This window comes from Selenomonas sp. oral taxon 136 (assembly GCF_001554015.1).
Classification (GTDB): Bacteria; Bacillota; Negativicutes; order Selenomonadales; family Selenomonadaceae; genus Centipeda; species Centipeda felix.
Window position 1 is genome coordinate 2,100,472 of record NZ_CP014239.1, and the last position, 55,896, is coordinate 2,156,367.

The window sequence follows — 55,896 nt, forward strand, 5'->3', positions numbered from 1 at the left end:
TTTGCACATAAAAAGGGTGTCAGCTCGACGCGCAATGGACGTGACAGCCATTCGAAGCGCCTTGGCGTGAAGGAGCAGGCAGGCACGCATGTGACGGCAGGCAGCATCATCGTACGTCAGCGCGGTACGCATTTCCATCCGGGGCACAATGTCGGCATCGGCAAGGATGACACGATCTTTGCAAAGATTGACGGCAAGGTCGCCTTTGAACGCAAGGGACGCCATCAGCGTCAGATCAGCGTATATCCGCTTGCGGGCGCAGCGGTCTAAGTACGGAAGTTTGATATGCAGAGATGCCTGTACTCTCTAGTACAGGCTCTTTTAGAAGCTGTTTTCGCAGGTGAGAGTGCACTTGCGAAAACAGCTTATTGTGTAAAGAGGGAGGAGGGACGTATGCAGTTTATCGATCGTGCCCAAATCACGGTGAAAGCGGGGGACGGCGGTTACGGCAAGTCCGCGTTTCGCCATGAAAAGTTTATGCCCCAGGGCGGTCCTTCGGGCGGTGACGGCGGACGCGGCGGCGATGTGATCTTTCGTGCCGACCGCAATCTGAATACGCTGCTCTCCTTTCGCTATCGCCGCAAGTTCGTCGCGAAGAACGGCGAGAACGGTGAGTACAAGAACCAGTTCGGTAAAAATGCGCCCCCCCTCTATGTCGATGTCCCGCCCGGCACGATTGTGACGGATGAGGCGACAGGAGAGGTGCTTGCCGACCTCGCAGAGATTGGGATGGAGGCGGTGATTGCACGCGGCGGACGCGGCGGGCGCGGCAATGCCAAGTTTGCCAACTCTGCCAACCGTGCGCCGTCCTTTGCTGAGTTCGGTGAGCCGGGCGAGGGACGAAAGCTTCGCCTTGAGCTGAAGCTGCTTGCCGATGTCGGGCTGGTCGGCTATCCGAGTGTCGGGAAGTCGAGCCTTGTCGCTTCCTGCTCGGCTGCACGTCCCGAGATCGCAGACTACCATTTTACGACGATTACGCCTGTCCTCGGCGTTGTCCAGACGGACTATGAGAAGAGCTTCGTCATGGCGGATATCCCCGGGCTGATCGAGGGCGCCGCCGACGGTGTGGGGCTGGGGCATGACTTTCTGCGCCACGTGGAGCGCACACGGCTGATCCTGCACATTGTGGATGCTTCCGGGATCGAAGGCCGTGACCCTGTAGAGGACTACTACAAGATCAATGCGGAGCTGGCACGCTACAGCGAGAAGATTGCACGGCGCACACAGTTCCTTGTCGCCAACAAGGTCGATCTTCCCTCTGCGGCGGAGCATCTGCCGCGTCTGAAGGAGCTCGCCGTACAGGAGGGGCTTGCGTTCTTTGCGATCTCTGCGGCGACGCGTGAAGGCGTGCAGGAGCTGATTGATCGGGTCGGTGCGTGGCTGGACGCCTATGTCCCTGAGCCGGAGGCGGAGGAGGACGATGTCGTCGTCTACGATCAGAATGCGGACGATGACGAGAAGGTGACGGTCTCACGCAACGATGCGGGCGATTTCGTCGTCTCGGGAAAGGCCATCGAGAAGCTGGTCGCTATGACCAATTTCAACAATGATGAAGCCGTGCGCCGATTCCAGTATATATGGCGGCTCAAGGGGCTGGATGAGAAGCTCCGTGCACGCGGCATCAAGGAAGGCATGACCGTCCACATCGGTGATATGGCGTTCGATTATCAGGATTAACGGAGGAAAGACGTTGCTGCGAAAATCACTTTCCAGTAAGCAGATACGAAAGCTGCGCTCCCTCGGCATGACGGAGGAAGCGGTCGTCATGATCGGCAAGGAGGGAGTCAGTCCTGCTGTAGTGGCATCCGCACGTGAGGTGATAAAAAAGCGCGAGCTGATCAAGGTGCGTGTTCTGCAGAATGCGCCGGAGGAACCGGCAGACGCGATTACCATGCTTGCCGAGCGCGCCGACGCCAACCTCGTTCAGGTGATCGGCAGGAACGGGCTCCTGTTCAAACGAAATTTTGACAAGCCGAGGATTGAGCTGTGAATGCGCGGGCGCGTCTCTCCGAGGCGAAGCGCATTGTCGTAAAGGTTGGAACAAGTACGCTGACGCATCCCTCGGGCGGAATGAATCTGCGCCGCATCGAGCATCTTGTGCGTGAGCTGATCGACGAGGCCAATCAGGGCAAGGAGATTCTCCTCGTTTCCTCCGGTGCGATTGCGGCGGGGATGAATGCGCTCGGCATGAAGGAACGTCCTGCAGCGGTGCCTGCGCGGCAGGCCCTTGCAGCGATCGGTCAGGGATACCTTCTCCACATTTATGAAAAGCTCTTTCATGAGTATGGACGAACGATGGCACAGGTGCTCCTGACCAAGGAGAATGCGGCGCGTCATCATCAGTACATCAACTCGCGCCGTGCCCTTCTCGCCCTGCTCGATATGCAGGTCATTCCCGTCATCAATGAGAACGACGCTGTGGCGGTGGATGAGATCAAAATCGGAGACAACGACAGCCTTTCGGCGGTTGTCGCGGCACTTGTCGATGCCGATGCGCTCATTATCCTTTCGGATATCGACGGAGTCTATACGGCAAACCCGCGGACGGATGCGTCGGCGCAGCTGATCTCCGAGATCGCAGAGATTACGCCCGAGATTGAGCATCTTGCGGGCGGTGCCGGATCAGTGCAGGGCACGGGCGGGATGCAGACGAAGATCGAGGCGGCGAAAATTGCGCGCAATGCCGGTGCGACGATGGTGATTGCGCGCGGTGATGAGGACGGCATCATCCGCAACATTCTGCGTGGGGAGGAGATCGGGACGATCTTCCCTGCGCGTGAGGCACATCTCAGGACGCGCAAGAGCTGGCTCGCCTTTGGCAAGAAGCTCGCGGGAGAGCTTTCTGTCGATGCCGGGTGCGCGGCAGCGATGCGGCGCGGTGCGAGTGTTCTCGCCGTCGGTGTGACGGCCGTGGACGGCGACTTTGCCGCGGGCGAGATGGTGCGTGTGCTCAGCCCTCAGGGACAGGAGATTGCCCGTGGGATCACCGCCTACGGCACGGCGGATATAGCACGGTTGATGGGACATCAGACGCAGGACTTTCAAGGTCTTGTCTCAGACGCATCACATGAGGAGATCATACACCGGGATAATTTGGTGCTGATGCAGTAAGGAGCGACGGCGATGATGGAGCAGGCAGTGCGGGCGCAGGCGGAAGCCGCAAAGGAGGCATCCTATGCTCTTGCGGTGCTCCGCAGCGATGTGCGCGATGGGGCTCTGCATGCGATGGCGGCGGCGCTGACGGAGCACGCGGCGGAGATTCTGCAGGAGAACGCCGCCGATGTGGCAGACGCTGAGGCGGCGGAGGTGCGCACTTCCTACATCGACCGCCTGCGGCTCACGCCGGAGCGCATCCATGCGATGGCGGAGGGGCTGCAGCTGACCGCAGCGCTTCCTGACCCGCTTGGGCGGGAGGACTACGCTGTGCGCCGACCGAACGGTCTGGAGATTCATCGTGTCCGCGTCCCACTCGGGGTTGTCGGCATGATCTACGAGGCGCGTCCGAATGTGACGGCGGATGCGATCGGGCTCTGCCTGAAGTCAGGAAATGCTGTGCTCCTGCGCGGCGGCTCGGATGCTCTGCGCTCCAACGCCGTTATTGCCGATGTCCTTTCACGCGCTGCCTATGCCGCTGGTATTCCTGCGGGAGCCATACAGATGCTCGCGATGAAGGAGCGCAGTGCCGTGGATGTGATGACGCATCTCACGGGGCTGCTGGATGTCCTCATTCCGCGCGGCGGGGCGGGGCTGATCCGCCATATCGTGGAGAGCAGCAGCGTCCCCGTAATTGAGACGGGATCCGGTATCTGTCATATCTATGTTGACCGCAGTGCAGACCTCACGATGGCATGTCGTATTGTGCGGAATGCCAAGGTTTCGCGCCCCTCAGTCTGCAACGCGGCAGAGACCGTGCTCGTGCATCGTGATATTGCCGCTGCATTTTTGACGCAGATGGCAGAGCAACTGCGTGTCGATGGAGTGGAGCTGCGCGGCTGTGCAGAGACGTGTGCGATTCTCAGCGACGTGGCTGCGGCAACGGAGGAGGACTGGGCGACGGAGTACGGTGACCTCATCCTCTCCGTCCGTGTCGTCGCAGATATGGATGCCGCACTGCGGCACATCAATCGCTATGGGACAGGGCATTCCGAGGCGATTGTGACGAATGACATCCGTACGGCACATGCCTTTCAGCAGAGGGCAGATGCCTCGACGGTTTATGTCAATGCTTCGACGCGGTTTACGGACGGGTTCGAGTTTGGCTTTGGTGCGGAGATCGGCATCAGCACACAGAAACTTCATGCGCGAGGTCCGATGGGGCTCGAGGCTCTGACGAGTACGAAGTATCTTGTCTATGGCGAGGGGCAGGTGCGGGAAAATACGCCTGCTGCATCGGAGTCGTGCGGCGGATGCGGCGCCTGATCGGATATTGGCGCACTATGCGGCAGTATGCAGAATCGCCGAAGGGACGGCATGATCTGCGTGACTATCTGTATGCGGGGGCGACCTTCCTACTGCTCTGCACCGTTCTTTTGCTGGCAGTCTGCATCGTGAGGTGAATCGGATGGAAAAGCGCATCGGAATCATGGGGGGAACGTTCGACCCGATTCACATGGGACATCTGATTACGGCGGAGATGGTGCGCGCGGAGGCGGAGCTGAATGAGGTGCTCTTTATCCCTTCCGCACGTCCCCCGCACAAGGACGGCACACGTGCGGCATCCATTGCGGATCGTTTTGCCATGACGGCGTGTGCCATACAGGACAATCCGAACTTTTCTCTTTCGGACATGGAACTGCGTCGGGAGGGACCGTCCTATACGGTGGATACCATAGCGGCGCTCCACGACCAATTTGACGGGGCGGCGCTTTTCTTTATTACGGGTGCGGATGCGATGAATGATCTGTACCGATGGCATGAACCGCATCGCCTCTTGCAGTCCTGTCAGTTCATCGTGGCGACGCGGCAGGGGACGCCGCTTGATGAGACGCTTCTCGCGGAGCAGTTTACAGCGGAGGAGCGCCGCCACATTCACGTCGTTCCGACGCCACATCTGGAGATCTCGTCGACGATGATCCGCGCACGCGTACGCGCAGGAAAATCCATCCGGCATCTTGTACCGCGTGCCGTAGAGGAGTATATTGTAGGGAGGGGGTTATATCGTGCGCATGGACATGACGTATGAGGAGATGCGCGCTCGTCTGACAGAACGTCTTGCGCCGGGACGCTATCAGCATTCGCTCGGGGTGGCGGATACGGCGGCGGAACTGGCACGACGCTTCGGCATGGACGAGGAACGCGCACGTACCGCAGGGCTTCTGCATGACTGCGGGCGCACCTACGCGACAGCGGAGCTTCCCGGAGAGGCGCGGCGGCGCGGGATTCCCATCGGCAGGATCGAGGCGGCGATGCCCCTGCTCCTGCACGCCTACGTGGGCGCCTATCTCATCTATGAGGACTATGGCGTCGATGACGCGGGCATTGCGCAGGCGATCTGGCGGCATACGGTTGGGGGAAGAGGGATGACCGCGCTCGATCAGATCATCTACTTTGCAGATATGATTGAGCCGTCGCGTGAATATCCGGAGGTGGAGCATCTGCGGGAGCTCGCGCGTACGGCATCACTCGACGCGATGCTGCTGGTCGGACTCACGGAGTCCATCCGATTCGTTCTGAAAAAGGGAGGGCTCGTTCATCCGGATACGGTGGCGGCACGGAACGAACTGCTTTTGCGGCAGCGCTGAGCAGAGGGAAAAAGGGGGGAGAGGGGCGTTGTCCGATTATGATACGGAGGATCTCGCGGCACAGCTGGCAAGCGAAAACTCGCGCGAGAACATAAAGCGACGCCGCACACAGCGTGCACGCCGCCGACGCATGGCCGTCCTGCGCGGACTTTTTCGCCTGATCTGCACGGTCTTTCTCCTCGTCTTTGTCGGCATCTCGGGCTATTATCTGATCGGATGGGGTGTTGAGGCGTACCATGATATACGGGAAATGTATGAGGCATATCTCGTTCGTCAGGAGGAAAACCGCGGCGAGGTCGATGTGCGGTTTGACGGCTATACGAATGTTCTCGTGCTCGGTCTCGACGATGCAGTGAATATGGACGAAGCACCGGAAAAGCGTGCGGACGCCATTCTGCTCATGAGCATGGAGAATGCGACGGGCAAGGTACGCATCCTCAATATCCCGCGCGATACGTGGGTGCCCATGGCTCAGGGGAAGGGGGAGACGCGCCTTTCCCACGTCTATGCAGTGGGCGGAGCACCGTTGATGGTGCGGACGATCAATCAGATGTTCGACATCTCGATTCATCAGTACGTTGTCATCGATATGGATACCTTTGAGAAGATTGTCGATGCTGTCGGGGGAGTCGATCTCTACGTTGAGCGGGATATGGACTATGATGATCCGGAGGCGGGTCTTTCCATTCACATGCGTCAGGGGTATCGCCATCTCGATGGGGCAGAGGCGGAACAGTACCTGCGCTATCGCGGGGATGATCTCGGCGACCTCGGGCGCACGCAGCGGCAGCAAAAATTTGTTAAGGCGTTCTACGCCAAGCTGCTCCGTGTAGATACGCTGCCCAAGATCCCACAGCTTGCCGATATACTGAAACAGGATGTCACCACGAGTGCCGAGCTCTTTGACTCGGTGCACATCGGGAATGTGGTGCGGAAGCTGAATGCACAGCCGCCGCGCACCATCATGCTGCCGGGCGATTTTGCGCGGGATGATGATACGGTGTGGATTATGGATCGTGCGGCGACCGATAAGATCATACGTGAACTCTTTCCGTCGGAGGAGACGGAAGGAGAGCAGAAGAAGGAGGAGTAGAGTTTGACAGAGCAGGAAAAATGCCGTGTGATTCAGGCGGCAGCGGATGAAAAGAAGGCGCGCGACATCGTACAGATGGATATGGTCGGACTGATGTCGACCAATGACTATTTTATTATTTGCTCCGCAAATACTACGACGCAGGTGCGCGCAATCGCAGACAATATCGAGGAGAAGATGGAGGAGGCAGGGGTGAACTTTCTCCACAAGGAGGGCTACCGAGAGGGCGAGTGGGTGCTGCTCGACTACGGTGATACGGTGGCACACATATTTCAGCAGGATGCGCGCGAGTACTATGCGCTGGAGCGGCTCTGGGGCGATGCCAAACTTACGCCCTATGAAGAATAGGCCGTGGCGGAGCTGCAAAAGCCCGTGCCTGCGCACCGTAAATACGGCCCCAGTCAGGTGGCGGAACTCACTGCCGTGCGCGAATCCGAGTGGGGCGTCTTTTTGGATGCAGAAACGGGCAATACGAGTGATGATATTCTGCTGCACACGATGCAGCAGACTGCACCGGTCAAGGTGGGCGACCGCGTCCGCGTCTTTCTTTACCTCGATCCAAAACGGCGGCTGACGGCGAGTATGCGTACACCGCGCATGAAGGAAGGGCAGGTTGCTCGTCTGCGTGTCATCAACGTGACGAAGGAAGGCGCCTTTCTCGATGTCGGAGCAGAGCGCGGCATTTTTCTGCCTTACGCAGGGATGCGCGGACGGCCGCAGGTCGGTGAGGTAGTTTGGGCGAAGCTCTATACGGATAAGTCCGGGCGCCTTGCCGTAACGATGGAGGTGGAGGATGAGCTGCGCCGTGCCTCTCGCCCTGCCACGGGTGTGCATGTAGGCGATCGGCTGAGAGGCTCTGTCTATAACATTACAGAACGCGGTATTTTTCTCTTTACTGAGGAGCACTATATTGCGTTCATCGATCATCAGGAGGCTCCGTGGCGGCCGCGCGTCGGCGAGACCGTCGAGATTCGCGTGACTTATCTGCGTGAGGACGGGCGGCTGAACGCGTCCCTGCGCCCCCCGAAAGAGGACGCGCGTACGCTGGATGCTGATCGCCTGCTCGCACTTTTGATGGAACATGGCGGAAAGATGCCGTATACGGACGCGACATCTCCTGCGGTGCTTAAGGATCGTTTCGGGATCAGTAAGGCCGCATTTAAGCGCGCCCTTGGGTATTTGATGAAGGAAGGCCGCATCCATCAAGAGGATGGATGGACGTACTTATTGGAAGAACACAAAAAGAACTAGTTTTTTCTTAATCCAAGGAAGGATTTTTTCTTCCAAGGGCGAATAGAGAGCATAGCGAAGAATGTTGACGTGCAGGGGGAGAGATAAATGGCAGATACGGTAACCGAAGAGAAAAAGGGCATCCTGCTTGAGACAGGAACAAACGAATTTGAGATTGTTGAGTTCAGCATAGGGAAAGTGAACTACGGCATCAATGTCGCGAAGGTACGCGAGGTCATTACGCGTGTGCCGGTGACTGCCATGCCAGAGGCCCATCCCTATGTCGATGGCTTGTTCACACTGCGCGGTAAGGCAATCCCTCTTGTCAATATGGCACGCTGCCTTAATCTCCAGACGTCGGATGAGCTGCAGAACATCATCGTGACAGAGATCAATAACTATGACATCGGTTTCCTCGTTGGCAGTGTTTACCGTATCCATCGTATCTCGTGGAAAAATATGGAGCCGGCACCGAATGTTGGTGAAGGGTCGCGCGTGGTCGGCATCATCAAGATGGAAGATCGCATCGTTCTACTGCTGGACTTTGAGACGATCATCGCGGAGATCAATCCCGAGATCAACCAGAAGCTCACGACGGTTGCCGAGGCAACACAGGATGCCAAAACGCGGCGCGGTACGGCGCATATCGTCATCGCCGAGGACTCCAAGATGCTGCGTGAACTCCTTGTGACGACGCTGCATGAGGCGGGCTACAAGTTCATCCGTGACTTTGGCAATGGACAGGATGCGTGGGAGTATCTGCAGGATCTTGCACGCAAGAATGGGCCGATCGAGAACCACGTCCGTATCATCATCTCCGATGTAGAGATGCCAAAGATGGATGGACATCGTCTGCTGAAGCTCGTGCGCGAGGACGACCGCCTTGGGGAGGTTCCGCTTGTTCTCTTCTCCTCCCTCATCAGCGAGGAGATGAAGCGCAAGGGCGAGAGCCTCGGTGCATCGGGACAGGTATCAAAACCAGAGATCAATCAACTGATCGATCTTCTGGACACACTGATCTTTGGTGAGCCCCTGCACGATACAAGCAAAGAAAATTGAGACTTGTTCTATGGGACTGCTGTATCCTGCGATACGGCAGTCCTTTTTTCGTTCTATTGACATGAATTTGAAATCTCGCTATCATAGGCATGAGGAGATGATAATATGAAGGTAGCAGTTTTGATGGGCAGCGATTCTGATTGGCCGATTCTGAAGCCGGCAGTTGAGCTCCTGAAACACTTTGGTATCGAGCCAGTTGTTAAGGTGGCGTCAGCACATCGTACGCCGTCTATCGTTCGTGATTTTGTTATGGAGGCAGATCACGACAAAGAATTTGCCGCATTTATCGTGGCGGCAGGGGCAGCGGCGCATCTCGCAGGTGTCGTAGCGAGCTATACGATCAAACCGGTGATCGGAGTTCCGGTCAATGCGACGCCGCTGAACGGGATGGATGCGCTGCTCAGCACGGTGCAGATGCCGTCGGGCGTACCCGTAGCGACCATGGCAGTCAACGGTGCGAAGAATGCGGCAATCTTTGCAGCGGAGATCCTCGCCGTATACGATACTGCCATCGCCGAGGCACTCATGGACTATCGGGAAAAGATGGTGCTGGAGGTCGAGAAGAAGGCAGATCGCGTCGCGGCACAGCTCTAAGGGATTTTTCTATTATTTGGGAAGAAAGGCAGGACAACGATGGAGCGTAAAGAGGCTCTTTATGAGGGAAAAGCAAAGATCATTTATGCGACGGACAATCCGAATGAGTACCTTGTCTACTACAAGGACGACGCGACGGCGGGGAACGGTGCCAAGCGCGGCACGATCGTGGGCAAGGGGATCATGAACAACAAGATGTCGGCATTTTTCTTCGACCTGCTGGCGAAGGAGGGCATCGCTCATCACTATATCTCCATGCCGAGCGATCGTGAGATGCTCGTGAAGAAGCTCACGATTGTTCCGCTTGAGGTCATCATCCGCAATGTGGCGGCCGGCTCGCTCGCCAAGCGCCTCGGGCTCGAGGAGGGCGTACCAATGCCGTTCCCGGTCATCGAGTACTGCTACAAGAACGATGATCTCGGCGATCCGATGCTCAACCGCTATCACATCCGCGCCATGAAGATCGCGACGGATGCGGAACTGGACGAGATCGAACGCATGTCGCTGAAGATCAATGATATCCTCACGAAGTTCCTCAAGTCCAAGAAGGTGGATCTCATTGACTTCAAGCTGGAGTTCGGCAGAGATGCCGACGGGAAGATCATCCTTGCCGATGAGATTTCGCCGGACAACTGCCGTTTCTGGGACAGCGATACGAAGGAGAAACTGGATAAGGATCGTTTCCGCCGCGACCTCGGCAACGTAGAGGATGCCTATAAGGAGATGCTCCGCAGGCTGACGGGAGAAGCATAAGAGCGATGTACGAAAAAGTGCCAAAGTGGAAGGAAGAGTGCGGCATCTACGGCGTGTATTCTCCGACGGAGGATGTGTCTGAGATGACGTATCTCGGTCTCTTTGCGCTCCAGCATCGCGGACAGGAGAGTGCGGGTATTGCGCTGACGGACGGTGCATGGATTGACGTCAAAAAAGGGATGGGGCTGGTGACCGAGGTGTTTCGCTCGGAACTGCCTCATCTTGACCATGCCAAAATTGCCATCGGTCATGTGCGCTATGCGACCACGGGGTTCAGTCTCGCTGCGAATGCACAGCCGCTGCGCGTCAACTATGCCGGCGGTGCGCTGGCACTGGCGCATAACGGCGACCTCACCAATGCCGCATGGATTCGCCGCGACCTTGAGAGCAAGGGTACGGTGTTCCAGACGACGATCGACTCGGAGGTCTTTGTCCATCTGATCGCACGCTCACAGAAGGCGACCATCGAGGAGCGCATCTTGGAGACCGCGCAGAAGGTACGCGGCGCATTCTGCCTGACCATCATGACGGAGAACAAGCTCATCGGTGTGCGCGATCCGCAGGGCTTTCGTCCGCTTTGTATCGGACGGACGGAGGAGGGCGGCTGGGTGCTTTCCTCCGAGACATGTGCGCTCGATGTCAACGGAGCTTCCTTCGTGCGCGATGTGCTGCCGGGAGAGATGGTCGTCGTGGAGAACGGGGCACTTAGGTCCTACCGTTTCACCAATGGGCAGGATGTTGCTTCCTGCATCTTCGAGTACATCTATTTTGCACGCCCCGACTCGATCATCGATGGACAGAGTGTTCATGCAGCACGCTTCGAGATGGGGCGTGTTCTGGCGCGCGAGTCCGGGCTTCGCGGTGATGTGGTCATCTCGGTGCCGGACTCGGGAACGACGGCAGCGACGGGATTCGCCTATGAGACGGGCATCCCGTTTGCGGAGGGCCTCATCAAGAACCGCTACATCGGACGGACGTTCATCCAGCCGACGCAGAAACAGCGCGATACGGCGGTCAAGCTGAAGCTGAGTCCCGTGCGCTCTGTTGTTGAGGGAAAGTCCGTCATCATGGTGGATGACTCCATCGTGCGCGGCACGACGAGCGGCAAGATCGTACGGCTCCTGCGGAATGCCGGAGCGCGTGAAATCCATGTTTGCATCAGCAGCCCGCCGATCACCGATCCCTGCTACTACGGCATCGATACGTCGGTGCGCAAGGAGCTGATCTCGGCGACGAAGAGCCTTGAGGAGATTCGCAATTTCATCGGTGCGGATTCCCTTCACTTCATCTCCATTGAGGGATTGCGGACATGCGTACCTGCCCTCAATCCGGATCACATGTGCTACGCATGTTTTAACAATCAGTACCCGGTTCCCGAGGAGGATGCCGCCCTCGACGCGGGCGACGCGATCACGCGTGAGCAGCAGCGGCTTGCACAGCGCGAAAGGGGGATGTAAGTGTCCATGGAAAAGATGACCTATCGTGATGCGGGGGTCGACATCGATGCGGGCAACGAATCCGTATCGCTGATCAAAGACAGCGTGCGTGCGACCTATCGTCCGGAGGTGCTCGGCGATCTGGGCGGCTTCGGCGGTCTGTTTGCCCTGCGTGCGCAGGACTATCGTGAACCCGTGCTCGTCTCCGGAACGGATGGAGTCGGGACGAAGCTGCGGCTTGCTTTCCTGTTGAATCGACATGATACCATTGGGCAGGATGCCGTGGCGATGTGTGTCAACGACATCCTCGTGCAGGGGGCAGAGCCCCTGTTTTTCCTCGACTACCTCGCCGTCGGCAAACTTGAGCCAACGCAGGTTGCCGACGTGGTCTCCGGCGTTGCCCGTGCCTGCAAGGAATCCGGCTGTGCGCTCATTGGCGGTGAGACGGCGGAGATGGCGGGGTTCTACCCCGTGGGTGAGTACGATATCGCGGGGTTCGCCGTCGGTGTCGTCGAGCGCGAACGGCTCATCACGAGTGCGCTTGTGAAGGCGGGGGATGTCCTGCTTGGACTGCCTTCCTCGGGCGTGCATTCCAACGGCTACTCCCTCGTGCGCAAGATTGTCTTTGAACACAAGGGCTTCCGCGGTGATGAGTACATGGAGGAATTAGGACGCAGCATCGGCGAGGAACTGCTGATGCCGACGCGTCTCTATCCGCAGGTTTGCCTGCCGCTGATACGTGACTTTGATCTTCACGGTATGGTGCACATTACGGGCGGCGGGTTCTATGAAAACATTCCGCGTGCCCTCCCCGATGGGATGGGCGCGGAGGTCGATGCCGCCGCGTGGGAGATGCCTGCGGTCTTCCGCCTTCTGCAGGAGTGGGGCAATGTCGACTGGGCGGAGATGTACCGCACGTTCAACATGGGGATCGGAATGGTGCTCATTGCCTCTGAGGAGGAGGCTGCGCGCATCGAGGCACATCTCGGTGCGCAGCATGAGGCGGTCTTCCGGATCGGACGTGTGACCGAGGGCGCACATGAGACGACGATCAAGGGCGGTGTCTTTGATGCCTAGGGAAAAGATTGGAGTGCTCTGCTCGGGGCGCGGGTCGAACCTTGCGTCCATCATCGATGCCGTGGAGCGCGGGGACATCTGTGCGGAGATTGCCGTCGTCCTGGCAGACAAGGCGGAGGCTTATGCGCTCACGCGCGCGCGGGAACATGGCATCCCTGCCGCTGCCGTTGTGCGCAAAGAATATGCTGAACGCGAGGACTTTGAGCGTGTACTGCTCGAACAACTGCATGCGCACGGGGTCACACTCGTCGTGCTGGCAGGGTTTATGCGGATCCTGTCGCCATTCTTCGTGCGTGCCTATGCGGGATGCATCCTCAATATCCACCCCGCACTGCTGCCAAGTTTCCCTGGGGCGCATGCCCATCGGGATGCATTGGCCTACGGGGTGAAGGTCAGCGGATGTACGGTGCACTTTGTGGATGAGGGGACGGACTCCGGCCCCATCATTCTTCAGGCAGCTGTGCCTGTAGCAGAAGGGGATACGGAGGACAGCCTTGCCGCACGCGTTCTAAAGGAGGAACATCGGATCTTTCCTGCAGCAATTCGACTCTATGTTGATGGCAGACTTCGTACAGACGGCAGACAGGTACACATCCTGCCCCCTGCCGAAGGAGGAGCATTATGAAGATAAAACGTGCCCTGATCAGCGTATCCGATAAGAGTGGTGTCGTCGAATTCGCACGGACACTGCAGAAGGCAGGCATTGAGATCGTCTCCACGGGTGGGACGATGAAGGCGCTGCGTGAGGCGGGGATTCCCGTTATCTACGTCAGTGATGTCACCGGGTTTCCTGAGATTATGGATGGCCGCGTCAAGACCTTGAATCCCCTCGTGCACGGCGGGATTCTCGCTGTGCGCGGCAATCCGGAGCACGAGAAGGCGCTGCGGGAGCTGAAGATCACACCGATTGATCTCGTTGTCGTCAATCTCTATCCGTTCGTAGAGACCGTGGCGAAGCCCAACGTTACACTTGCCGAGGCGGTCGAGCAGATCGACATCGGCGGTCCCGCGATGATTCGTGCCGCAGCGAAGAACTTTAAGTTCGTCACTGTCATTACCAATCCGTCGCGCTATGCAGAAATCGCCGCGATGATCAAAAAAGACGGTGCGGTGGACGGCATGACGCGGATGCGTCTGGCGCAGGAGGCATTTGCTCATACGGCAGAGTATGACCGTGCCGTCGGAGCATATCTCTCACAGCAGATAGAAAAATGAGGAAGACGACGTGAATATTCTTGTCATCGGCTCGGGCGGGCGCGAGCACGCTCTGTATTGGAAACTCTCGGAAAGCCCGCAGACGGAGCAGATTTACGCCATCCCCGGCAATCCCGGCATGGACGCGTCGGCGGCGATTGCACTTGACGATCATGCGAAGATCCTGCGCTTTGTCAAGGAGAAAGATATCGGACTTGTCGTCGTTGGCCCCGAGGTGCCGCTGATGAATGGGCTGGTGGATGAGCTCGAGGCGGCGGGCATTCGTGCCTTTGGCCCACGCGCGAACGCAGCGGAGATCGAGGGCTCGAAGTCCTTCGCTAAGGATCTCATGAAAAAGTATGGAATCCCGACGGCGCGCTATGAGGTCTTTACCGCGGCAGAACCCGCACGCGCCTACATCCGTCAGGAGGGCGCTCCCATCGTCGTCAAGGCGGATGGCCTTGCGGCAGGCAAGGGCGTTATCGTCGCCATGACGGAGCAGGAGGCACTCGATGCCGTCGATGCCATCATGGAGGATCACTCCTTTGGTGATGCGGGGGCACGCGTCGTCATTGAGGAATTTATGGAGGGGGAGGAGGCATCCCTTCTCGCCTTTACCGATGGGACGACGATCCGTCCGATGATCAGCGCGCAGGATCACAAGCGTGCCTATGACGGTGACCGCGGACCGAATACGGGCGGCATGGGGACCTATGCGCCTGCGCCGGTCATGACACCGGAGATGACGGAGCGTGCCGTGGAGGAGATTCTAAAGCCGACCATCGCCGCCATGGCGAAGGAAGGACGCATCTATCGCGGCTGTCTCTATCTTGGTCTGATGGTGACGGCGGATGGCCCGAAGGTCGTGGAGTTCAACGCGCGGTTCGGCGATCCAGAGACGCAGGTTGTTCTTCCGCTTCTCGACAGCGATCTCGTGACAATCATGTGTGCCTGTGCAGACGGAACTCTCGCCGACGTTCCAATCCGTTGGAAGGACGGCGCGGCCGTCTGTGTCGTGCTTGCCTCGGGCGGCTATCCGGGACATTATGACAAGGGGCAGGAGATCCATGGGCTTGCCGACGCCGAGGCGATGGGTGCACTCGTCTTCCATGCCGGAACGGCGATGAAAGATGGGAAGCTCGTCACCAATGGCGGACGCGTGCTCGGCGTGGTTGGGCGCGGTGCGGATATATCCTCCGCCGTCGATGCCGCCTATGCCGCTGCAGCGAAGATCTCCTTTAAGGATGTCTACTATCGCAAGGATATTGCACATCGCGCACTCGGACGATAATTTCACAGAAAAAGAGCTTGCCGTGTTCGGCAAGCTCTTTTTCTATATGTGTATGCTGTTATTGAAGGGCTTCCTTCAGCACTTCCATATTCTTCTTCATGGTGTCGATGTATGCATTCTTTGCCGCAGGCGTTGCTTCTCCCGTGACGACGGGATCGAGCGTATAGATCTTTGCGCCCGTCTCACGTGCAATCGTCTCTGCGGCGGCAGGGGAGTACTGCGGCTCGGTAAAGAGCACCTTGGTCGGGAGTGCATTTACCTGCTCGATGGTTTCCTGCAGCTCGCTCGGTGTCGGCTCCGTCCCCGGCTCGCGCTCGACGACGGCAATGATGTTCAGATGGAACTCCTTCGCAAAGTAGGGGAATGCCTCGTGGAATGTCACAATGTCCTTATGTGGAACACCGTCGAGCGCGGCGTGCATCTCTGTTTTCAGTGCCGTGAGTTTTTCGATGTAGGCGGAAGCATTTTTCTCATAAGTGTCTGCATGGGCAGGATCGGCTTCCTTCAGCTGATCGGCAATGTTGCGCACCTGCGCGATGGCGTCGGTGACGCTCAGCCAGACGTGGGGGTTGTCGCCCTCGTCGTCGTGGATCAGCTCGATGCCGCGCGACGCATCGATGATCTTCATTTCCTTCTGTGCGCCCGTTACCTTGTCCATGAAGTCCTCCATGCCGGCACCGTTGATGACAAAGGCATCGGCGTGTTCGAGTGTCTTCATATCCTCGGTCATGAGCTGGTAGTCGTGCAGGCAGCCTGTCTGCGGCTTCGTCATGTTGGTGACCTCAACGCCGTCCACTCCGTCCGTGATGTTGATGGTCGCCAAATACATGGGATAAAACGACGTGACGATGCGGAACGGTTTCTCCGCTTTCTTCTCCGCGGGCTGCTGCGATCCGCCGCAGCCGAGGAGTGCTGTCGTGAGGAGGACGAGCAGCAGGGATAGGATCTTCGTTGTGATTTTCATGGATACAGCTCCTTAAAACACTGAACATTTGGTAGATTGGTGAAACGATGATAGGAAAATGATACGCCATAGTGAGATAGATTGTCAATAGGTAAAGCACAAAATATAGAAAATTTTTATCAATAGACACTATATATAAATAAATGTTCAGATGTCGATGGGAGAAGCATGCTCCGTTTTGTGAAAATTTGATTACATGATTGACACGAATTATCTTCATGGAGTATAATGACAGAGCATCATTTTTGGATGCAAAAATACTCCGCGCGTGGAGGGAGGGGAAATGCATGGCAAATGAAATCAAGGTCGGCAAAAATGAGTCGATCGATAGTGCTCTCCGCCGCTTTAAGCGTATGTCACAGAAGGCCGGTACTCTTGCCGAAGTTCGTAAGCGTGAACATTACGAGAAACCGAGCGTTCGCCGCAAGAAGAAGTCTGAGGCGGCACGCAAACGCAAATACAGGGGCTGATTGCATAAGGCATCCGTGGCGCAGTGCTGCGGGTGTTTTTCTTTTTATGAAAGGATGAGAGCAATGTCACTTATGGAAAAGCTCACAGCGGATATGAAGGAAGCCATGAAGCAGGGCGAAAAGGAGCGCCTTTCCGTCATTCGCCTCGTGCGTGGCGCGGTGCGTCAGGCGGAGATCGACGGGAAGAAGACGCTCACGGACGATGAGGTGATCGGTGTCATCTCGAAGGAAGTGAAGATGCGCCGCGACTCCATTGAGGAGTTTGCGCGCGGCAAACGCGATGATCTTGTCGCCAAGACCAAGGCGGAGATAGATCTCCTCATGCCGTATCTGCCTGCTCAGCTCAGCGTCGATGAGCTGAAAAAGATCGTGGCGGACGTTGTCGCCGAGGTCGGTGCTGAGACGGCAAAGGATATGGGCAAGGTGATGGGTGTTCTCATGCCGCGCGTGAAGGGACGTGCGGACGGCAAGCTCATCAATGAGATCGTTCGTGACCATTTGAAATAATCTTCTTTTCCGAACATATCCCCGCATTCTTTTCTTTGACAAAGGAGCGGGGATTTTTATATAATTGAAGGAGAGAATTCTTTCACAGAAACGAACAAGGAGATACAGATGGCAGAAAAGGACAAGCGGGCAAGCAAACTCGATAAGCCGATGACGCGTGAGGAGGCACTTGAGAATGCCCTGCAGAACATCGAGAAGGCGCATGGCAAGGGGGCGATCATGCGCCTCGGTGAAGCCAAGGCGAACATGAACGTCGAGGTGATCTCCACGGGGATCCTGCCGCTCGATATCGCACTTGGCGTCGGCGGCATTCCGCGCGGACGCATCATCGAGGTGTTTGGCCCCGAGTCCTCGGGCAAGACGACGGTCACGCTGCACATGATCGCCGAGGCGCAGAAGGCAGGTGGTATTGCGGCATTCATCGACGCAGAGCATGCCCTTGACCCGGAGTATGCACGCAAGCTCGGCGTCAACATCGAGGAGCTCCTCATCTCACAGCCGGATACGGGCGAGCAGGCACTTGAAATCGTGGATGCGCTCGTGCACAGTGCCGCGATTGACATCATTGTCGTGGACTCGGTCGCAGCTCTCGTGCCGAAGTCCGAAATTGAGGGCGATATGGGCACCTCTGTGGTCGGTCTGCAGGCGCGACTCATGAGTCAGGCGATGCGCAAGCTGACGGGCATCATCAGCAAGACGCGTACGGCCGCCGTCTTCATCAATCAGCTGCGCGAGAAGATCGGCGTTACCTATGGCAATCCGGAGGTGACGACGGGTGGGCGCGCGCTGAAATTCTATGCATCAGTGCGCATTGATGTGCGTCGCGCCGATTCCATCAAGCAGGGCACGGAATCCCTCGGCAATCGTACGCGTGCCAAGATCGTTAAAAACAAGGTCGCGCCGCCGTTCAAGACAGCGGAGTTTGACATCATGTACGGGGAGGGTGTCTCACGTCTCGGCAGCATCATTGACATGGGCGTCGAGCTGGACATCGTCGATAAGAGCGGCGCATGGTTCTCCTACGAGGGAACACGCCTCGGACAGGGCAAGGAAAACGCCAAGGCGACTCTTGAGGAAAAACCCGAGATGATCGCCGAGATCGAGGAGAAGATCCGCACGAAGCTCCTCGTCGAGGGAGTGAAGCCGAAGAAAAAGGGAGCAGGCAAGAAGACTGCTGCCACTGAGGCAGCAGCGCAGGATCCTTCGGATCTGCCGACACAGGAGCCGCCGATGGGAGAAGATGAATGACGCCTGCGCAGGCTGAAGCAGGGCGCGGGGGCAAAAAGCGGGAGGAGCGCACAGCCCTCATGACAGCGGTGGACTATCTTGCGCGTCAGGCACACAGCGAAAAAAGGCTGCGGGAAAAACTGATGCGTAAGGGCTTCCCGACAGAGGAGATCGATGCCGCAATCGCGTGCCTGATCGAGCGCCATTATCTCGATGATGCCGATCTCTGTGCACAGCAGTTCATGTATCTCTATCAGGAGAGCCGTGACTCGGTGCGGCAGATCTGCGCAAAGCTCATCCATCGTGGCTTTGACCATGATCTTGTGTGGAGCGTCGTCCCCGAGGACACGGATGAACGCGAGACGATGGCAGCGGAGCGTGTCCTTGCCATGAAGTACAAAGCGGGCGACAGGGAACAGAAGATGATGGCAACGCTCTACCAACGGGGATTTTCGGTCGATGTGGCACACAGTGCCGTTCGGCACTTTAGGGATTCCTTTGCCGAGGATATGGAAGAATAACGTGAGAAGGGGAACGAAGATGAACAGACCCGATGCCACAGAAATGATCTTGGTGCTGGACTTCGGCGGACAGTACAATCAGCTCATCGCGCGCCGTGTGCGTGAGAACCATGTCTACTGCGAGGTGCATCCGCATACGCTGCCATTGGAGCAGATTCGTGCACTCGCTCCGCGCGGTATTATCCTGACGGGCGGTCCGAACAGTGTCTATGGCGAGGGGGCTGTTACCGCCCCCAAGGATCTCTTTGCCCTCGGCATCCCCGTGCTCGGTATCTGCTATGGAGCGCAACTGATGGCGCATCTCTGCGGCGGACGCGTGGAGACGGCGCCGACGAGCGAGTACGGGCGTACGGAGGTGGAGATCGTCGACACCTCGTCGCCTCTCTTTCAGGGGATACCGCAGACGAACGTCTGCTGGATGAGTCATACGGACTACATCAGCGGACTGCCGCACGGCTTTCACGTGACGGCGCGCACACCCGTCTGCCCCATCGCGGCGATGGATAACCCCGCAGAGCGTCTCTATGCCGTGCAGTTCCATCCCGAGGTGATGCACACGGAGCACGGGACAGAGATGCTGCGCAGCTTTGTCTATGATGTCTGCGGATGCACGGGAACGTGGCGCATGGATTCCTTCGTGCAAAAGACCATTGAGGAACTGCGTCAGCAGATCGGCGGTGGGCGGGCTCTCTGTGCCCTGTCGGGCGGTGTGGACTCCTCCGTCGCCGCCGTGCTCCTCTCCAAGGCAATCGGCAGTCAGCTCACCTGCGTCTTTGTCGATCATGGTCTCCTGCGCAAGAATGAAGGCGATGAGGTCGAGGCCGTCTTTGGGCGCGGCGGCACCTATGATGTCAATTTTGTCCGCATCAACGCCCGTGATCGTTTCTATGCGCGGCTTAAGGGCGTAACGGAGCCAGAGCAGAAGCGCAAGATCATCGGCGAGGAGTTTATCCGCGTCTTTGAGGAGGCGGCACGCGAGATCGGTGCGGTGGATTTCCTCGTGCAGGGGACAATCTATCCCGATGTCATTGAGAGCGGACTCGGAAAATCTGCGGTGATCAAGTCGCATCATAACGTTGGCGGATTGCCCGATCATGTGGACTTTAAGGAGATCGTCGAGCCGCTGCGTCTCCTCTTTAAGGATGAGGTGCGTGCGGCGGGGCGTGAGCTCGGTATCCCTGACTATCTTGTTGATCGTCAGCCGTTTCCGGGGCCCGGTCTCGGCATCCGCATCATCGGAGAGGTTACGGCGGAGAAGGTACATATCGTTCAGGAGGCAGACGCCATCTACCGTGAGGAGATTGAGAAGGCGGGCATCCACAAAAATCTCGGGCAGTACTTCGCGGCACTCACCAATATGCGTTCCGTCGGGGTCATGGGCGATGGGCGTACGTACGACTATGCGATCGCCCTGCGCGCCGTTGAGACCAGCGACTTCATGACAGCGGAGTCCGCGCAGCTCCCATGGGAACTTCTTGCGCGCGTGACGACGCGCATCGTCAACGAAGTGCGCGGCGTGAACCGCGTGCTCTATGACTGCACGGGGAAGCCGCCGGGGACGATCGAATTCGAGTGAGAGAAGAACGATTTGACGAAAACGAGGAGAGAGATTATAATAGACACAGAAAGGTGTTGCCGGTAGACGGTCAGCCCCATTTAGACTTTTGGTTTAGAAAACCCGCCTAAACTTTGCTGGGGCTAGGCGGGCTTTCTTATGCTTTTAGAACGACGAGGATAAACAGCGTCACGAGAAGCAACGCGAGTAAATCGTTGATCATCATCGGCATCGCCCTCTCTAGGGGCTAAGATTGACCGCCTACCGTCTTGGCGGCACCTTTTGACAGTATATCATATATGACAGCTTTGCGCTGTCTTTTTTGTTGGAGACGAGACAACATTGATCAAGGAGCATCCTATGTACCACTACCACCATCTTACACTAATTGAACAGGTGCTGGATCCGTTTAAGAGGGCCTTCGGATTGCAGAGCGTGACACGGCAGGATTTCTTCCGATATCTACGTGATCCTGCATACAAGTATCATGATGCGGCCATGTCCTATTTCATGTCGGCACTCGAAGATGAGGCGGAGGTATTTATTTTTGGCAGCTATTGACATGCTGTCTGCTTTTCGCTATACTTTCCTTTGTCAGCGCGAAGAGCGCGGGGGCATAGCTCAGCTGGGAGAGCGCTTGCATGGCATGCAAGAGGTCAGGGGTTCGATCCCCCTTGTCTCCACCATATCGACACTTACGGATGCAAGAGAAATCCTGCATCCGTTTTTTTGCAAGAATAAATGGGGCTGTTGCACGATTGAAGATCGTCGGATTGATTTGGATTTTTGGTTTACGGTGGAGAACAGTTTAAGCGAACGATGATTTTTGCTCTGGCAGAGGATTTGCGAGAAACGTTAGAGAAAAAAGTAGATGTTTTTGAGATCGGTGAAGTCAACCCGGACAGTAATTTCTACAAAACAATTATGAAAGACCTAAATTGCAATATCAAATCGGACAGTAGAGCATAACAGAATCAAAAATTATGGGTGAAGATTTTTTAGCGCGGCATCGAAGCGCTCTTGTGGCGTCTCATAACCTAGAATTTTACGTGGCAGTGAATTGATCCAATCCTCTACGCGCTGCACTTCTTCCTCGCTCAAGTTCGTCATATCCATGCCCTTCGGAATGAAATACCGAACGAGGGCATTCTGCTTCTCGTTCGTTCCACGTTCCCAAGGTGCGTAAGGATGAGCATAGTACACCTTCGCCTCTTGTCGCAGGTGATCGTACGAAATACCTGTGAAAATTGTGCCCCATAGAGCTCTCTTAGTTTGGCAATCCCCTCGGCAACTGCCTCTGCGGTCTTTGCACGAATCTTTATAAGGTGTCTCTTTCGCTTCTTACGTTCATCTGCGGCAAGCAGAACAGGATCCGTTCCCTTTTTCCCGACGATGGTGTCAAGTTCCCAATTTCCAAAGGTGGAGCGTTCGTCAACAAGAGGGTCACGGCGGTCAATACTCTCACCGAGCGTCCTGCCGTCGTCATGGTTCTTTTTCTCTTTGCGCTTACGACGGCGTACCTTCTGTCGCAGGTCGATGTTTTTGACCTTGAGCAGCCCCATCGCAATGTAGTTGTAGATGGTCTTTGTGCAGACAGACACCTCGAACAGATTCATACGCTTGGCACGCCCGCAGATTGCATCAGGAGAGTGTTTGTCTTTGAGAATGGCGTTTTCTACATACCGGATGAAGTCCTGTGCAGCATTAAATTTGGACGGTTTTCCGGAGTTCTCACGATTGCGCTCATAGCGCATTTGACCGGACTGTGCAAAATACTGCTCATAGTACGTCCAATCGGAACGCTTCTGCGCTGCCGTGCCGCGCTTTATTTCCTCGTACAAGGTGGAGCGGGCGATGCCAAGATCTTTGGCGATTTTCACCTTGGGGACACCGAGACGCAGCATCGCTTCGATCTGCCCGCGCTGATAGGCGTTTAAGTGCTTGAATGTGCGGCGTTTTGTGGTAGAATGAGTGTGGGACATACAGAACCTCCTGGTAGTGTTTGTGCAAAGATATTTTACCAGATTGATTCTGTATGTTCTACTTTTTTATGTGTCCGATTTCATTTTACAATGAACCGAATATTTTAGAATCAAAAACCTCGGACTGAGAATAGGAAGTCCGAGGTTTTTTGTGTATGAAGATTCTTTAATCAAGAATACGGGTGTGAAGTTCAAGTCTGTGGGTGTAATGGTCACTATCGTCCTTGTTCGTGTACCCTATTTCTGTAGAGGTGTAAGTTTTCGTTATCGTTGTTTCGTCAATCCATCCCTATACGAAAAAAGGCCGTTACACAAAGATAAATTTACCTTCGTTCAACAGCCCCGTCTCTCCGATGGTGCGCCTGGGGGGATTCGAACCCTCGACCCACGGCTTAGAAGGCCGTTGCTCTATCCAACTGAGCTACAGGTGCATGGTCGGGATGACAGGATTTGAACCTGCGACATCTTGCTCCCAAAGCAAGCGCGCTACCAAACTGCGCTACATCCCGATACCGCATTATTATAATGAGCGGTTAGGGAAAAGTCAACTCATCATTTTACGATGTGCTTTCCCCCGAGAAAGCGTGGCTGCCAATAATCGTTGGAGAGTTCATCGATGCGTACGCCCTTGCTCGTAGAGGCGTGAATGAACTCCCCCTTGCCAAGGTAGATGCCGCAGTGCGATGCGCCCTTTTCGTAGGTCTCGAAGAAGACAAGGTCGCCGGGCACGAGTTCCTTTGTACTCTTGGTGCGAAGACCAAGTTTGTACTGTTCATCTGCGGTGCGCGGGATCGTGATTCCCTGCTTCTGAAAGACGTACTGGAGGTAGCCCGAGCAGTCAAATCCCTTCGGGGTAGCCCCGCCAAAGACATAGGGTGTGCCCATATACGTCTTTGCCGTCTTGATGAGATCCTGCACCTTGTTTGCGGGCAGGATCGGTGTCCCATTCGGTGCGAGTGGGCTTTTTTTCGGCGCTGGCCGCGGCACGTCAATGCCCCATGGACGCTTGGCTGGTGCGTTGCGCAGGGCACGCCATGTCGCATTGTTGACGACGCCTGTGATTTTTATCTTATTGTCACGCTGAAAGGCAGCAACGGCGTGTTCGGTCTCCTTGCCGAAGTTGCCGTCGATCGATTTGATCTGGTAGCCGGCATTCTGCAGGGCTCGCTGCAGGATGAGCACATCGTGTCCATGGGAGCCCTCACGCAGGGTGGGGGAGGCGGATGCCGTTCCTCCAATGAGAAGCAGGGCGATGCCTATGCAGGCGAGGAGGCGGTACAGGTGATTCATCGCGATCTTCCTTTCATGCGGTTATGCGTGCTGTACGTGCTCGAGTCCCTGGCCGAGCAGTTTCATCACGTGGTCATCATCGATCGAGTAGAGCACTTCTTTGCCGTCACGACGGAACTTGACCAGACGCGCGCTGCGGAGCACGCGGAGCTGATGGGAGATGGCCGACTGTCCCATCGTCAGGCTGTCGGCGATGTCATAGACACGCATTTCCTCCGTCTTTGTGAGCAGGGAGAGAATTTTGATGCGGGTCGGATCGCCGAGTGTTTTGAAGAGGTCGGCGAGATGCTGTGCTGTATCTGCGTCGATCGATTTTACGGGGGCGGAGGTCATGCGTTCCCATATCCTTTCGCGGGGTCAGTAGATCTTATTGATTTCAAAGCCATTTTCTTCCAGTGCGTGCACGATGCGGTCGACGTGATCCTGTCCATGCGTCTCTACGGTAACGGTCAGCTGCACCTTTTGGAAGCTGTCAGTCACCATGGTCTGATCGTGGTCAAGACGGATGACGTTCGCGTCCTGCTCTGTGAGGATCTGAGCGACATTGAGCAGCTGTCCGGGCTTGTCGGGCAACTGTACGGAGAAGCGGAAGACGCGTCCGCGCGAGATGAGTGCCTTGGAGATCAGTGCGGAGATGGTGGAGATGTCGATGTTGCCGCCGCTGATGAGGACGGCGATCTTCTTGTCCTTCATGTGGAGCTTCTGCAGTGCAGCGAGTGAGAGTACGCCTGCGCCCTCGGCGATCAGCTTGTGTTTTTCGATGAGGGAGAGCAGAGCACTCATGATCTCCATCTCGGAGACGGTGATGATCTCGTCGAGGTAGCGGCGGCAGAACGTGAGCGTGAGTGCGCCCGCCGTGCGTACGGCGCAGCCATCCGCAACGGTATCGGCAGACGGGAGGGTGATGGTGTGTCCGCAGGAGAGCGCTGCTTTCATACAGGCGGCGTTTTCTGGCTCGACGCCGATGACCTTCACCTGCGGGTTGACGGTTTTTGCCCCGAGGGCAATGCCGGAGGCGAGTCCACCACCGCCGATGGGGACGAGGATGGCATCTACGTCCTTGAGCGCGTCGATTACTTCAAGGGCGATCGTGCCCTGTCCGACGATGACGTTGCGGTCGTTAAACGGATGAATGTAGACGTAGCCATGCTCTTTCTGCAGTTCGAGGCTGTGCGCATAGGCGTCGTCGAATCCGTTGCCGTGGAGTACGACGGTCGCGCCGAGTGCCCGCGTCGCCTCCACCTTTAGGATCGGTGTCGTTGCCGGCATGCAGATGACCGCCTTGACCCCAAGCTTTTGCGCGGAGTAGGCAACGCCCTGCGCGTGGTTTCCGGCCGATGCGGTGATGACGCCGCGTGCGCGCTCCTCCTCGGTGAGCATGCTGATGCGGTTGTATGCACCGCGAAGCTTAAATGCTCCCGTCGTCTGGAGGTTTTCGAGCTTTAGATAGGTCGCGTTCCCCGAGAGCTCAGAGAAATAGTCGCTGTATACCAGCGGCGTCTTGCGGACGATCCCCTCCAGCCTCTTGGCGGCGGCGTATATATCGGATATGCCTGTGGATGCGACGACCTCTTCATCGGTCGGTACGTGCTGTTCTTCTCCCATGATAATCTCCCCTTGTCTATTTAATGAAGTTAGTCTATCATGTTCAATGAAGCGCGTCAAATTCTTTTCCATCAACGAAAAATTGTCGGAATAAAGAAGGAGTTTGCCCGTATTTCGCGAATAAAATAAGGAAAAGAAAGCATGAAATACCGTGCTTTCCGTGTCAAGACGAAGCGGAGGTGCGCGATGGGAGATTCCCCCTATGGGCGCATCCTGATTCCCGTGGATGGGACCAAGGATGCGCTGCGTGTCATTCGTCCGGCGGGAGAGCTTGCGCGTCTCATGGAGGCATCCGTTGATTTCCTCTATGTTTCCCCGTTTGACGAGAGCACGGACGAGGGGGATGCGTCGTGGCTTCCCGCGAGTATTGTACGCCCTGCGGCAGAAGAGGCGCAGGAGATTTTTACCGTGGCGGAGTCCCTGCTTCCGCAGGAGGTCGCCCGTGCATGTCATCATCGTGCGGGGATGCCGGCGGAGGAGATCCTGCGCTTTATCGACGTGATGGGCATTCGTCTGGTTGCCATCAGCGGGCGCAAGCATTCACGCGTGAGCGGTCTGCTGCTCGGGAGTGTGATGCAGACTGTCTTGGAGCGTGCACATGCATGTGTCCTCGTGGCGGGAAATGATTGAAGTATAGGAACAGTGAGGAGGTACTTCCATGATGAAGAATATTTTGGTTCCTGTCGATGGTTCCGAGGGAGCAGATCGTGCGATTGAGCAGGCGGTGACGCTGGCGAAGATCTGCGGTGCAAAGCTGAATTTTCTCTATGTCGCAAACATCAACCAGCTCGCGATCAATGCCGTCCTGTCGGATGCGATTCTCGACTCTGTGACAAAGGCGGGGAATGTCGTCCTCGACCGCGCGATGGAGATGGTGCCCGAGGGAATCGAGAAGGAGTCGTTCTCGGATACGGGGTCGCCCGCTGTCGTCGTGCTCGATTTTGCAGAGACGAACGACATCGATCTCATCGTCATGGGCAGCCGCGGCCTTGGGGTCGTCAAGGGGGTTCTGCTGGGCAGCGTCAGCCAGTATGTGGTCGAGCAGTCCAAGTGTCCTGTTCTCGTGGTAAAGTAATGACCGTTGGTTGATTCTTTCAAGCTGCCGCTCAGTTGCGGCAGCTTTTTCGATGTAGAATGGGGAGGGAATGATGGAGGATCAGCGCTTTGCGCGGACAGAGATGCTGCTTGGCGACGCAGGACTTGCACGCCTTGCAGCAAGCTCGGTGGCTGTGTTCGGCGTCGGCGGGGTCGGCTCATTCACGGCAGAGGCGTTGGCGCGCGCCGGTGTAGGCAGTCTGACGCTCATCGACCACGATACGATCGACGTGACGAATATCAACCGCCAGATTCACGCACTCACCGAGACGGTGGGAAAAGCCAAGACCACGGTCATGGCAGAGCGCATCCGAGCGATCAATCCCCATTGTGAGGTACGCGAAATTCGTGCGTTTTATCTGCCTGAGGAGGCGGGTTCCTTTTTTGAGACGCATTATGACTATGCCGTGGATGCAGTGGATACGGTGACGGCGAAGGTGGATCTTGCCGTGCAGTGTCAGGTGAGGAATATACCGCTGATTGCGAGTATGGGAGCGGCCAACAAACTTGACCCCACGCTCTTTGAGGTGATGGACATCTATCGCACTAAGGGTGATCCATTGGCACGTATTCTGCGGAAAAAGCTGAAGGAACGCGGCGTGCGGCGTCTCACGGTCGTCTGCTCGCGCGAGCGTCCGAAGCGTCCCGCCGCGGGCATCTGTGCGCCGGCACCGGGACGGCATCTGGCACCGGGCAGTGTGTCCTTTGTACCGCCTGTGGCGGGGATGATTATGGCGGGGGTTGTCGTACGTGTACTGACGGGTGCAGCGGTGGAGGTATCGTCATGAGGGTTACGGTTCTCGGATGTGGGCGTTGGGGCTCGTTTCACGCATGGTATGCCCAGCGTGTCGGTCATGCGGTGACGCTGTGGGGGCGCAGCGGGTCAGAACATCTCGCGGCACTGGAGAAGACACGGACGAATGAGTTTCTGACTCTCCCACCAGAGGTTCATCTGACGGATGATCTCGCAGCGGCGCTGCAGACGGCGGAGATCGTTATCATCTCCATCCATGCACAGGCACTGCGTGCCTTCCTGCACGATGTATGCGCACACGGCCTTATGGAGGAGCTCCGCACCAAGCGGATGATCCTCTGTATGAAAGGGCTTGAGATCGGCACGGGAAAGCGTCTGACCACCGTGGTCAAGGAAGAACTCGGCGCAGACATACAGCCCGTCGTCTGGGTTGGCCCTGGGCATGTGCAGGACTTTGTGCGCGGCATTCCGAACTGCATGGTGCTCGCAGGGGAGGAGCGGGCAGTGCTGCACGATCTGGTGGACGTGCTTGGCAGTCCACTCATCCGCTTCTATTATGGGGATGATCTCCTCGGCACAGAGGTCGGCGCAGCGGCGAAGAATGTGGTAGGGCTCGCGGCGGGGATGCTCGACGGCTTTTCCTACGGCAGCCTGAAGGGGGCACTTATGGCGCGCGGTGCGCGTGAGCTCTCGCGTTTGGTGCATGCGATGGGTGGCGATGGGGACACCATCTACGGGCTGTCGCATCTTGGTGACTACGAGGCAACGCTCTTTTCTCCGCACAGCAACAACCGCCGCTATGGGGAGGCTGTTGTGCGCGGTACGGCAGGCGACTTTCATAAGATCGCCGAGGGTGTCTACACCGCTGAGGCATTGATGGCTCTTGCCGCGGAGTATCGTGTTGAGCTGCCCATCTGCACGACGGTATATGAGATCGTCGCGCATGGATGCGACCCGCGTGCACAGCTGATGCAGCTGTTTCTGCGGCGCAATAAGAGCGAGAAGGAGTAGGGCATGGAGGAGCGAAAGCACATCGATGTCGTCGCAGGAGCGATCCTACGTGACGGGAAGGTGTTCGGCGCATGCCGCTCCTATGGAGCGTATGCGGGCACGTGGGAATTCGCGGGCGGAAAGGTTGAGCCGGGGGAGACGGATGCGGCGGCACTTGTGCGTGAGATGCAGGAGGAGCTCGGCGTTATGGTCATAGTGGAGGAACTCCTCGGCACGGTTGACCACGATTATCCGGAGTACCACATGAACATGCGCCTCTACCTCTGCCGACTCGCAGCGGGAGAGCCGCAGCTGCGTGTCCACTCCGAGGGGCGGTGGCTCGGGCGCGCCGATCTCTACAGTGTCCCGTGGTTTGCGGCAGACATGGATCTCATCCGGAAGATCGAGCCGCGCCTGCGCTGATATTTGACAAGAGACCGTGCGGAATGCTATAATACATCTCGTATTTCCCCCAAGCCGAAGTGGCGGAATTGGCAGACGCAGCAGACTCAAAATCTGCCGCTGTGTGAGCAGCGTGCCGGTTCGACCCCGGCCTTCGGCACCATTTGAAGATCAGTCGTTATGGCTTTCGAAAACTCCCTAAGAGAATGTGAAACTCTTAGGGAGTTTTTATCCATACGCATGTGTTTCTCATACTGATTTATTGGTTGACACAGCGCGTGGAAGCGCGTATATTTAACAGAAAAATTTAGAGAAGCACTGATAAATGGGTGAAGTTTCTCGGTACTTCCTTCGAAAAGTGGAAAGGATGGGTTCCCTTGGCGCATTATTACACTGAACCGTCGCATACGTTCGGAGAGTATCTGCTCATACCTGGCTACTCCTCGGCGGAATGCTTCCCCGCGAATGTTTCCTTGCGTACGCCGCTCGTCAAGTTTCGCCGTGATGAAGAGCCGGCGCTTACGATGAATATCCCGCTGACTTCGGCGATCATGCAGGCGGTCTCCAACGATACCATGGCGATTGCCCTCGCCAAGCAGGGCGGTGTATCGTTCATCTATGGCTCGCAGTCCATCGAGGCAGAGGCGGCTATGGTCGCGCGAGTAAAGAACTATAAATCGGGCTTTGTCAGCAGTGATTCGAACATCAGTCCTGACACAACACTTGGCGGGGTGCTTGATCTTCTCGCCAAGACGGGACACTCGACCATGGCAGTCACGGAGGACGGTTCCGCGAACGGCAAACTCGTCGGCATTGTGACGAGCCGTGACTATCGTGTTTCCCGTATGTCGCTCGATACGAAGGTGCATACGTTCATGACGCCGTTCGAGAAGCTCGTCTGGGCGGATGCGGATGCGACCTCGCTGACGCTCGCCAACGATCTCATCTGGGAGCACAAGCTCAACATGCTGCCGCTCATTGACAAGAATCAGCGTCTGCGCTACATGGTATTTCGCAAGGACTACACGGACAACAAGGAAAATGAGTTGGAGCTGACCGACGACAACAAGAGCTACATTGTCGGTGCGGGTATCAATACGCGCGACTATACAGAACGCGTTCCTGCGCTCATCGGCGCGGGAGTCGATGTCCTCTGCATCGACTCCTCGGAGGGGTTCTCTGAGTGGCAGCGCATGACGATCCAACACATCCGTGAGGAGTTCGGTGATACGGTCAAGGTCGGTGCAGGCAACGTTGTGGACGGTGAGGGCTTCCGTTTCCTCGCGAATGCGGGGGCGGACTTCATCAAAGTCGGCATTGGCGGTGGCTCCATCTGCATTACGCGCGAGACGAAGGGCATCGGACGCGGACAGGCAACAGCACTCATCGATGTGTGTGCCGAGCGTGACAAATACTACAAGGAGACGGGCGTCTACATCCCCATCTGCTCTGACGGAGGTATCGTCTACGACTATCACATGACACTTGCACTTGCCATGGGCGCGGATTTCCTCATGCTTGGACGTTACTTCTCGCGCTTCGATGAGAGCCCGACGGACCGTGTCATGGTGAACGGCACCTACTATAAGGAATATTGGGGCGAGGGCTCGAATCGTGCGCGCAACTGGCAGCGGTATGATCTCGGCGGGAGCAAGAAGCTCTCCTTTGAGGAGGGGGTTGATTCCTACGTCCCCTATGCAGGACCGTTGAAGGAGAACGTGCAGACGACGCTCTCCAAGATCCGCTCCACAATGTGCAACTGCGGTGCGCTCAGTCTGCCGGAGTTTCGCGACAAGGCAAAGCTCACCCTCGTTTCCTCGACCAGTATCGTCGAAGGCGGTGCACACGATGTAATCCTGCGCGACAAACTCGGACGAGATTGACAAAGATCGGAAAAGACGCACAGCGGGTGCGCCTTTTCTTTTTTCACATTTTGTGGTAATATCAACCATAGAATTTTGGGGAAGTACAAATGAAATGACATTTGGCTGATCCTGCACGAATTCATTTCTGCGGTATGGCGGAGGAGAAATGCAGCAAGGCGCAATCTTTGATATGGATGGGCTGCTCTTTGATACGGAGAAGGTGTATCAGCGCGGTTGGTTGGTCATCGCCGATGAATTTGGTGTACCGCGCAGTCCTGAGTTGGGCAAGGAATGCTGCGGCACGAGCGGTGAGACAATGGCGGCAGTTGTGCATTCGTTCTATCCGACAGTGGATGCCTACGCCTATTCACGCCGCGTGGACGAGTACGTCCGTGATACGGCGGCGAAGAACCTGCCAGTCATGCCGGGGGCATGTGATCTGCTCCATTATTTTCGTGTGCACGGCGTGCGTATCGCAACGGCAAGCAGTTCGACGGTGGAGCAGATCGAGAGAAATCTCGCGCAGAGCGGGCTGAGAAAGTACTTTGATGCCATTGTCGGCGGTGATATGGTCGAGCGGGGGAAACCCGCCCCTGATATTTTTTTGCGCGCAGCTGCGGCAATCCAGACTGCACCAGCAGACTGCTATGTCTTTGAGGATGGCTACAATGGGCTGCGCGGCGCATCGGCAGCGGGCTGTATGTCGGTGATGATTCCCGATACACTGCCGCCGACGGAGGAGATGCGGAAGATCTGCACGGGGATTTATCCATCGCTGCATGCGGCGCTGGATGCGATCAAGCAAGGGAAGCTGTGACATATTTCCATAGTGAGGTAAGGTAATGGACGAACAGAAAACCATGATGTTCTCCTTCGGGGAGGATAAGCCGAAGGCAGATGTCGTCATACGGGATGTGAGTGCGGCGATGCGGGAGAAAGGGTATAACCCGATCAACCAGCTGGTCGGCTATTTGCTGTCCGGTGATCCCGCGTATGTGACGAGTCACCGCGACGCGCGGAGCAAGATACGGAGTCTTGAGCGGGACGATCTGCTCGATGAGCTCGTGCGCTTCTATCTGGAACACGAGAAATGAAACGCTATATGTCACTCGATCTCGGTGATGCGACGATCGGGGTTGCGGTCAGTGACCTTCTCGGGCTGACGGCGCAGGGCGTTGAGACAGTGCGGCGCACGACACTCGAGGAAGACATTGCCCGCCTCGGACAGCTCATGCAGGAGTATGAGGTCGATGCGCTCGTGGCCGGTCTGCCAAAGCACATGAACGGCAATGAGGGCGAGCGCTGCAGCATTGTGCGTGCCTTTATGGCGGAGGTGGAGGAGCACTTTCCGAGGACGGAGGTACACTACTGGGATGAGCGCCTCTCGACCGTCGCCGCCTCGCGCGCGCTCATTGCCGGAGATGTCTCACGCAAAAAACGCCGCAAGGTGATCGATAAGATGGCGGCGGTCTATATTTTACAGGGATTTTTGGATCGACAGAATATGGGAAATCACGGATAAAAGATGCGCCGGGAGACGCACACAGTATTTATCCGGGCTTCCTTGATTGAAGGAGCAGAGAAGATGACTGAGCAGGAAGAACTTCACGACGAGGACGTTATTGTCGTTATCTCCGATGAGGAGGGAGTGGAACACTACTATCGCGAGGAGATGATCGTGCCGCTCGGAACGGAGCGATTTGCCGTGCTCGTGGCACTCCACATGGATGCGGATGGAGCACTTGAAGACAGCGACGATGAGGACGAGGCGACGATTGCCAAGATCATCGTGGATGAGAGCGGCGAGGACATCTACACAGATCCGACGGACGAGGAGTTCGAGGCGGTCTGCCGCGCCTATGAGCATCTTGCAGAGCAGGAGGAAGAATAAGGGACTCGCAGATCGCCGCCGCATCAGCGGACCATGATGTTCTGTGGAGCAGGAGACTGCGTGGGCCTACGACACTGAGACAAGAGAGGATGGATTTTGTTGCGGGAGTCATTGCAGGAGTTGTGGCAGAAGACACGCGACTTTCTGGAGCACGCCGAATGGCAGGAGGCTCTGCGGGCGGTTTACCGCGGAAAGGGAACCCCAAAGCAAAAGAGAATGATATTCGGCGGGGCGGCTGCGGTCGCCCTCCTCTTCCTTGTTTTTGTGTTTTTGATTGCGTCGCCGTCCGCCTCGCCCACCAATGAGGGGACGCTTGTATACTTTACCGTACGCCCCGGGATGAGTGTCAGCAGCATCGGCAAGGAACTGCACGAACGCGGTGTGATCGACAGCGAGATGAAGTTCTGGTGGACGGCGAAGCTGAACGGACTTGAAAACAAGGTCAAGACTGGTACGTTCGCCATGCAGACCGGGATGACGCCGCGTGATGCGCTGGAAAAACTCGTCTATGGCAATACCGTCACGATCCATTTCGTGATTCCCGAGGGGTTCGGTGTGAAGGAGATCGCCGAGCGGCTGGAAAAGGAAGGGCTCGTGCGCGCGGATGACTTTATGGAGCGAGCCAAGACCTTTCGCCCCTACCCCTATATGGAACAGCATGAGAATGTACGCTATGCGGCGGAGGGATTCCTTTTCCCCGACACCTATGAGCTGAGCGATTCGTTCGATGCCGACTCGATCATGACGATGATGGCGGAGAATTTCGATCATCGCCTGACGAAGGAGATGCGAGACCGCGCCAAGGAGATGCACCTCTCAATCTATGAACTCGTGACGCTCGCGTCCCTCGTGGAGAAGGAGGCGTATCATGATGAGGATCGCCCGATCATCGCGCAGATCTTTTTGAAGCGTCTGCGCCTTGGTATGCCGCTGCAGGCTGACCCGACGGTGCAGTATCTGCTCGATGAGCCGAAGGAGGATCTTCTCTACAGCGACACGGAGGTCGCGTCGCCCTATAATACCTATCAGAATGTCGGCCTGCCGCCAGGACCGATTGCAAGCCCCGGTACAGCGTCGCTGATGGCCGTGCTGCATCCCGCACATACGAACTATCTGTATTTCGTGGCGGATCGGAATGGAAAGAATTACTATGCAACGAATTATGCGGATCACCTCGCCCTTGTCGATCAGGTGCGCTGATGCAGTGAAGGTGCTCCGATGACGCGCAGACCTGAGCTCCTTGCCCCTGCGGGGACGATGGAGAAACTGGAGGCGGCGCTCCGCTATGGTGCGGATGCGGCGTATCTCGGCGGACGGCAGTTCGGCCTGCGTGCCTTTGGCGGAAACTTTACAGAGGACGAGATTGCGGCGGCCGTTCGCCTTGCTCATGGGATGGGAAAGAAGATCTATGTGACGGTCAATGTGTTCCCGCACAATGAGGATCTGGTGTCACTGCCGGACTATCTGCGCTTTCTTAAGGAGGCAGGGGCAGATGCCGTCCTCGTTGCCGACCTCGGTGTCTTTATGTGTGCACGCGAGGCGGCCCCCGGACTTCCCATCCATGTCAGCACACAGGCGAACAATGTCAACTGGCGCACGGTGCGCGCGTGGCAGGAGCTTGGCGCGGCGCGCGTCGTGCTCGCACGCGAGCTCTCGGCGGCGGAGATACGGGAGATTCGGCGGGCAACGGACGTGGAGCTGGAGCTGTTCGTGCACGGTGCGATGTGCATCTCCTATTCCGGACGATGTCTGCTCAGCAGTTACTTCACGGGGCGCGATGCGAACCGCGGAAGCTGTGCCCAGTCCTGCCGATGGAAGTATGCACTGGTCGAGGAATCCCGTCCCGGAGAGTACTATCCCATCGCCGAGGATGAGCGCGGCACCTATATCATGAACTCGAAAGACCTGTGCCTGCTCACGTATCTGGACGAGGTCGTCGCATGCGGTGTGGACAGCCTGAAGATCGAGGGACGCATGAAGAGCGTTCACTATGTGGCGAGCGTTGTGAAGGCGTATCGCATGGCGCTGGATGCCTGCCTGTCAGAGCAGCCCTACCATGTCGAAGCATCGTGGCTGGAGGAATTGAACAAGGTATCCCACCGTGCGTACACGACAGGCTTTTTCTTCGGAAAGACGACGGCAGAGGATCAGATCTATGGGTCTTCGTCCTATGAGCAGAACTCGGAGTTCGTCGGGCTGGTGCGTGCCTATGATCCCACGACAGGGGTGGCAGAGGTGGAGCAGCGCAATCACATGCGCGTCGGTCAGGAGATTGAGATCTTTCAGCCGAAGGGGCCGTCCTTTCGCCAAATTCTCGATGCCATGTGGGATGAGGAGGGGACGCCAATCGACGCCGCACCGCACCCGCAGCAGATCGTGCGCATTCGGCTGGTGCGTCCGGCAGAGCCATACAGCATCCTGCGCCGCGATGTGCCAATGAAAAAGGGGGATGGATCATGAGCACGGTGATTCGCCGCTTTGCATGTGCCGAAGGGCGTGTGCAGGGCGTGGGCTTTCGCATGTTTGTCCGCCAGCAGGCGGTGATGCGTGACATCACGGGGTGGGTCAAGAATATGTCGGACGGCACGGTGACAATGGAACTGCAGGGCGCAGCGGATGCCGTCGAGGCGGCATTTGACGCCATGCGTGCAGGAAATATGTTTATCCACGTGAATCATCTCACGGTCGAGGAACGCGCTCTGCTTGAGGGGGAGCGCAGCTTTGACGTGCGCTATTAGAGGAGTATGATGGGAAAAATATTGGTGCTGAATGGGCCGAACCTCAATATGCTCGGGACACGTGAGCCTGAGATTTACGGCGCGCTGACGCTCGCCGACATCAACGAACGCCTGCGCCGTCGTGCGGAGCGTGCAGGCCTTGCCATCACATTTCTGCAGTCGAATCACGAGGGCGTCTTGGTGGATGCCATTCAAGCAGCGCGCGGGAACACGGACTACATTATCCTGAATGCCGCTGCCTTTACGCATTACAGTATCGCCATCCGCGACGCCATTTCTGCTGCTGAGGTTCCCGTCATCGAGGTACACCTCTCGAACATCCATCAGCGCGAGGAATTTCGGCATCACTCGGTGATTGCGCCGGTCGTTTGGGGGCAGGTTGCAGGCCTGGGTGCGGAGAGCTATATGGCGGCACTTGAGGCAATCATCTGCCGCATGGAGGGATGCAATGGAGATTGAGGGACGAGTCACGCGTCTGCGTGCGCTCATGGCAGAGAAGGTTCTGGACGGGGTGCTCGTCACGAAGGAGGAGAGTGTCCATTATTTCAGCGGCTTTCGCGGCGACTCCACGGCACTCCTTATAACCCCCGAGCGGCTTCTTCTCATGACAGACAATCGCTATACAGAGCAGGTGCAGCTGCAGGCACCAAGCTATGATGTCGTCGAACAGCATGAGGGGCTGAGCAAAAAGATTGCAGAGGCAGCGCAGGATATTGGGATTCTTGCGCTTGGCTTTGAGGGCGGCGCGCTGACCTGTGATCGGTATGAACAGCTGAAGTCTATGCTGGGAGAGATCTCCTTTGACACGTCGCTCTCCCTCGATGCACTGCGCATGGTCAAGGATGCGGATGAGATCGCCGCCATTCGCCGTGCCTGTGCGATTGCCGATGCGGCATTCGCGCACATCATCACCGTTATTCGCCCCGGCATGACGGAGTGTGAGGTGGCCGCTGAGATGGAGTACTTCATGCGGCGTGAGGGCTCGGAGCGCCCTGCCTTTACGACGATTGTCGCCTCGGGGGTGCGGGGCAGTCTGCCGCACGGCGTGGCAAGTACGAAGGAGATCGCGCGCGGCGAGCTCGTGACGATGGACTTCGGCGCGGTCTATGAGGGCTACTGCTCAGACATCACGCGGACCATCTGCGTCGGACGGGCAGACGCGCATCAGCGCGAGCGCTATGATGCCGTGCTCGCGGCGCAGGAGCGTGCACTCGCGGCACTGCATCCCGGGGTCACAGGGATCGAGGCAGACCGCGTGGCACGCGATGCTCTCGCTGAGAAGAATCTTGCACAGTATTTTGGACATGGGCTTGGACATAGCCTTGGGCTTGAGATCCACGAGGAGCCGCGCCTTTCGAAGTCCTGTCCTGTCGCACTGCAGGAGAATATGCTGATTACCGATGAGCCGGGAATCTATCTTCCAGGCTGGGGTGGAATCCGCATCGAGGACACGGTGCTCATCACGCATGACGGAGCAGAGCCGCTGACGCACGCGCCAAAAGAATTTATTGAAATATGTATATAAACCCGCTATAATGTGTAAAGGTATAACAGATATGGAGGAACGAACAATATGATTAACAGCACCGATTTCCGCACAGGCCTGACCATTGAGTACGATGGGGGTGTCTGGCAGATTGTTGATTTTCAGCACGTGAAACCGGGAAAGGGTGCCGCGTTCGTCCGTACGAAGATCAAGAACGTCGAGACCGGTGCTGTAGTGGAGCGCACGTTCAATCCGAACGAGAAGATGCCTGCGGCGCATCTCGAGACGCATACCATGCAGTACCTCTATGAGGCGGACGGCGTCTATACGTTCATGAACACGGAGACCTATGAGCAGACGGAGCTGACGCGCGAACAGCTGGGCGATGCGCTGAACTACCTCATGGAGAACATGGAGGTGGCGGTGCAGCAGTTCAAGGGGCGCATCATTGGCATCCAGCTGCCGAACTCCGTCAATCTGAAGGTCGTCGAGTGCGAGCCGAGTGTCAAGGGAAATACGGCGACGGGCGCGACGAAGATGGCAAAGGTTGAGACCGGTTATGAGGTGCGTGTGCCCCTATTCATCAACGAGGGAGATGTTCTGCGCATTGATACGCGCACGGGCAACTACATCGAGCGCGCCTGAGTATAATCATATTAAATTTGGAGGATATGAACATGGACAATGAGAAGGATGTTGTAAAGAAGGAAACAGGTCTTGGGACGATTCGCGTCGCTGATGAGGTCGTCAGCATTATCGCGGGGCTTGCCACGACGGAAGTCGATGGAATTGCGGGCATGAGCGGTGGTATCGCCGGCGGCATCGCTGAGATCCTGGGGCGTAAGAATTTCTCCAAGGGGGTCAAGGTCGAAGTCGGTGAGAAAGAGGCTGCGGTTGATCTCTACATCATCGTCAAGTATGGCATCCGCATTCCTGAAGTTGCCCTTGCGGCGCAGGAGAATGTCAAGCGCGCCATCGAGACGATGACGGGGCTGTCTGTGGTCGAGGTGAACGTGCATGTGCAGGGCGTCGGATTCCCTGAGGAGGAGCCGAAGGTCGAGGAGTCGCGTGTACACTAAGTGCAGTCGGGGGCTATGAACCATGGGGATTCTTAACCGTCTGCTTCTCCTGCCGTATGCGATTCTCGGCATGGCACTCGCCGTTGCCGTCGCAGCGGCAGTACTGCGTATCCTGCCGGAGAGTATCTGGCTGAATGAACTGCGCTATGCACTGTCCCGTCAGGAACTCCTTATAGGCTGTGCGGTGTATTTTCTGTTCAGCCTAAAGTTCTTCTTTGCGGTGTTTTCGCGTTTCTCATCTTCTACACGTACGGACGGGGAGTTTATGGTGATCGAGACACCGGCCGGTTCCGTTCAGGTGGCACTCCCTGCCGTGCAGGGCATCGTCGAGCGTACCACGCTGGCTATGCAGGAGGTGCGTGAGGCAGCGGCAGTCATTGTGGTGCATGAGCAGCGGAAGGACAGCGCAGATCCGCCCATGCATATTGAGCTGAAGATCAGCATTGCGGATCACGCAGCATTGGGACAGGTGACGGAGCAGCTGACGCAGAGTGTGCAGCAGCATATTCATGAGGTCCTCGGTGTAGCCGAGGTGCCGGTCAAGATCAGTGTGACGGAGATCGGCGCGTCCGGTGCGGCAAAACGCTCTGTGGCGTAGTGGGAGGTGCGCATGAAAGAATATCTGCTGCAGCTCCTGCAGGAACAGTGGATGTACCATCGCGGACGGACAGGCGGACTGGTGCTCGGAACCCTGTTCGGCGTCTGTGTCCTGCTGTTTGGTTTTTGGAATATTGTCTTTGTGATTCTCTGTGCCGGTATCGGCATGTATATTGGATTGCAGTCAGAGCATCGACATTGGTCAGAGATCATTGATCTGTCGGGACTGCGGAATCTCTTTCGGAGGATGTCATGAGCCGCAGACACGCGCGTGAGGCGGCGCTTTTGACACTTTTTCAGCGGGAGTTCGATCAGGATCGTCCGCCGACTGTCGCGGCAGGGGATCTTGCCAGCGACGCTGTGGACGGGTTGACGGAGAAGGATCTTGCCTATGCAAACGGGCTCGTGCAGGGTACGTGCTCCGTTCAGCCGGAGATCGATGCGGCGATTGAGCGCATGGCGAAGGAGTGGAAGCTCCATCGCATGGCGCCCGTGGATCGCAATCTCATCCGCATGGCGTACTATGAGATGTGCTATCAGGAGGAACGCATTGACCCTCCGATTGCCATTAACGAAGCAGTGGAGCTGGCAAAAAAATATGGGTCGGACGATGCGGGCCGCTATGTAAACGGTATCCTTGCTGCGTTGCAGAAATCAATGGGATAACTGATGAAAAAGAATCCGTTGCACAGTCGGTGCAATGGTTCTTTTTTTATCGTTATGGGGGAGAGGTGGTTATGACCGTTCACAGTGTCAGTGATGTAACGCGCTATATCAAGGGGATGTTTGAGCATGAGCCGATTCTGTCGGATCTTTTGATACGCGGCGAGGTGTCCAACTATAAACGCTATCCGTCGGGACATGCCTACTTTACCCTAAAAGATGCAGGCTCAAGTATGAAGTGCGTCATGTTCAACGGCTATGCGCGAAATCTGCGCTTTGCACCCGAGAACGGGATGCAGGTGATCGCGGGTGGCAATATCTCCGTCTATGAGCGTGACGGAGCATATCAGCTCTATGTCAGCTTCTTGACACCCGAGGGCGCGGGGGCGCTCGCCCTCGCCTTTGAGCAGATGCGCGATCGCCTCGCCGCCGAGGGGCTTTTTGATGAAGGACATAAACAGCCGCTGCCGCGCTTTCCGCGACGCATTGGGATTGTCACGTCGTCGGCAGGAGCGGTGCTGCGCGATATCCACAATGTCTCCAAGCGACGCTGGCCGGGTGTGCAGCTCATCCTTCATCCCGTTCTGGTGCAGGGCGCAGGAGCGGCGGAGCAGATTGCGGATGCCGTGGCGTTTTTCAATGAGAAATATCCGGTGGATGTCCTGATCGTTGGCCGCGGCGGCGGGAGTGCAGAGGATCTCTGGGCGTTTAATGAGGAGGTCGTCGTCCGCGCCGTCTATCGGTCGCGTATTCCCGTGATTTCGGCCGTGGGGCATGAGACGGATACGACGCTTGTGGATTTCGTCAGCGATCGGCGTGCGGCGACACCCTCGCAGGCGGCGGAGTTTGCCGTTCCTGATGCGGCGGAAATGGAGCGATTCCTCATGGGGCTGCGTGCACGTCTTGACGCGGGGCGGAAGCGACAGATCGATCACGCCGTCGCGCGCCTGAGCACGCTCGTTCAGCGGCCTTGGTGCACCAATCCGCGCATGTTGATCGCCCCGCTGATGCAGCGCAGTGACCGTGCCACGGCAGAGCTCCATCGTGCGGCAAAGGAGCAGAGCGTCGCAGCGCGGCATCGTCTTGAGCTCGTGCTGAAGCGACTGGAGCTGCTCAACCCCGTACGGGTTCTCTATCGTGGGTTCAGCATTGTGGAGAAGGACGGGCGTGCCGTGAGCCGCGTGAAGGACGTCACGGCGGGTGACCGCGTGAACATTACATTTGCGGACGGCAAGATATCTGCCGTCGTAGAACAGGCAAAGGAGCAGCAGAATGGCGCGTAAAAAAGAGATGGCGTTTGAGGAAGCACTGGGGGCGTTGGAGCAGATTGTTGCTGAGATCGAGGCGGGTGATTTGGCCCTTGCTGATCTCATGGCAAAGTACTCCGAAGGAATTAAGCTCTCGGAGTTCTGCGCCACGTCGCTGCGGCGCGCGGAGGAGACGATGGATCTCCTCGTGCGGGAGACGGCGGACGGCGTTGCACAAGAACCGCTGAAGATCGGAGGCTGAGATGAAGGAACGTTGGCGGGCGCGGCAGGAGCTGGTGGAGCGTGCGCTGCAGGCGGAGCTGGATCGGACGGATGTGCTCGATGATACGCTGCGGCAGGCGATGGCGTACAGTCTGATGGCAGGCGGGAAACGTCTGCGACCTGTGCTCCTCATGGCGGCAGCGGATGCGGTAGGAGCGGATGGCGCCAAGTTCCTGTCCGTGGCGTGTGCACTTGAGATGATTCACACGTATTCCCTCATTCACGACGATCTCCCGGCGATGGACAACGACGACTATCGGCGCGGCAAATTGACCAATCACAAGGTCTTTGGCGACGGCATTGCCATCCTTGCAGGTGACGGACTTCTAACGCTCGCGTTTACGGTCATCCTGCGCCAGCAGGATGTATCCGCCGATACACTTCTGCGCGTGGTGGATGAGATCAGTCGTGCTGCCGGTGCTGAGGGCATGGTGGGCGGTCAGGTGCTCGACCTGCGTGCAGAGGAACATCGCATCTCGATGGAGGAGATGCGCCGTGTCCACATGGGCAAAACGGGGGCACTCTTTCGTGCAGCACTGCGCAGCGGCGCAATCCTCGGGGGTGCGTCCGAGGCACAGCTTGCATCACTTACAACGTATGCGGAGCAGTTCGGGCTTGCCTTTCAGATCACGGACGACATTCTCGATGTCGTCGGGACGGCAGAGGACATCGGTAAGCCCGTTGGAAGCGATGAGAAAAACCACAAGTCGACCTATGTCTCCCTGACCTCGCTCGATGAGGCGCAGGAACTTGCAGCACAGACGGTGAAGGATGCGTGTGCGGCGCTCCGTGATTTCGGCGCGGAGGCAGATTTTCTGCGTGAACTGGTGTCCTATCTCGTGTATCGGAAGCAGTAGGGGGCGCCGTTGAAGAAAGAGCGTTTGGATGTGCTGCTCACCGTACAAGGGCTTGCACCGAGCCGTGAGCGCGCGAAGCGCCTCATTATGGCAGGACAGGTGCTTGTCAACGAGCAGCGTGTGGATAAAGCAGGCGCAACCGTTCCCGCTGATGCAGTACTGCGCGTCGTGGGAGAAGATCTTCCGTATGTCAGCCGCGGCGGACTGAAGCTCGCAAAGGGGATCACTGCGTTCGGCATTTGCCTTGCGGAGCGGACAGCGGCAGACATTGGTGCGTCCACGGGCGGATTTACGGACTGTATGCTGCAGAATGGCGCGGTCAAGGTCTATGCGATTGATGTGGGATATGGACAGCTCGACTGGAAACTGCGCACGGATGCACGCGTCATTAACATGGAGCGTACGAACATCCGCAAGGTAACGCCGGATATGCTGGATCATGCGCCGGACTTTGCCTCGATCGATGTGGCATTCATCTCGCTGGATAAGGTGCTCCCCGTTGTGCGGACGCTCCTCTCACCGGAGGGAGAGGTGCTCGCCCTCATCAAGCCGCAATTCGAGGCGGGAAAGGATCGCGTCGGAAAGAACGGTGTTGTGCGTGACCCTGCAGTGCACGAGGAAGTGATTGCACGCGTCCTTGCCACCGCAGGGGGGCTGGGCTTTGTTCCGCGCGGACTGACCTTTTCTCCGGTCAAGGGACCAAAGGGGAATATCGAGTATCTCCTCTATCTGGGGATGCAGGGCGGACGTACGGCTATCGCGGATGAGGAGATCGCCGCTGTGGTGGCAGAGGCACATCGTACACTGGATGGATGAGATGCGGAGCGGATTATGTTGACGGTTGCAGTTTTTCCCTATGTCGAGCGTCCGGAGATGCGGGATATTGTCCTGCGCATCCGCAGCTTTCTTACGGCACGGGGCGCGCGTATCATCCTACCGCGTGCGCGCGCGGCGGAGTTCGGCATGGAGGAGTGCGGTGCAGACGACATCGAGCGTCTGCCCGCCGACTTTGCCCTGAGTCTCGGCGGAGACGGTACACTGCTCGGCATCTGCCGACGCTACGCGGAGAACCCCGTGCCGGTCTGTGGCATCAATTTGGGGACACTCGGCTTTATGGCGGATATTGAGCTCAATGAGCTGGAACGGCGTCTGGGACAGCTCTGTGCGGGAGATTACCGCGTGGAGCAACGGCCGCTGCTCGCGGGCTATGTGACGCATCCATGCGGAGAAGAGCATTTTCTCGGCTATGCGATCAACGACATTGTGGTGACCAAGGGCGATGTGGCGCGCGTTATCACGCTGGGGCTGACGGTGAACAGTACACCGCTGGTTGCATGCAAGGCGGACGGATTTATCGTTGCCTCGCCGACGGGCTCAACGGCCTACTCCCTTTCGGCGGGCGGGCCAATCATGAACCCGATGGTGCGCGGCATTCTGCTCACGCCCATCTGCGCACATACGCTAAACATCCGCCCGCTAGTCATACGCGAGGAGGACGTGGTGCACATCCATCTGCTCGATACGCGCCAGAGCATCATCGTCACCATCGATGGGCAGGAGACCACGCCGATCCGTCCTGACGATACCGTGACGGTACGCTGTTCCGACGTGCGGGCGGGCATCATCAAATTTGAGGACAAAGACTACTATCAGACGCTGCGGACAAAACTCTGGAGAAACTGCTAGGAGAGAGCGGAATGAAACGTCGTCGTCACGACCTCATCAAACAGATCATCCGTGAAGAAATCATCGAGACACAGGAGGCACTTGCGGCAGCGCTCTGTGCGCGCCATGTGCACGTCACGCAGGCGACGATCTCGCGGGACATCAAGGAACTCCTGCTCATCAAGGTACCGGCAGGCGGCGGACACTATCGCTATGCTGTCGCGCCGCAAGAGGGACAGCGTTTTTCCGAGGCACGCATGCGTCGTGTCTTCAAAGACAATGTGCAGAGCTGCGATTTCAGTGAGAACATCGTCGTCGTGCGCACTGCGCCAGGGGCAGCGGGAACGGTGGCATCCGCGCTCGACGCGTCGGCATGGTCGGAAGTCATCGGAACGATTGCAGGCGACGACCATATTTTCGTGCTCATCCGCCCGAAGGAGGCAGCGGCGGATATCGTTGCACGTATTCAAAAACTCATGCACTAAAAGGAGGGATGTGTGGTGCTGCACAGCCTACGGATTCAGAATTTTGCCCTTTTGGAAGAGGTGACCGTCGAGTTCGGCACGGGGCTGAACATCCTCACGGGTGAAACCGGTGCGGGCAAGTCCATTCTGATTGGTGCACTGGGGACAATCCTCGGTCAGCGTGTCCTTGCCGACGTCATACGCAGCGGCTGTGATTTTCTGCGTGTGGAGGCTGTTTTTTCCATCGAGGAAAACTCTGTCGTGTCCGCATTGCTCGCCGAACAGGAGATCGAATACGATGATGAGCTGATCATCGTACGCAAGGTATCACGTGCGGGGAAAAGCTCCATTCTTGTCAACGGTGCCCATGTGACGCTGACCTTTCTCAAAAAACTTGCGCCGCATCTCGTGGATATCCATGGACAGAACGAGAACTTGGCACTCCTGCGCGAGGAAGCGCAGCGCAGCCTCCTTGAAGGCGGTGATGCCGATCTCGCGGAGCGCCTATGTGCCTATCAGGATGTCTATCGGGCCTGGAAGGCGCGGACGAAAGAGCGTGAGATGCGTACGGAGGAAAATGCGGAGATCGCCGAGCGTCTGGATATGCTCCGCTGGCAGGAGCAGGAAATCGCAGAGGCGGAACTCACAGAGGGAGAGGATGAGGAACTCGAGATCGAGATTCGACGTCTCTCCCATGCGGAACGCTTGGTGGAGCACGCTGCCGAGGCGAGCAATCTCCTCAGTGAGGATACGGAGGAGGGGGCTGCCGTCCTGACGGCACTATCGCGCGTCACGCACGCACTGGAGGAGATTGCACGCTACGATGAGAGCCTTGCGGGGGCGCAGGCAATGATCGAGGAAGCGTATATCTCCCTGCAGGAGGCATCCTATGAAGTGCGGGACTACCTAGAGGGCATCGACGCGGATCCCGCCTCGCTGGACAAGATCCAGCTGCGCATGGATGTGATCGAGCGCCTTAAGAAAAAATATGGCGGCAGCATCTCTGCTGTCCTAGCGCGCCTCGAAGCGCTGCGAACAGAGATCTCCTCCGCTGAACGCTATGATATGGACATAGAGGAACTGAATGCGGCGATTGCAAGGCTCCGGCAGCGCATGGAACAATGCGCCGCGGAGCTGACGAAACAACGGCAGAAGGTCGGTGCGGCGCTCTCCGCGAAGATCGAACGGGAGCTGCAGGGGCTTGGCATGAAGCAGGCACGTTTTCACATTGTTGTCACGCCGGAGGAGCAGTATACAACCCATGGTGCAGATCGTCTCACGATGCTGTTTTCCGCAAATGTCGGCGAGGCGGAAAAGCCTCTGGAGAAAATCGCCTCGGGCGGTGAACTCTCGCGCATTGCACTCGCCATCAAGGCCATCGTTGCGGCACGGGATACCGATGGGACAAGCATGGTGTTTGATGAAATCGACACGGGGATCGGCGGGCGCACTGCGCAGATGGTCGCAGAGCGGATTGCGTTCGTCGCGCAGTATAAGCAGGTGCTCTGCATCACGCATTTGCCGCAGATCGCCTGCATGGCGGATGTGCATCTCTATATCGCAAAATCCGTCGTCGACGGAGCGACAGTGACGCGCGTCGAGCCGCTCAGTGAGAAGGAGCGCGTCCGCGAGATCGCACGCATGGCATCGGGCGATGATGTTACGTGGGCGGCACTTGCGAATGCCCGTACTATGCTCGCGGGCGCAGCGACGAAGAAGAAAGAGTTGAAGCAGTCGGAAATAGGAACGATATCTTGATGAAGTACAATGATGTAAAACGTCTGATGATGGCTGGTTTGATTGCTTCGTGTGCAGCGTTGGCCACAGCGGCAGAGGCAATGCCGACGGCCGTCAGTGCAGAGCCGATGGTCGGAATGCCGTCGCCGCTCGTGGAGTATCCGAGCGTCCGTGACGCATGGGCGGTGGCAGGACTGCCGGTCTACACACCGACACTCCTTCCTGTGGGCTATGCACAGAAGAATGTTATCGCAATCGACAAAAGCCTCGCCGAAATCTTTTATCGCAACAGCGACGGCAAGGAGATCCTCTTCCGCATGGCGGCGGGGAATGCAGATATCAGCGGTGACAGCACGGCGTACGAAGTGAACCAGGTCGTTCAGGCCGGACGGCAGTACATCCGCGTCAAGGGGTCGGGGCGGCTGGTGCATCTTGCCCTTTGGTCGCGTGGCGGGTATACCTTCTCCCTCTCCTTTGAGGAGCCGGTTTCCGTTGAGGCCGTGGAAGCAATCGTCACCACGATCGCGTGGAACTAAACCCCACGCCAAAGTTTTTGCGCGAATTGAAAAAATTTATTTGCACGCCCGCGATAGCCGTGTTATACTGTTCAACAGATTGTGTGAGTGGGATAAGAGTCGCCGTGTATTTCGGTATGTGTTGGAGAGGTCTATGGAGGTTATTTTAGCGGAACATCTCGGCTTTTGTTATGGCGTCAAACGCGCCATTGAGATCGCCAGAGAGAACGCTTCCCCCGATGGGACATCCAGTACACTCGGTCCGATCATTCATAATCCGCAGATGGTGGAACGCCTGAAAGAGGAGGGCGTCGGCACGGTCAGCACACTGGACGAGATGCAGGATGGGACGGTTATCATTCGTTCGCATGGCGTTGGTCCAGCGGTGTACGCACAGGCGGAGCAGCGCGGTCTGAATCTTGTGGATGCAACCTGTCCGCACGTCAAGAAGGCGCAGCTTTCGGCAAAGCAGCTCTCGGCGGAGGGCTATACCGTTGTCATCATCGGCGAAAAGAATCACCCGGAGGTCAAGAGTATCTTCGAGTGGACAGCACAGCAGGCACACATTATCGAGAGCGAGGAGGAGGCAGCGGCGCTGCCAACCTTTGGGAAGCTCGGCGTCGTCTGTCAGACAACGTTTTCGAGTGATCGCTTTCGGCGCATCGCGTCTGTCCTTCTGGAAAAGTCGCGCGACATCAAGATCCTGCGGACGATCTGCACGGCGACGGATATGCGTCAGTCGGCGGCGATGGATCTGGCAGAGCACGTGGATGCAATGATTGTCGTCGGGGGGAAGAACAGCGCAAATACGATGCGACTCGCGCAGCTGTGCAGCGAAAAATGTCGAACCTATCACATTGAGACAGCAGATGAACTGCAGTCTGATTGGTTGAATCATATTAATAAAATTGGTATTACAGCCGGTGCTTCTACACCGGACTGGATTATCAAGGAGGTTTTTAAACAGTGTCAGAGCAGAGCATGAAGGAACTTTTGGAACAGGAAGATATGCCCGATATCCAAGAGCGCACCGTGGTCAAAGGGGTTGTTGTCCAGGTATCCCGTGATGAGGCGTATGTGGATATTGGCTACAAGCAGGAAATTCCTGTCTCCAAGAGGGATCTTGCCGTTCCTGCGCCGGACGATGCACGCGATGTCGTGAAGGTCGGCGATGAGATTGATGTCTACATCAAGTCTCTCGGCGGCGATAACGGCGGCAGCCTCTCGAAGGTCGAAGCTGACAAGATGGCCGCATGGAAGGACATCGAGGTCATCAAGGAGAAGGGCGAGACCGTCGAGGCGAAGGTCGCCAAAGAGGTCAAGGGTGGACTTGTCGCCTACGTCATGGGACTGCGCGGCTTCATTCCTGCCTCCCAGATGGAGCTTCACTTCGTGAAGGATCTTTCGGTCTACGTTGACCAGACGGTTGAGGCGGAGATCATCGAGATCGACGTGCAGAAGCGCCGTCTCGTCCTTTCGCGCCGTAAGCTGCTCGAGCGTGACCGCGCGGAGAAGGAAGAGGCTGTGTTCTCTGCCATCGAGCCGGAGCAGATCGTACGCGGTACGGTCAAGCGTCTCGTGGACTACGGAGCCTTCATTGACATCGGCGGTGTGGATGGTCTGGCACATATCTCTGATCTCGCGTGGCATCGCGTCAAGCATCCGTCAGAGGTGCTCGAGGTTGGGCAGGAGCTCGACGTCTACGTAAAGAGCGTGGATCGCGATGCGAAGCGCATTTCCCTCTCGGTCAAGGATACCCTTCCGGATCCGTGGGTCGAAAAGGCAGAGAAGTACGCAGAGGGCGACTTCATCGAAGGCAAGATCATCAAGCTGACCGACTTCGGTGCATTCATGGAAATCGAGCCGGGTTTTGATGGACTGATCCCGATGGGCGAGCTCGCCGAGAAGCGCATCGAGCGTGCGGACGAGGCAGTCCACACGGGCGATGTCGTTGTGGTCAAGGTGCTCCGCATCGACACGAAGCGCAAGCGCATCTCCCTCTCCATCACGAAGGCAAAGCGTGATGCAGACAGTGCTGACGTCAAGAAGTATGCGGCGGAGAGCGCATCCGAGGGCGACGAGACGGTGACGGACTGATCGCATAACTCGATAGAGACTTGAAGGAGTGACGTTATGTCACTCCTTTTTTGTGTGTCCGTAGTCTGCGATAGACAGGTATAAAGGTATTGGTTCATTGATCATTCCATCGTTTGACGTTTATGACAGAAAAAATTATAATAAAAGCAGCGATACTTTGTGTGGAGAGTGTACGTTATGATACAACTGCCCATGCAGCAATAAATATACTGTGTGCCGGAACACCAAAGTACACTGAGGCGAGGGGAAGATTACGCACATCTGCGACGAACCATTTCAATCAACTTACTTGGCTATACCTATCTCCCACTAAAGGGCTTTCATCACATGTATGGACTGTATGATGAGGCGGGAGCGCATCGGCTGACAGAGGATTTAGAGATCCACTTTTTGGAGCTGCCGAAGGTGACGCGTACGGATATACGCCAGATGCGGACATTGGATAAATGGATGGCGTTCATCGGGAACAAATTGAGCAATGAGGAAATGGAGGAGATTGCAATGAGTGAAGCGGCGATTAACATGGCGTGGGATCGGATAGAGACATTCATGCGCGACGCCGGGAGACGGCGCAAATACGAGCAGCGGGAGAAGTATGAGCATGATTATGTGAGTGATATGAACGGCTCGCGACGCGAGGGACTTGCCGAAGGACTTGCCGAGGGACTTGCTGAGGGGCGCGCTGAAGGGCGTGCTGAGTCGGCAAGGTCGACAGCGAGTGCGTTGATTGGACTAGGTAAACTGAGTATTGAGCAGATCGCTGCAGCGACGCAGCTGTCAATAGAGGAAGTTGAGCGATTGGCAGATATGAAGATGACATCACTGTGATGGAGGTTATGCTGCGGATAGAACTTCAATTCCGATGGTGGCACAGATGACAGAGCTGACGGAGAATACTGTGCGACAGATGGCGGAGGAGCATGGAATTGAGATGTTGCAGTGAGGAGAATAAGTCATGCGGACGAGAAAGTTTAACGCATTGAATGATATCCTATTCAAATTCATCTTTGGGCACAGAGAGAACAAGGAGATAACGCTGTCCTTTATCAATGCGGTGCTTGGACTGGAGGGGGAAAGGGCATTTGTCGATTTGCAGTTTGCCGACCGAGAAGTCGATCCCGATGAGGAGAGTGGAAAGGGATCGACACTTGATCTGCTTTGTATGACGAATGACGAGACACAGATAAATATTGAAGTTCAGGTACAGAAGCGACAGAACATGGGACAGCGGAGCCTGTACTACTGGGCGAAACTCTACCATAGTACACTGAGGCGAGGGGAAGATTACGCACATCTGCGACGAACCATTTCAATCAACTTACTTGGCTATACCTATCTCCCACTAAAGGGCTTTCATCACATGTATGGACTGTATGATGAGACGGGAGCGCATCGGCTGACAGAGGATTTAGAGATCCACTTTTTGGAGCTGCCGAAGGTGACGCGTACGGATATACGCCGGATGCGGACACTGGATAAATGGATGGCGTTCATCGGGAACAAATTGAGCAATGAGGAAATGGAGGAGATTGCAATGAGTGAAGCGGCGATTAACATGGCGTGGGATCGGATAGAGACATTCATGCGCGACGCCGGGAGACGGCGCAAATACGAGCAGCGGGAGAAGTATGAGCATGATTATGTGAGTGATATGAACGGCTCACGACGCGAGGGACTTGCCGAAGGACTTGCCGAGGGACTTGCTAAGGGGCGTGCTGAGGGGCGCGCTGAAGGGCGTGCTGAGGGGCGCGCTGAAGGGCGTGCTGAGGGGCGCGCTGAAGGGCGTGCTGAGTCGGCAAGGTCGACAGCGAGTGCATTGATTGCACTAGGTAAACTGAGTATTGAGCAGATCGCTGCTGCGACTCAGCTGTCAATAGAGGAAGTTGAGCGATTGGCAGATATGAAGATGACATCACTGTGATGGAGGTTATGCTGCGGATAATATTGAAGTTCAGGTACAGAAGCGGCAGAACATGGGACAGCGGAGCCTGTACTACTGGGCGAAACTCTACCATAGTACACTGAGGCGAGGGGAAGATTACGCACATCTGCGACGAACCATTTCAATCAACTTGCTTGGCTATACCTATCTCCCGCTAAAGGGCTTTCATCACATGTATGGACTGTATGATGAGACGGGAGAGCATCGGCTGACGGAGGATTTAGAGATCCACTTTTTGGAGCTGCCGAAGGTGACGCGTACGGATATACGCCGGATGCGGACACTGGATAAATGGATGGCGTTCATCGGGAACAAATTGAGCAATGAGGAAATGGAGGAGATTGCAATGAGTGAAGCGGCGATTAACATGGCGTGGGATCGGATAGAGACATTCATGCGCGACGCCGGGAGACGGCGCAAATACGAGCAGCGGGAGAAGTATGAGCATGATTATGTGAGTGATATGAACGGCTCACGACGCGAGGGACTTGCCGAAGGACTTGCCGAGGGACTTGCTAAGGGGCGTGCTGAGGGGCGCGCTGAAGGGCGTGCTGAGTCGGCGAGATCGACAGCGAGTGCATTGATTGCACTAGGTAAACTGAGTATTGAGCAGATCGCTGCAGCGACGCAGCTGTCAATAGAGGAAGTTGAGCGATTGGCAGATATGAAGATGACATCACTGTGATGGAGGTTATGCTGCGGATAATATTGAAGTTCAGGTACAGAAGCGGCAGAACATGGGACAGCGGAGCCTGTACTACTGGGCGAAACTCTACCAAAGTACACTGAGGCGAGGGGAAGATTACGCACATCTGCGACGAACCATTTCAATCAACTTGCTTGGCTATACCTATCTCCCACTAAAGGGCTTTCATCATATGTATGGACTGTATGATGAGACGGGAGAGCATCGGCTGACGGAGGATTTAGAGATCCACTTTTTGGAGCTGCCGAAGGTGACGCGTACGGATATACGCCGGATGCGGACACTGGATAAATGGATGGCGTTCATCGGGAACAAATTGAGCAATGAGGAAATGGAGGAGATTGCAATGAGTGAAGCGGCGATTAACATGGCGTGGGATCGGATAGAGACATTCATGCGCGACGCCGGGAGACGGCGCAAATACGAGCAGCGGGAGAAGTATGAGCATGATTATGTGAGTGATATGAACGGCTCGCGACGTGAGGGACTTGCCGAGGGACTTGCTAAGGGGCGTGCTGAGGGGCGCGTCGAGTCGGCAAGGTCGACAGCGAGTGCATTGATTGCACTAGGTAAACTGAGTATCGAGCAGATCGCTGCTGCGACGCAGCTGCCAATAGAGGAAGTTGAGCGATTGGCAGATATGAAGATGACATCACTGTGATGGAGGTTATGCTGCGGATAATATTGAAGTTCAGGTACAGAAGCGGCAGAACATGGGACAGCGGAGCCTGTACTACTGGGCGAAACTCTACCAAAGTACACTGAGGCGAGGGGAAGATTACGCACATCTGCGACGAACCATTTCAATCAACTTGCTTGGCTATACCTATCTCCCACTAAAGGGCTTTCATCACATGTATGGACTGTATGATGAGACGGGAGAGCATCGGCTGACAGAGGATTTAGAGATCCACTTTTTGGAGCTGCCGAAGGTGACACGTACGGATATACGCCAGATGCGGACATTGGATAAATGGATGGCGTTCATCGGGAACAAATTGAGCAATGAGGAAATGGAGGAGATTGCAATGAGTGAAGCGGCGATTAACATGGCGTGGGATCGGATAGAGACATTCATGCGCGACGCCGGGAGACGGCGCAAATACGAGCAGCGGGAGAAGTATGAGCATGATTATGTGAGTGATATGAACGGCTCGCGACGCGAGGGACTTGCCGAGGGCCTTGCTAAGGGGCGTGCCGAAGGGCGACATGACGGAATCACCCATGTAGCAATAAATATGCTGCGTGCCGGAACACCAATTTCGACAGTGGCGCAGATGACAGAGCTGACGGAGAATGCTGTGCGACAGATGGCGGAGGCGCATGGGGTTCAAGTTCCGTAGAGGTGAGGGGTGGCATTCATAGCAACGAAAGAGTAATGGAATCACTGATACAGCTTCGTCAGAGATCTTTTTGAAGTATGGCATTGAGTGGACGCATCTCACTGAAGATAAAACAGTTGCTTGCGTGCAGGGCGGAGCGGGCTCATGCACGTATGAAATATATTAAGGAAAGTTCTGTAAAGGCGACAAAAACCGTGATACAACCCCTAAATTCATCATGACAATAGGAAACAATAAAGCTTTTTGCGAGAGATCGCGAGGGCTTTATTTTTATCCTAAATTGCAATATCAAATCGGACAGTAGAGCATAACAGAATCAAAAATTATGGGTGAAGATTTTTTAGCGCGGCATCGAAGCGCTCTTGTGGCGTCTCATAACCTAGAATTTTGCGTGGCAGCGTATTGATCCAATCCTCTAGGCGCTGCACTTCTTCCTCGCTCAAGTTCGTCATATCCATGCCCTTCGGAATGAAATACCGAACGAGGGCATTCTGCTTCTCGTTCGTTCCACGTTCCCAAGGTGCGTAAGGATGAGCATAGTACACCTTCGCCTCTGGAACAGCTTCTTGCAGACGAGCGAACTCGCTCCCATTGTCGCAGGTGATCGTACGAAATACCTGTGAAAATTGTGCCCCATAGAGCTCTCTTAGTTTGGCAATCCCCTCGGCAACTGCCTCTGCGGTCTTTGCACGAATCTTTATAAGGTGTCTCTTTCGCTTCTTACGTTCATCTGCGGCAAGCAGAACAGGATCCGTTCCCTTTTTCCCGACGATGGTGTCAAGTTCCCAATTCCCAAAGGTGGAGCGTTCGTCAACGAGAGGGTCACGGCGGTCAATACTCTCACCGAGCGTCCTGCCGTCGTCATGGTTCTTTTTCTCTTTGCGCTTACGACGGCGTACCTTCTGTCGCAGGTCGATGTTTTTGACCTTGAGCAACCCCATCGCAATGTAGTTGTAGATGGTCTTTGTGCAGACAGACACCTCGAACAGATTCATACGCTTGGCACGCCCGCAGATTGCATCAGGAGAGTGTTTGTCTTTGAGAATGGCGTTTTCTACATACCGGATGAAGTCCTGTGCAGCGTTAAATTTGGACGGTTTTCCGGAGTTCTCACGATTGCGCTCATAGCGCATTTGACCGGACTGTGCAAAATACTGCTCATAGTACGTCCAATCGGAACGCTTCTGCGCTACCGTGCCGCGCTTTATTTCCTCGTACAAGGTGGAGCGGGCGATGCCAAGGTCTTTGGCAATTTTCACCCTGGGGACACCGAGACGCAGCATCGCTTCGATCTGCCCGCGCTGATAGACGTTTAAGTGCTTGAATGTGCGGCGTTTTGTGGTAGAATGAGTGTGGGACATACAGAACCTTCTGGTAGTGTTTGTGCAAAGATACTTTACCAGATTGATTCTGTATGTTCTACTTTTTTATGTGTCCGATTTCATTTTACAATGAACCCACAGCAAATGAAATGACACAAGTCATAAGATCATATTGACACGAGATGAGAGGAAGAGTATAGTTAGGATTATAGTACTATAGGATGTCTGTAGTTTGGAACGGAATGCCATGGAGGGGATTGTCATGTTAAAGAATCGGAAAAACAAACGACAGCTGGCGCTTCTCGTTGCGTTTGCTCTGTCCGCGGGAGGGACACTCTTTTCGGATTTAAAACACATCTCTGCTGCGGATGTGACGGGCGGGGATGTAACGATCGATAGCTCGACGCCGACGCCCTATCCGAATCCCCTTGCGGGAGGATATATACCGACATTAGGGACAGGGGATGTCTATAACAATAAACTCACAATAGACGGTACATATTTGAGTGGAACAAGTGTTAAGGTATATGCCGGCTATAATCAATCCTCAACAGGGGATGCAACATACAATGAACTGATCTTCAAAAATGGTGGAATATCGAACTACTATTTTTATACAGCATATGGATATGGCGGATATTCAAAAGGTGGGAACGCGACTCACAATACGGTTACATTGAGTGGGATATCAAGCACGTCATCTATCTATGGAGGGTATAGTGAAAATTTAAGCGCGGATGTAAGGACAGGCAATACACTGAAAGTGACAACTAGCGGGAACCAGATGGGGTACGTTTTAAACTTTCAGAAAATGCAATATGTCTTAGGGACAAGTATTAACTCCGGAGATACGATGCTGTCTACTAACTTTAATACCGGAGCAAACAATTTTAATTGGAGTGACATTACTGTCGACGGAGCGCCGACATGGGTGGCATCGAAAAAGACGGGAGAGCATCTAAACGGTTCACAGCGTGTAACATTGGTTCAGAGTTCTTCTGCGGCGGGGTTGAGTGGAACACCGTGGAAAACAACGGATGGCGGGAATGTTGAATATGGACTGAGTGCGGACGGAACGACAAGTACGAACAAAATCTATTTTGATGCAAACCAGTTTAAGAATGCTGACGTGACAGTAAATGCCTCTACGCCTACGCCTCAACCGATCTATGGGGGGACATCTACACTTGGTAATACCGTAACGAAAAATAAGTATACAATAGACGGTACATATTTGAGTGGAACAAGTGTTAAGGTATATGCCGGCTATAATCAATCCTCAACAGGGGATGCAACATACAATGAACTGATCTTCAAAAATGGTGGAATATCGAACTACTATTTTTATACAGCATATGGATATGGCGGATATTCAAAAGGTGGGAACGCGACTCACAATACGGTTACATTGAGTGGGATATCAAGCACGTCATCTATCTATGGAGGGTATAGTGAAAATTTAAGCGCGGATGTAAGGACAGGCAATACACTGAAAGTGACAACTAGCGGGAACCAGATGGGGTACGTTTTAAACTTTCAGAAAATGCAATATGTCTTAGGGACAAGTATTAACTCCGGAGATACGATGCTGTCTACTAACTTTAATACCGGAGCAAACAATTTTAATTGGAGTGACATTACTGTCGACGGTTTGGATGCGTGGGTCACACATTTAGCAAACAATAATATTAATAAGCCGACACTCACACTTGCGCTAAGTAGCGCTAACTTTACCATCCAAGGTTACGCCCCTATGCTCCTCAATAATGTGGGCGACTACGAGTTTGGTAAATTTGCTAATACGGCCTCTACAGGGACGGTTACCGTTTCTCGTCTTTCTCTCGACGGCGACCGTTTCCAATACGCAACGGAAACACCAACGGTGAGTGGTGTAGACATCCATGCGGGGTATTCCAAATATGGCAACACAACAAATCACAACATACTGAACATCGAGGAGACGTCCGCGCATGTGCCCATCAGCTACACAAACGCGCGCGCGGGCTACACCAAGGCACTCAATGGCGGATCGGATTACAACACGCTGAACCTCAACACAGGCGGTACGGTGACGAACGGCTATGCAGGCTACACGGAGGGCGTGCATCTGCTTGTGGATCCGACGAGCAAGACAAATCCTACGGCGGTTGATACCACGAAGAATGCCGACGCAAAAAACAACACGGTCAATATCAAAGGCGGCACGCTCAACGCGAATGGTACGCTCTATGGCGGCTATATCGCGACGAACGCCGCACTCACTGCGCCGAACAACGTCTCGGCGGGGGATGCCAAAGGCAATACCATCAATATCGAGTCCGGTACCTTCGGAGCCAATACAAAAATTTACGGCGGCTATACGAACGGCACGGGCAAGGCGACGGGCAATACCGTGAATCTCGGCAAGGCGGATGGTACTCTCAGCGCGACCGGTCTCGCAAACGTCACGCTCTACGGCGGTGGGGGTACATCTGCGAGTGACCGCGTAAAAGACAACGTGCTAAACGTCAACGCCAAGGCGACGGCGAAGAACATCCGGAACTTCGGCAAGGTGATGTTCAACTTCAACA

65 protein-coding genes, 4 tRNA genes and 1 pseudogene (2 of these 70 cut by a window edge) are annotated in these 55,896 nt (G+C 56.1%); 62 read left to right on the plus strand and 8 right to left on the minus strand.

What is annotated here, in order from left to right:
* The 18 genes from rpmA to purD form a co-directional block, all read left to right on the plus strand.
* Positions 1-270, plus strand: the 3' portion of a protein-coding gene (gene rpmA, locus AXE86_RS10055) for a 50S ribosomal protein L27 (RefSeq protein WP_006691322.1). The gene continues 33 nt to the left of window position 1, outside the view; 270 of the gene's 303 nt are visible here — the last part of the coding sequence; its start codon lies beyond the left edge, outside the window; its stop codon occupies positions 268-270.
* A gap of 123 nt (positions 271-393) precedes the next feature.
* Positions 394-1,677, plus strand: coding sequence for a GTPase ObgE (gene obgE, locus AXE86_RS10060; protein WP_061946669.1), 1,284 nt, complete (start codon positions 394-396; stop codon positions 1,675-1,677).
* Positions 1,678-1,690: 13 nt separating this feature from the next.
* Complete coding sequence (locus tag AXE86_RS10065) at positions 1,691-1,990, plus strand: YhbY family RNA-binding protein (RefSeq protein WP_040572717.1); 300 nt, start codon at positions 1,691-1,693, stop codon at positions 1,988-1,990.
* Positions 1,987-3,111 carry a glutamate 5-kinase gene (gene proB / locus AXE86_RS10070; RefSeq protein ID WP_061946670.1) on the plus strand — a complete coding sequence of 375 codons (1,125 nt, stop codon included), beginning with the start codon at positions 1,987-1,989 and terminating at the stop codon, positions 3,109-3,111. Before AXE86_RS10065 ends, proB begins: the two co-directional genes overlap by 4 nt.
* A 12-nt stretch (positions 3,112-3,123) precedes the next feature.
* Positions 3,124-4,419 (plus strand): glutamate-5-semialdehyde dehydrogenase, encoded by a 1,296-nt coding sequence (locus tag AXE86_RS10075; protein WP_061946671.1) that lies wholly within the window; start codon positions 3,124-3,126, stop codon positions 4,417-4,419.
* 142 nt (positions 4,420-4,561) lie between these two features.
* Positions 4,562-5,182, plus strand: coding sequence for a nicotinate-nucleotide adenylyltransferase (nadD, locus tag AXE86_RS10080; protein WP_061946672.1), 621 nt, complete (start codon positions 4,562-4,564; stop codon positions 5,180-5,182).
* Complete coding sequence (gene yqeK / locus AXE86_RS10085) at positions 5,166-5,741, plus strand: bis(5'-nucleosyl)-tetraphosphatase (symmetrical) YqeK (protein WP_061946997.1); 576 nt, start codon at positions 5,166-5,168, stop codon at positions 5,739-5,741. The genes nadD and yqeK overlap by 17 nt, the downstream gene beginning before the upstream one ends.
* Before the next feature lie 28 nt (positions 5,742-5,769).
* Positions 5,770-6,834, plus strand: coding sequence for an LCP family protein (locus AXE86_RS10090; RefSeq protein WP_061946673.1), 1,065 nt, complete (start codon positions 5,770-5,772; stop codon positions 6,832-6,834).
* A 3-nt stretch (positions 6,835-6,837) separates the two neighbouring features.
* Complete coding sequence (gene rsfS / locus AXE86_RS10095; RefSeq protein ID WP_061946674.1) at positions 6,838-7,182, plus strand: ribosome silencing factor; 345 nt, start codon at positions 6,838-6,840, stop codon at positions 7,180-7,182.
* A gap of 3 nt (positions 7,183-7,185) precedes the next feature.
* A complete protein-coding gene (locus AXE86_RS10100) occupies positions 7,186-8,085 on the plus strand; it encodes a CvfB family protein (protein ID WP_061946675.1) in 900 nt (299 codons plus the stop codon).
* Between the two features lie 87 nt (positions 8,086-8,172).
* Positions 8,173-9,123 (plus strand): chemotaxis protein, encoded by a 951-nt coding sequence (locus AXE86_RS10105; RefSeq protein WP_061946676.1) that lies wholly within the window; start codon positions 8,173-8,175, stop codon positions 9,121-9,123.
* 105 nt (positions 9,124-9,228) lie between these two features.
* Positions 9,229-9,717 (plus strand): 5-(carboxyamino)imidazole ribonucleotide mutase, encoded by a 489-nt coding sequence (gene purE, locus AXE86_RS10110; protein ID WP_009442369.1) that lies wholly within the window; start codon positions 9,229-9,231, stop codon positions 9,715-9,717.
* A 39-nt stretch (positions 9,718-9,756) separates the two neighbouring features.
* Complete coding sequence (gene purC, locus AXE86_RS10115; RefSeq protein ID WP_061946677.1) at positions 9,757-10,470, plus strand: phosphoribosylaminoimidazolesuccinocarboxamide synthase; 714 nt, start codon at positions 9,757-9,759, stop codon at positions 10,468-10,470.
* 5 nt (positions 10,471-10,475) lie between these two features.
* The gene (gene purF, locus AXE86_RS10120) at positions 10,476-11,927 is read left to right on the plus strand and encodes an amidophosphoribosyltransferase (protein ID WP_009442367.1); all 1,452 of its coding nucleotides are present in this window, start codon (positions 10,476-10,478) and stop codon (positions 11,925-11,927) included.
* Positions 11,928-11,933: 6 nt separating this feature from the next.
* A complete protein-coding gene (gene purM / locus AXE86_RS10125) occupies positions 11,934-12,983 on the plus strand; it encodes a phosphoribosylformylglycinamidine cyclo-ligase (RefSeq protein WP_061946999.1) in 1,050 nt (349 codons plus the stop codon).
* On the plus strand, positions 12,976-13,608 hold the full coding sequence (gene purN, locus AXE86_RS10130) for a phosphoribosylglycinamide formyltransferase (RefSeq protein ID WP_009442365.1): 633 nt from the start codon (positions 12,976-12,978) through the stop codon (positions 13,606-13,608). The genes purM and purN overlap by 8 nt, the downstream gene beginning before the upstream one ends.
* Complete coding sequence (locus AXE86_RS10135; protein ID WP_061946678.1) at positions 13,605-14,198, plus strand: hypothetical protein; 594 nt, start codon at positions 13,605-13,607, stop codon at positions 14,196-14,198. Before purN ends, AXE86_RS10135 begins: the two co-directional genes overlap by 4 nt.
* Positions 14,199-14,208: 10 nt before the next feature.
* On the plus strand, positions 14,209-15,468 hold the full coding sequence (purD, locus tag AXE86_RS10140) for a phosphoribosylamine--glycine ligase (protein WP_061946679.1): 1,260 nt from the start codon (positions 14,209-14,211) through the stop codon (positions 15,466-15,468).
* A 58-nt stretch (positions 15,469-15,526) separates the two neighbouring features.
* On the opposite strand, the gene AXE86_RS10145 is transcribed toward purD, so the two are convergent.
* Positions 15,527-16,432, minus strand: coding sequence for a metal ABC transporter substrate-binding protein (locus AXE86_RS10145; RefSeq protein WP_061946680.1), 906 nt, complete (start codon positions 16,430-16,432; stop codon positions 15,527-15,529).
* 287 nt (positions 16,433-16,719) lie between these two features.
* Between AXE86_RS10145 and rpsU the strand changes: the two genes are divergently transcribed.
* The 7 genes from rpsU to AXE86_RS10175 all read left to right on the plus strand — a co-directional run bounded on the left by rpsU (position 16,720) and on the right by AXE86_RS10175 (position 21,398).
* Complete coding sequence (rpsU, locus tag AXE86_RS10150) at positions 16,720-16,902, plus strand: 30S ribosomal protein S21 (protein WP_005841552.1); 183 nt, start codon at positions 16,720-16,722, stop codon at positions 16,900-16,902.
* A gap of 63 nt (positions 16,903-16,965) precedes the next feature.
* Positions 16,966-17,409, plus strand: coding sequence for a GatB/YqeY domain-containing protein (locus tag AXE86_RS10155; RefSeq protein WP_061946681.1), 444 nt, complete (start codon positions 16,966-16,968; stop codon positions 17,407-17,409).
* A gap of 108 nt (positions 17,410-17,517) precedes the next feature.
* On the plus strand, positions 17,518-18,657 hold the full coding sequence (gene recA, locus AXE86_RS10160; RefSeq protein ID WP_009442360.1) for a recombinase RecA: 1,140 nt from the start codon (positions 17,518-17,520) through the stop codon (positions 18,655-18,657).
* Positions 18,654-19,157, plus strand: a complete 504-nt coding sequence (locus AXE86_RS10165; protein WP_061946682.1) for a regulatory protein RecX — start codon at positions 18,654-18,656, stop codon at positions 19,155-19,157. The genes recA and AXE86_RS10165 overlap by 4 nt, the downstream gene beginning before the upstream one ends.
* A gap of 19 nt (positions 19,158-19,176) precedes the next feature.
* The gene (gene guaA, locus AXE86_RS10170; RefSeq protein WP_061946683.1) at positions 19,177-20,733 is read left to right on the plus strand and encodes a glutamine-hydrolyzing GMP synthase; all 1,557 of its coding nucleotides are present in this window, start codon (positions 19,177-19,179) and stop codon (positions 20,731-20,733) included.
* A gap of 405 nt (positions 20,734-21,138) precedes the next feature.
* Positions 21,139-21,273: a hypothetical protein gene (locus AXE86_RS13500; RefSeq protein WP_256359023.1), complete on the plus strand. Its 135-nt coding sequence runs from the start codon at positions 21,139-21,141 to the stop codon at positions 21,271-21,273.
* A 49-nt stretch (positions 21,274-21,322) separates the two neighbouring features.
* Positions 21,323-21,398 (plus strand) — tRNA-Ala (locus AXE86_RS10175).
* 295 nt (positions 21,399-21,693) lie between these two features.
* Here the strand turns inward: AXE86_RS10175 and AXE86_RS10185 are convergent.
* The 6 genes and pseudogenes from AXE86_RS10185 to ilvA all read right to left on the minus strand — a co-directional run bounded on the left by AXE86_RS10185 (position 21,694) and on the right by ilvA (position 25,589).
* Positions 21,694-22,694: pseudogene (locus tag AXE86_RS10185) on the minus strand (IS30 family transposase).
* Positions 22,695-23,048: 354 nt separating this feature from the next.
* Positions 23,049-23,125, minus strand: a tRNA-Arg gene (locus AXE86_RS10190).
* Position 23,126: 1 nt separating this feature from the next.
* Positions 23,127-23,203, minus strand: a tRNA-Pro gene (locus tag AXE86_RS10195).
* A 43-nt stretch (positions 23,204-23,246) separates the two neighbouring features.
* Positions 23,247-23,984, minus strand: a complete 738-nt coding sequence (locus tag AXE86_RS10200) for a C40 family peptidase (protein ID WP_061946685.1) — start codon at positions 23,982-23,984, stop codon at positions 23,247-23,249.
* Between the two features lie 21 nt (positions 23,985-24,005).
* A complete protein-coding gene (locus AXE86_RS12810; RefSeq protein WP_009442343.1) occupies positions 24,006-24,317 on the minus strand; it encodes an ArsR/SmtB family transcription factor in 312 nt (103 codons plus the stop codon).
* A gap of 24 nt (positions 24,318-24,341) precedes the next feature.
* Positions 24,342-25,589 carry a threonine ammonia-lyase gene (gene ilvA, locus AXE86_RS10210; protein WP_061946686.1) on the minus strand — a complete coding sequence of 416 codons (1,248 nt, stop codon included), beginning with the start codon at positions 25,587-25,589 and terminating at the stop codon, positions 24,342-24,344.
* Between the two features lie 141 nt (positions 25,590-25,730).
* Between ilvA and AXE86_RS10215 the strand changes: the two genes are divergently transcribed.
* From AXE86_RS10215 to AXE86_RS10390, 36 genes are all read left to right on the plus strand, one after another.
* Positions 25,731-26,219, plus strand: a complete 489-nt coding sequence (locus AXE86_RS10215) for a universal stress protein (protein ID WP_009442341.1) — start codon at positions 25,731-25,733, stop codon at positions 26,217-26,219.
* Positions 26,220-26,247: 28 nt separating this feature from the next.
* Entirely contained in the window at positions 26,248-26,664 is a 417-nt protein-coding gene (locus AXE86_RS10220; RefSeq protein ID WP_009442340.1) for a universal stress protein, read from the plus strand.
* 73 nt (positions 26,665-26,737) lie between these two features.
* Positions 26,738-27,472: a tRNA threonylcarbamoyladenosine dehydratase gene (locus AXE86_RS10225; RefSeq protein ID WP_050344111.1), complete on the plus strand. Its 735-nt coding sequence runs from the start codon at positions 26,738-26,740 to the stop codon at positions 27,470-27,472.
* Positions 27,469-28,449, plus strand: a complete 981-nt coding sequence (locus AXE86_RS10230; RefSeq protein WP_050344109.1) for an NAD(P)H-dependent glycerol-3-phosphate dehydrogenase — start codon at positions 27,469-27,471, stop codon at positions 28,447-28,449. Before AXE86_RS10225 ends, AXE86_RS10230 begins: the two co-directional genes overlap by 4 nt.
* 3 nt (positions 28,450-28,452) lie before the next feature.
* The gene (locus AXE86_RS10235) at positions 28,453-28,851 is read left to right on the plus strand and encodes a (deoxy)nucleoside triphosphate pyrophosphohydrolase (protein WP_061946687.1); all 399 of its coding nucleotides are present in this window, start codon (positions 28,453-28,455) and stop codon (positions 28,849-28,851) included.
* A gap of 53 nt (positions 28,852-28,904) precedes the next feature.
* Positions 28,905-28,993: transfer RNA gene (locus tag AXE86_RS10240), tRNA-Leu, on the plus strand.
* A 214-nt stretch (positions 28,994-29,207) separates the two neighbouring features.
* Positions 29,208-30,713 carry an IMP dehydrogenase gene (locus AXE86_RS10245; protein ID WP_061946688.1) on the plus strand — a complete coding sequence of 502 codons (1,506 nt, stop codon included), beginning with the start codon at positions 29,208-29,210 and terminating at the stop codon, positions 30,711-30,713.
* Between the two features lie 148 nt (positions 30,714-30,861).
* Entirely contained in the window at positions 30,862-31,512 is a 651-nt protein-coding gene (locus AXE86_RS10250; protein WP_006689518.1) for an HAD family hydrolase, read from the plus strand.
* A gap of 25 nt (positions 31,513-31,537) precedes the next feature.
* Positions 31,538-31,789 (plus strand): IreB family regulatory phosphoprotein, encoded by a 252-nt coding sequence (locus tag AXE86_RS10255; protein ID WP_009442334.1) that lies wholly within the window; start codon positions 31,538-31,540, stop codon positions 31,787-31,789.
* Positions 31,786-32,217 (plus strand): Holliday junction resolvase RuvX, encoded by a 432-nt coding sequence (gene ruvX, locus AXE86_RS10260; RefSeq protein ID WP_198145263.1) that lies wholly within the window; start codon positions 31,786-31,788, stop codon positions 32,215-32,217. Before AXE86_RS10255 ends, ruvX begins: the two co-directional genes overlap by 4 nt.
* A 63-nt stretch (positions 32,218-32,280) precedes the next feature.
* Positions 32,281-32,586, plus strand: a complete 306-nt coding sequence (locus AXE86_RS10265) for a DUF1292 domain-containing protein (protein WP_050344103.1) — start codon at positions 32,281-32,283, stop codon at positions 32,584-32,586.
* Positions 32,587-32,682: 96 nt separating this feature from the next.
* Entirely contained in the window at positions 32,683-33,786 is a 1,104-nt protein-coding gene (gene mltG, locus AXE86_RS10270; protein ID WP_061946689.1) for an endolytic transglycosylase MltG, read from the plus strand.
* An 18-nt stretch (positions 33,787-33,804) separates the two neighbouring features.
* Positions 33,805-35,046 carry a peptidase U32 family protein gene (locus AXE86_RS10275; protein ID WP_061946690.1) on the plus strand — a complete coding sequence of 414 codons (1,242 nt, stop codon included), beginning with the start codon at positions 33,805-33,807 and terminating at the stop codon, positions 35,044-35,046.
* On the plus strand, positions 35,043-35,324 hold the full coding sequence (locus tag AXE86_RS10280; protein ID WP_009442329.1) for an acylphosphatase: 282 nt from the start codon (positions 35,043-35,045) through the stop codon (positions 35,322-35,324). The genes AXE86_RS10275 and AXE86_RS10280 overlap by 4 nt, the downstream gene beginning before the upstream one ends.
* 9 nt (positions 35,325-35,333) lie before the next feature.
* Positions 35,334-35,783, plus strand: coding sequence for a type II 3-dehydroquinate dehydratase (gene aroQ / locus AXE86_RS10285; RefSeq protein ID WP_061947003.1), 450 nt, complete (start codon positions 35,334-35,336; stop codon positions 35,781-35,783).
* Positions 35,773-36,849 carry a M24 family metallopeptidase gene (locus tag AXE86_RS10290; protein ID WP_061946691.1) on the plus strand — a complete coding sequence of 359 codons (1,077 nt, stop codon included), beginning with the start codon at positions 35,773-35,775 and terminating at the stop codon, positions 36,847-36,849. The genes aroQ and AXE86_RS10290 overlap by 11 nt, the downstream gene beginning before the upstream one ends.
* A gap of 48 nt (positions 36,850-36,897) precedes the next feature.
* A complete protein-coding gene (efp, locus tag AXE86_RS10295) occupies positions 36,898-37,455 on the plus strand; it encodes an elongation factor P (protein WP_009442326.1) in 558 nt (185 codons plus the stop codon).
* Positions 37,456-37,487: 32 nt separating this feature from the next.
* A complete protein-coding gene (locus AXE86_RS10300) occupies positions 37,488-37,889 on the plus strand; it encodes an Asp23/Gls24 family envelope stress response protein (RefSeq protein WP_170950760.1) in 402 nt (133 codons plus the stop codon).
* 22 nt (positions 37,890-37,911) lie between these two features.
* Positions 37,912-38,487 (plus strand): alkaline shock response membrane anchor protein AmaP, encoded by a 576-nt coding sequence (gene amaP / locus AXE86_RS10305; protein ID WP_009442325.1) that lies wholly within the window; start codon positions 37,912-37,914, stop codon positions 38,485-38,487.
* A gap of 12 nt (positions 38,488-38,499) precedes the next feature.
* A complete protein-coding gene (locus tag AXE86_RS10310) occupies positions 38,500-38,742 on the plus strand; it encodes a DUF2273 domain-containing protein (protein ID WP_050344096.1) in 243 nt (80 codons plus the stop codon).
* On the plus strand, positions 38,739-39,152 hold the full coding sequence (gene nusB / locus AXE86_RS10315; protein WP_009442323.1) for a transcription antitermination factor NusB: 414 nt from the start codon (positions 38,739-38,741) through the stop codon (positions 39,150-39,152). Before AXE86_RS10310 ends, nusB begins: the two co-directional genes overlap by 4 nt.
* A 71-nt stretch (positions 39,153-39,223) precedes the next feature.
* Positions 39,224-40,432 (plus strand): exodeoxyribonuclease VII large subunit, encoded by a 1,209-nt coding sequence (gene xseA, locus AXE86_RS10320; RefSeq protein ID WP_050344092.1) that lies wholly within the window; start codon positions 39,224-39,226, stop codon positions 40,430-40,432.
* Positions 40,422-40,658 (plus strand): exodeoxyribonuclease VII small subunit, encoded by a 237-nt coding sequence (xseB, locus tag AXE86_RS10325; RefSeq protein WP_006689503.1) that lies wholly within the window; start codon positions 40,422-40,424, stop codon positions 40,656-40,658. Before xseA ends, xseB begins: the two co-directional genes overlap by 11 nt.
* A 1-nt stretch (position 40,659) precedes the next feature.
* The gene (locus tag AXE86_RS10330; protein ID WP_061946692.1) at positions 40,660-41,535 is read left to right on the plus strand and encodes a polyprenyl synthetase family protein; all 876 of its coding nucleotides are present in this window, start codon (positions 40,660-40,662) and stop codon (positions 41,533-41,535) included.
* 9 nt (positions 41,536-41,544) lie between these two features.
* The gene (locus AXE86_RS10335; RefSeq protein ID WP_061946693.1) at positions 41,545-42,351 is read left to right on the plus strand and encodes a TlyA family RNA methyltransferase; all 807 of its coding nucleotides are present in this window, start codon (positions 41,545-41,547) and stop codon (positions 42,349-42,351) included.
* Positions 42,352-42,366: 15 nt separating this feature from the next.
* Positions 42,367-43,221 carry an NAD(+)/NADH kinase gene (locus tag AXE86_RS10340; RefSeq protein WP_050344089.1) on the plus strand — a complete coding sequence of 285 codons (855 nt, stop codon included), beginning with the start codon at positions 42,367-42,369 and terminating at the stop codon, positions 43,219-43,221.
* An 11-nt stretch (positions 43,222-43,232) separates the two neighbouring features.
* Entirely contained in the window at positions 43,233-43,685 is a 453-nt protein-coding gene (gene argR, locus AXE86_RS10345) for an arginine repressor (protein ID WP_061946694.1), read from the plus strand.
* A 15-nt stretch (positions 43,686-43,700) separates the two neighbouring features.
* Entirely contained in the window at positions 43,701-45,422 is a 1,722-nt protein-coding gene (gene recN, locus AXE86_RS10350; RefSeq protein ID WP_061946695.1) for a DNA repair protein RecN, read from the plus strand.
* The gene (locus AXE86_RS10355) at positions 45,422-45,937 is read left to right on the plus strand and encodes a DUF4367 domain-containing protein (protein ID WP_157064444.1); all 516 of its coding nucleotides are present in this window, start codon (positions 45,422-45,424) and stop codon (positions 45,935-45,937) included. Before recN ends, AXE86_RS10355 begins: the two co-directional genes overlap by 1 nt.
* A gap of 133 nt (positions 45,938-46,070) precedes the next feature.
* Entirely contained in the window at positions 46,071-46,901 is an 831-nt protein-coding gene (gene ispH / locus AXE86_RS10360; protein WP_061946696.1) for a 4-hydroxy-3-methylbut-2-enyl diphosphate reductase, read from the plus strand.
* Entirely contained in the window at positions 46,898-48,013 is a 1,116-nt protein-coding gene (gene rpsA, locus AXE86_RS10365; RefSeq protein ID WP_083501183.1) for a 30S ribosomal protein S1, read from the plus strand. Before ispH ends, rpsA begins: the two co-directional genes overlap by 4 nt.
* Positions 48,014-48,226: 213 nt before the next feature.
* Positions 48,227-48,841 carry an Rpn family recombination-promoting nuclease/putative transposase gene (locus AXE86_RS10370; RefSeq protein WP_071884725.1) on the plus strand — a complete coding sequence of 205 codons (615 nt, stop codon included), beginning with the start codon at positions 48,227-48,229 and terminating at the stop codon, positions 48,839-48,841.
* Between the two features lie 127 nt (positions 48,842-48,968).
* Positions 48,969-49,934 carry an Rpn family recombination-promoting nuclease/putative transposase gene (locus AXE86_RS10375; protein WP_061946698.1) on the plus strand — a complete coding sequence of 322 codons (966 nt, stop codon included), beginning with the start codon at positions 48,969-48,971 and terminating at the stop codon, positions 49,932-49,934.
* Positions 49,935-49,956: 22 nt separating this feature from the next.
* Entirely contained in the window at positions 49,957-50,640 is a 684-nt protein-coding gene (locus tag AXE86_RS10380) for an Rpn family recombination-promoting nuclease/putative transposase (protein ID WP_257721076.1), read from the plus strand.
* A 22-nt stretch (positions 50,641-50,662) separates the two neighbouring features.
* Positions 50,663-51,322 (plus strand): Rpn family recombination-promoting nuclease/putative transposase, encoded by a 660-nt coding sequence (locus AXE86_RS10385; RefSeq protein ID WP_257721077.1) that lies wholly within the window; start codon positions 50,663-50,665, stop codon positions 51,320-51,322.
* Between the two features lie 22 nt (positions 51,323-51,344).
* Positions 51,345-52,004: an Rpn family recombination-promoting nuclease/putative transposase gene (locus AXE86_RS10390; protein WP_257721078.1), complete on the plus strand. Its 660-nt coding sequence runs from the start codon at positions 51,345-51,347 to the stop codon at positions 52,002-52,004.
* Between the two features lie 323 nt (positions 52,005-52,327).
* On the opposite strand, the gene AXE86_RS10395 is transcribed toward AXE86_RS10390, so the two are convergent.
* Complete coding sequence (locus AXE86_RS10395; protein WP_061946702.1) at positions 52,328-53,365, minus strand: IS30 family transposase; 1,038 nt, start codon at positions 53,363-53,365, stop codon at positions 52,328-52,330.
* 1,714 nt (positions 53,366-55,079) lie between these two features.
* Here AXE86_RS10395 and AXE86_RS10400 point away from each other — a divergent pair.
* Positions 55,080-55,896 carry the beginning of a hypothetical protein gene (locus AXE86_RS10400; RefSeq protein ID WP_157064445.1) on the plus strand. Its footprint extends 6,467 nt past the window's final position, so only the first 817 of its 7,284 coding nucleotides appear in the window; the start codon lies at positions 55,080-55,082; its stop codon lies beyond the right edge, outside the window.

Excerpts from the sequence above, each read along its gene's own strand:
- AXE86_RS10225 (WP_050344111.1), top strand. The coding sequence starts at position 26,738 with ATGGAGGATCAGCGCTTTGCGCGGACAGAGATGCTGCTTGGCGACGCA.
- rpsA (WP_083501183.1), top strand. The coding sequence starts at position 46,898 with ATGAAGGAACTTTTGGAACAGGAAGATATGCCCGATATCCAAGAGCGC.
- recA (WP_009442360.1), top strand. The coding sequence starts at position 17,518 with ATGGCAGAAAAGGACAAGCGGGCAAGCAAACTCGATAAGCCGATGACG.
- amaP (WP_009442325.1), top strand. The coding sequence starts at position 37,912 with ATGGGGATTCTTAACCGTCTGCTTCTCCTGCCGTATGCGATTCTCGGC.
- nadD (WP_061946672.1), top strand. The coding sequence starts at position 4,562 with ATGGAAAAGCGCATCGGAATCATGGGGGGAACGTTCGACCCGATTCAC.
- AXE86_RS10165 (WP_061946682.1), top strand. The coding sequence starts at position 18,654 with ATGACGCCTGCGCAGGCTGAAGCAGGGCGCGGGGGCAAAAAGCGGGAG.
- AXE86_RS10275 (WP_061946690.1), top strand. The coding sequence starts at position 33,805 with ATGACGCGCAGACCTGAGCTCCTTGCCCCTGCGGGGACGATGGAGAAA.
- AXE86_RS10395 (WP_061946702.1), bottom strand. The coding sequence starts at position 53,365 with ATGTCCCACACTCATTCTACCACAAAACGCCGCACATTCAAGCACTTA.
- AXE86_RS10235 (WP_061946687.1), top strand. The coding sequence starts at position 28,453 with ATGGAGGAGCGAAAGCACATCGATGTCGTCGCAGGAGCGATCCTACGT.
- AXE86_RS10145 (WP_061946680.1), bottom strand. The coding sequence starts at position 16,432 with ATGAAAATCACAACGAAGATCCTATCCCTGCTGCTCGTCCTCCTCACG.
- purE (WP_009442369.1), top strand. The coding sequence starts at position 9,229 with ATGAAGGTAGCAGTTTTGATGGGCAGCGATTCTGATTGGCCGATTCTG.
- AXE86_RS10375 (WP_061946698.1), top strand. The coding sequence starts at position 48,969 with ATGCGGACGAGAAAGTTTAACGCATTGAATGATATCCTATTCAAATTC.
- yqeK (WP_061946997.1), top strand. The coding sequence starts at position 5,166 with ATGGACATGACGTATGAGGAGATGCGCGCTCGTCTGACAGAACGTCTT.
- ispH (WP_061946696.1), top strand. The coding sequence starts at position 46,071 with ATGGAGGTTATTTTAGCGGAACATCTCGGCTTTTGTTATGGCGTCAAA.
- AXE86_RS10330 (WP_061946692.1), top strand. The coding sequence starts at position 40,660 with ATGAAGGAACGTTGGCGGGCGCGGCAGGAGCTGGTGGAGCGTGCGCTG.
- AXE86_RS10340 (WP_050344089.1), top strand. The coding sequence starts at position 42,367 with ATGTTGACGGTTGCAGTTTTTCCCTATGTCGAGCGTCCGGAGATGCGG.
- AXE86_RS10265 (WP_050344103.1), top strand. The coding sequence starts at position 32,281 with ATGACTGAGCAGGAAGAACTTCACGACGAGGACGTTATTGTCGTTATC.
- ruvX (WP_198145263.1), top strand. The coding sequence starts at position 31,786 with ATGAAACGCTATATGTCACTCGATCTCGGTGATGCGACGATCGGGGTT.
- AXE86_RS10105 (WP_061946676.1), top strand. The coding sequence starts at position 8,173 with ATGGCAGATACGGTAACCGAAGAGAAAAAGGGCATCCTGCTTGAGACA.
- guaA (WP_061946683.1), top strand. The coding sequence starts at position 19,177 with ATGAACAGACCCGATGCCACAGAAATGATCTTGGTGCTGGACTTCGGC.
- AXE86_RS10220 (WP_009442340.1), top strand. The coding sequence starts at position 26,248 with ATGATGAAGAATATTTTGGTTCCTGTCGATGGTTCCGAGGGAGCAGAT.
- AXE86_RS10215 (WP_009442341.1), top strand. The coding sequence starts at position 25,731 with ATGAAATACCGTGCTTTCCGTGTCAAGACGAAGCGGAGGTGCGCGATG.
- AXE86_RS10075 (WP_061946671.1), top strand. The coding sequence starts at position 3,124 with ATGATGGAGCAGGCAGTGCGGGCGCAGGCGGAAGCCGCAAAGGAGGCA.
- AXE86_RS10300 (WP_170950760.1), top strand. The coding sequence starts at position 37,488 with ATGGACAATGAGAAGGATGTTGTAAAGAAGGAAACAGGTCTTGGGACG.
- AXE86_RS12810 (WP_009442343.1), bottom strand. The coding sequence starts at position 24,317 with ATGACCTCCGCCCCCGTAAAATCGATCGACGCAGATACAGCACAGCAT.
- AXE86_RS10355 (WP_157064444.1), top strand. The coding sequence starts at position 45,422 with ATGAAGTACAATGATGTAAAACGTCTGATGATGGCTGGTTTGATTGCT.
- rpsU (WP_005841552.1), top strand. The coding sequence starts at position 16,720 with ATGGCAAATGAAATCAAGGTCGGCAAAAATGAGTCGATCGATAGTGCT.
- xseB (WP_006689503.1), top strand. The coding sequence starts at position 40,422 with ATGGCGCGTAAAAAAGAGATGGCGTTTGAGGAAGCACTGGGGGCGTTG.
- AXE86_RS10255 (WP_009442334.1), top strand. The coding sequence starts at position 31,538 with ATGGACGAACAGAAAACCATGATGTTCTCCTTCGGGGAGGATAAGCCG.
- AXE86_RS10230 (WP_050344109.1), top strand. The coding sequence starts at position 27,469 with ATGAGGGTTACGGTTCTCGGATGTGGGCGTTGGGGCTCGTTTCACGCA.
- aroQ (WP_061947003.1), top strand. The coding sequence starts at position 35,334 with ATGGGAAAAATATTGGTGCTGAATGGGCCGAACCTCAATATGCTCGGG.
- nusB (WP_009442323.1), top strand. The coding sequence starts at position 38,739 with ATGAGCCGCAGACACGCGCGTGAGGCGGCGCTTTTGACACTTTTTCAG.
- ilvA (WP_061946686.1), bottom strand. The coding sequence starts at position 25,589 with ATGGGAGAAGAACAGCACGTACCGACCGATGAAGAGGTCGTCGCATCC.
- purM (WP_061946999.1), top strand. The coding sequence starts at position 11,934 with ATGGAAAAGATGACCTATCGTGATGCGGGGGTCGACATCGATGCGGGC.
- AXE86_RS10310 (WP_050344096.1), top strand. The coding sequence starts at position 38,500 with ATGAAAGAATATCTGCTGCAGCTCCTGCAGGAACAGTGGATGTACCAT.
- AXE86_RS10250 (WP_006689518.1), top strand. The coding sequence starts at position 30,862 with ATGCAGCAAGGCGCAATCTTTGATATGGATGGGCTGCTCTTTGATACG.
- AXE86_RS10155 (WP_061946681.1), top strand. The coding sequence starts at position 16,966 with ATGTCACTTATGGAAAAGCTCACAGCGGATATGAAGGAAGCCATGAAG.
- AXE86_RS10280 (WP_009442329.1), top strand. The coding sequence starts at position 35,043 with ATGAGCACGGTGATTCGCCGCTTTGCATGTGCCGAAGGGCGTGTGCAG.
- AXE86_RS10290 (WP_061946691.1), top strand. The coding sequence starts at position 35,773 with ATGGAGATTGAGGGACGAGTCACGCGTCTGCGTGCGCTCATGGCAGAG.
- obgE (WP_061946669.1), top strand. The coding sequence starts at position 394 with ATGCAGTTTATCGATCGTGCCCAAATCACGGTGAAAGCGGGGGACGGC.
- AXE86_RS10200 (WP_061946685.1), bottom strand. The coding sequence starts at position 23,984 with ATGAATCACCTGTACCGCCTCCTCGCCTGCATAGGCATCGCCCTGCTT.
- purC (WP_061946677.1), top strand. The coding sequence starts at position 9,757 with ATGGAGCGTAAAGAGGCTCTTTATGAGGGAAAAGCAAAGATCATTTAT.
- purF (WP_009442367.1), top strand. The coding sequence starts at position 10,476 with ATGTACGAAAAAGTGCCAAAGTGGAAGGAAGAGTGCGGCATCTACGGC.
- purN (WP_009442365.1), top strand. The coding sequence starts at position 12,976 with ATGCCTAGGGAAAAGATTGGAGTGCTCTGCTCGGGGCGCGGGTCGAAC.
- AXE86_RS10135 (WP_061946678.1), top strand. The coding sequence starts at position 13,605 with ATGAAGATAAAACGTGCCCTGATCAGCGTATCCGATAAGAGTGGTGTC.
- xseA (WP_050344092.1), top strand. The coding sequence starts at position 39,224 with ATGACCGTTCACAGTGTCAGTGATGTAACGCGCTATATCAAGGGGATG.
- argR (WP_061946694.1), top strand. The coding sequence starts at position 43,233 with ATGAAACGTCGTCGTCACGACCTCATCAAACAGATCATCCGTGAAGAA.
- efp (WP_009442326.1), top strand. The coding sequence starts at position 36,898 with ATGATTAACAGCACCGATTTCCGCACAGGCCTGACCATTGAGTACGAT.